The organism is Oceanihabitans sediminis (assembly GCF_003337215.1).
In the GTDB taxonomy this organism is placed as follows: domain Bacteria; phylum Bacteroidota; class Bacteroidia; order Flavobacteriales; family Flavobacteriaceae; genus Oceanihabitans; species Oceanihabitans sediminis.
In genome coordinates this window covers 115343-173013 of sequence record NZ_QPIG01000005.1, presented here as the reverse complement: position 1 = coordinate 173013, position 57671 = coordinate 115343, and the positions used below count along the sequence as shown (strand labels likewise).

Sequence of the window (57671 nt, the reverse complement as noted above, 5' to 3'; positions counted from 1 at the left end):
AAACTTCCTGTAATAGCCTATGGTGCTGTTTTATTATTTTGTGCTATAGCCTATTTTATATTACAAGCACAAATAATCCAATCGCATGGAGAAGAGTTTCCTTTAAGAAAGGTGGTAGGCTCCGATAGAAAAGGAAAGATATCTATTGTTTGTTATTCCTTAGGAGTAGTTTTTTCGTTTGTAAATACCTGGATAGCAATTGCTTTGTATGCTATGATTGCTGTTTTATGGTTAATTCCTGACAGACGTATAGAAGAGAGTGTTTAGTGGTAATTTTATGACAACGAAATAACAGGCAAAGGATGAAGCTGCTATCTGGTTGAAACCTGAATATCTCTTAAAAACCTCCTATTCCTTTGTCGTTTATTAATATTCCTTTCAAGTTATATTATAACAATGTAGCTAGTTGTTGGTGTAATTCAGTATTTTTAAATAACCTTTACTGGCTTTTTGTTTTCATCTATTGCCACAAAAGTAAATTCTCCAGAAACAGCCTTTTCTCTATAATCGGAATACATCTCTTCCACATAAATATCAACTCTAACCTTTAGGCTAGTGTTTCCTACATGGGTAATATATCCCACTAATTCTACAATAGTCCCTGCAGGAATTGCCTTTTTAAAATCTATTTTATCACTGCTTACCGTTACCATTTGTTGTCTGCTAAATCGGGTAGCTGCAATAAATGCAGTCTCATCCATCATTTGCATTGCTGTTCCACCAAAAAGTGTGTCGTAATGATTTGTAGTGTTAGGGAAAACAGCTTTAAAGATTGTAGTTGTTGCGTTTTTTATTCTTTCGGATTTGTCCATAGTATTTTTTTGTTGAAATAAAACTGGATTTTAAAGGGCTAAATATATAATTTAATAAAGAATATAGTATTCATTAGTGGTAATAATACAGCAGTTTTTTAAATGAAAATATGTTTTTAATTTGAAAACATTTGAATAACCTAGAGGTAACATGTGATGGGTAGTTTTGTCCGAAATAATAAATAAAACTATAAATCAAATGATCAAAAAAATTACAATTTTATTCTTTTTACTCTTCGTTGCATTTAGTGCATTTTCACAAAAAAGCAGTGGAGTTATTTCTGGTAAAATTATTGATGAACAAGGAAACTTATCATTACCAGGAGCTACTGTAATTCTTGATAGTGGAGAACGATATACTATTTCAAACCAAATAGGACATTATGAGTTTTTAAATGTTCCAGAAGGAACTTATCGTGTTACGGTTCAATATATAGGTTTTGTATCTCATACTTTGGAAGCTAAAGTTGAAATAGGGAAGAATACCAAGTTAGACTTTATCATGTCTTCCGATTTATTAAGTTTAGATGAAGTTGTAATCACCGGCGAAAGACTTAAAGGTCAAGCGAAAGCTTTAAATCAACAAAAAAATAATCAAAACATTACTAATGTCATCTCTTCAGACCAAGTAGGAAGGTTTGCAGATGCAAATGTTGGGGATGCTTTAAAGCGTGTTCCTGGTATTACCGTTCAAAACGATCAAGGGGAAGCTCGAAATTTAATTATTAGAGGATTGGCGCCAGAGTTGAATTCGGTGACATTAAATGGTGATAGAATTCCTTCTGCTGAAGGCGATAATAGAAACGTTCAGATGGATTTAATTCCTTCCGATATGATTTCTACTATTGAAGTAAACAAAACACTTACTCCAGATATGGATGCCGATGCTATTGGAGGTTCGGTAAACTTAATTACTCGAGCTTCTCCAAATGGGCAAAGAATTTCAGCAACATTAGCAGGTGGCTATGCTCCAATTCGTGAAAAAGGAAATTACACCGCAGGATTGGTTTACGGGAATCGTTTTTTCGACAATAAATTAGGAGCAGTTTTTAGTGCTTCCTATAATAACAATAATTTCGGTTCTGATAATATTGAAGCTGAATGGAAAGAAGGTGAGAAAGGACAGGTATATATAGGTGAAAAAGATATCCGAAAGTACGATGTGCAACGTGTAAGAAGAAGTTTTGCTTTAGCACTAGATTATAATCTCGATTCAAACAATACGCTTTTTCTTAATTCCATGTACAATTGGAGAGATGATAGAGAAAATAGATACAGAGTTCGTTATAGAAAAATTAAACCTCTATATGACGACCAAGATAATATAACTGGATTTACAGGAGATATTCGAAGAGAAACCAAGGGTGGAATTGATAATAATCGTAATAAAAACACGCGTTTAGAAGATCAACGTGTTCAAAATTATTCGATTGGTGGGCAACACTTAATTAACGCTAAGTTAGATTTAGACTGGCAAGTAAATTATGCGACAGCTAGTGAGGATAGACCTAATGAGCGTTATTTAAGTTTTCAGTCGAAAGGCTTAGATTTAAGTCAAGATTTAAGTGACTTAAATTTTCCGTTAGTAAATGCTTCTGGTGATGGTCTTGATACTTTTAAGGTGAATCAATTGTCAGAAAATCATAATTTTACTAAAGAAAAAGAAATTGGTGCTAAGGTGAACATTCGTATTCCATTTTCTGTAATTGATGGACAAAAAGGACGTTTAAGAACAGGACTTCGTTTGCGAATCAAAGAGAAGAAAAGAGATAATATCTTTTACGAGTACGAACCAATAACATCTTTCGGGACATTAGCAGATCTTCCAATTAGTTACTACGGAGGTGGTAATTGGGAAGCAGGACCGAACGATTTTCCTGGATTTTTTGTAGATAAATCTTTTCTAGGAAATTTAAATCTAACCAATACTAGTTTATTTGAAGGCGAATTAGATCCTTCAGAATATTTGTCTGAAAACTACAAAGCTAAAGAGCGTATTTCAGCAGCTTACCTTCGTTGGGATCAAGATTTATCTGATAAGTTTTCGATTATTACTGGTGTAAGAGTTGAACATACTAATATTGACTATACGGGGAACTATGTTAAGGAAGAAGAGGAGCTAGTTGGGCAAATTTCTAATACAAACTCCTACACAGATATCTTGCCAAGTTTAGCTATTAAATATGACATCCAAAATGATTTAATTTTAAGAGCAGCCGTTTCAACAGCATTGGCTCGTCCTAACTACTATTCATTGGCACCTTATGTTAATGTGAATACTGAAGACAATGAAATTTCTGCAGGAAATCCAGAACTAGTTGCTACAAATGCTATTAATTTTGATTTAATGGTGGATAAATACTTCAAGTCTGTAGGAATTTTATCTGGAGGGGTATTTTATAAGAATATGAAAAACTTCATTTATACTGCAAGTGATTCACAATACACCCAAGAAAAATTCGCATCAGATTTTCCAAACCAATCAAATCCTATTTCAAATGGTGAAACTTGGGATTTTGTTCAGTCAAGAAATGGTGATAATGTAGGTGTATATGGGTTTGAAGTGGCACTTCAAAGACAATTAGATTTCATACCAGTAGACTTCTTTAAATCTTTAGGGGTTTACGTAAACTATACATTAACGAAGTCTAAAACGAAGGGAATTACAAACGAAGATGGTGAAGAAAGAAAAGGAATAGATTTACCTGGTACTGCTCCGCATATGCTTAATGCTTCACTTTCGTGGGATAACGATAAGTTTTCAATTCGCGTTTCTTCAAATTACAGCTCTGATTATATAGATGAATTAGGAGGGAATGAATTTGAAGACAGATACTACGACAAACAATTTTTCTTAGATGCCAATGCTTCGTATAAACTATCAGAAAATCTACGTGTTTTTGCTGAAGCAAATAACTTGACAAATCAACCATTACGCTATTACCAAGGAGTTTCAGAGCGTACCATGCAAGCGGAATACTACCTTCCTAAATTTAATTTAGGATTAAAATTCGATTTGTAAAAACCTTTTATTATTAAAATTATCATGAAAAAATTACACTTTATTATTTTCTTTCTTTTGCTGCAAACCTTGTTTGGGCAAGAGTCATTTATAGAATCAAAACTAACAGCTGGATATAAAGGCGACTTTATTCCGGAGCTTAAAAATGAAAATGAAGATTTAAACTTTTTAGTTCTTGGAGATTTTGGTCGCGTAGGCGAATACTATCAAAAAGAAGTTGCTAAACAATTGGGGAACGCCGCTTTAATGTTAGATTCAGAGTTTATTGTTACGGTTGGCGATAATTTTTATCCAAATGGTGTAGCAAGTATTTATGACGAACATTGGCATGCTTCATTTAATAATATTTATACCCATCCATCACTTTATATTGATTGGTATGCTGCTTTAGGAAACCACGATCATAGAGGAAATATTGATGCGCAAATTGCCTATTCAGATATCAGCCGTCGTTGGAATATGCCGGCTCCTTATTACAGTAAAACTTTTGAATTAAACGATGGAAAAAAGTTGCTTTTAGTGGTTATGGATACGAGCCCGTTTATTCAAAGCTATCAAGGTAAAAACGAAAAATACCCACATCTTGAATCACAAAACGCTGAGGAGCAAAAAAAATGGCTTATTGAAACGTTGAGTACAAAAGATGAAAGCATTGCTTGGAAAGTCGTTGTAGGTCATCATCCGTTGTATAGTGGTGGAAAGCGTAAAGAGGCTAAGGATACTAAAGATTTTGAAAGTCAGTTTGCAGATTTATTCGATTCTTTAAAAGTAGATGCTTATATCTGTGGTCATGAGCACGACTTACAAATTATAAAACCAAAGGGTAGGTTTACGACTCAATTTTTGTCTGGTGGAGGAAGTGAAACGCGCCCAGCAGGAAATCGGGAAGGAACTATCTTTTCTAAAGCAGAACCAGGTTTTATGAGCTTTACAGTTAATGGAGATTTCATGGAAATTCAGACCATAAAAGCACTTAAAAACAGTGCGGAAATATTACACACAATGCATTTAAAAAAGAAGTAAGATGATTAAAACAGTCTATAGATGTATACTATTAGGTTTTGGATTTTCCTGTTTAGTTTCTTGTAAGAATACAATAGAATTAAATTCATTAAACCCTATTGTTATAACCGAGCAAACACCAAATGATACGGATGACCCTGCTATTTGGATACATCCTACAAATCCTAAGAAAAGTATTGTTTTAGGAACCGATAAGGATATGAATGGAGGATTGTATGCTTATGATTTAGATGGAAAAATCATCAATAAAGTTCTTAATTTAAAACGTCCGAACAACGTTGATATCGCCTATGGTTACAATTGGGGAGGAGAAAAAATTGATATTGCTGTACTTACCGAACGTAAGGCAAATAGTATTCGAGTTTTTCGATTACCTGATCTAACGCCAATTGATGATGGAGGGATTAAAGTTTTTGAAAATGAAAAAGGAGAAGGACACAATGAGCCTATGGGAATTTCACTATACACAAAAACTACCGATTCTACCTCTCAAGTGTATGCTATAGTGGGAAGAAAGTCAGGGCCATCAGGGAGTTATCTATGGCAGTACGAACTTTCTACCGATGAAAATAAGGTGGTAAAAGGTATGAAAGTAAGAGCATTTGGTGAATATAGCGGAAGGAAAGAAATTGAAGCTATAGCCGTAGATAATGCATTGGGATTTGTGTATTACTCTGATGAAACCGCGGGAATTCGTAAATATTACGCCGATCCAGAATTAAATGATAATACTCAATTGTCATTTTTTGGTCAAGAAGATGCAAAACGAGATCACGAGGGAATTGCAATTTACACTACCGGAAAAGGAACAGGATATATATTGGTTTCAGATCAGCAAGCAAACAAGTTTTTAGTATATTCACGTGAAGGAGCTTCACATGATAAACACACTCATAACCTTATTACTTCCGTTTCTGTTTCTACAGATGAATGTGATGGGGCAGAGGCAACTAATGTGAATTTAGGAGAACACTTTCCTAAGGGCATGCTCGTAGCGATGACAAACGGAAAATCTTTTCATTTTTACGATTGGAGACAAATTCAAAAGGAAATTGATAATGCGCTATAGGCGTAAATTGTAATACTAAATTTAGTATTTATTTTAAACACTTAGAATGGTTTGGATGGGGAGATCCAAATTGTTTTAGGTGTTTTTCTTTTTATAATGGAATCAGATTCTAGAGGCACAATAAGTCCTATCGGGATTATTAGGTTTTTCTTTGAATACCAAAATCATTAATTAATGTTACAGACTTAAATCAAAAGTGTAAATTTGAAGAAGTTTCTTATAATTTAACTCATGAAGTAATTACTCGAATGGAAAGCGTTAAAACATATCAAAAGGTAAATAAAGCTGAAGAAAGTAGCAATTTTAGCATCTCTAAAATGGAGGATATTTATACGAAACGAAATGGAGAAGTAGATGAACCTCACCGGCATAACTACTACACGGTTTTAATCGTAAATCAAGGAAAAGGTCAGCATAATATAGATTTCAACACCTACGAACTTACCAATCATCAGGTGTTTTTTGTTGCTCCTGGTCAGGTACATCAGGTAATGGAGGCTGAAAAATCTTTCGGTTATGCCATGACTTTTTCTAATCAGTTTTTAATTGAAAATTCCATCCGACTTTCTTTTATAGATAGTTTAAACCTATTCAATAACTATGGGCAGAGTCCGCCACTAACACCAACCAAAGAAAAATTTGATACCATAGCACATTATTCCAATCAAATTTTCAAACTATTCCGCAGTGATGCAAACATGAAGCTATTATCTATAGGCGCTTATTTAAAGCTTTTGCTAATAGAATGTAATAATATTTGTTCTATCAACCCTATAGAATCCGATGTAGATACCACAGGAGATAACTTAATCAGGAAATTTAAAAAAGCTGTAGAAGCACATTATAAGGAAGAACATTCCTCTAGCTTTTATGCCAATGCCTTGCATATTACCCCAGACCATTTAAATAGAACAGTAAAGGCGAAAATAGGAAAAACAGCCAAAGACTATATACAAGCAAGAATTATTACCGAAGCTAAAAGGTTATTGTTTTTTACAGACGCTACCAACAAGGAAATAGCTTATGCATTAGGTTTTAATGAACCAGGCAACTTTAGTGCTTTTTTTAAAAAACACACCCAATTATCCCCATCCAGTTTTAAGAAAAAGGAGCAAAAGTCTTAGATGTCGGATTTTCATAAGTCTATCCCTTTTTTTTATATTCCCTAACCCTCTGTTCTACTGTATCTTTGTACTATACTTAAAGCAAATACTATGAATCGTAAGAAATTTATTAAAAATGTTTTTTTAACTGGTGTTGTAGGAGCAATTGCCCCTCAAGCACTTAAAGCAGAAGAAAGTAAATCTCCAAAATCTACTTACGACAGATTGATGCAGCAAGTAGGATTTAATCATTTACCAAATAAAAGTATAAAGACTATGAACACAATAATTCACAAAGCAGAAACAAGAGGACACGCAAATCACGGTTGGTTAAACTCACACCACACCTTTAGCTTTGCGAACTATCACAATCCAGAAAGAATGCACTTTGGTGTGTTACGCGTACTAAACGACGATACCGTAGCAGCAGGAATGGGATTTGGAACCCACCCACACGACAATATGGAAATTATTTCCATCCCTTTAGAAGGCGATTTAGAACATAAAGATAGTATGGGGAATGTGGCTGTTATCAAAGAAGGTGATGTGCAGGTATTAAGTGCCGGGACAGGAATCACACATTCTGAGTACAATAAAAATAAAGACAAGGAAGTGAAATTTCTTCAAATTTGGGTTTTTCCAAAAGAAAGAAATCTAGATCCGAGATACGATCAAGTATCTATTAGAGATATCGCGAAGGATAATGCTTTTTACCAAGTTCTTTCTCCGAATAAAGATGACCAAGGAGTATGGATTAATCAAGATGCTTGGTTTCATTTAGGGAAGTTTGAAAAAGGAAAGTCAGATACTTACAAAATCAATAAAGAAGGAAATGGCGTTTATGCCTTTATTCTTGAAGGTGAAGTAGAGATTGAAGGACAAAAATTATCCAGAAGAGACGGTATGGGAATTTGGGACACAGAAAGCATAGATGTAAAAGCTACAGCAAATGCGCGTGTATTACTAATGGAAGTACCAATGTCATTATAAAACAAGGAATTTTTAAAACATATATACCATGGAAATAATTATAAAAGAAAGAGACAATAAAGGCTTTGCATTAGCAACAGAAGGTGATACAAGAGCCGGAACTATGACGTATTCTATAGCAGGATCAGATCATATTATCATTGACCACACTGAGGTAGATCCAGCATTCAAAGGAAAAAGCGTAGGAAAGCAATTGCTTTATAAAATCGTAGAGATGGCAAGAGAGAAAAACATCAAAATCACTCCATTATGTCCATTTGCTGCAGCAATGTTCAAGAAATTAGAAGATATTCAAGACGTATTAAGATAAGTAAAAATTCAATAAATAGATGCAAACATTATTAAATAAAGCCCTGAATTCAGGATCCAATAGTACAAATATAAGTGTAGCAATATTAATACTAAGAATTGCCGGAGGAGCTTTTATGTTAACCCATGGATTAGGTAAGTTTGAAGCACTGTTTAGTGGAGAGCCAATTCAATTTAGAGATCCAATAGGAGTAGGAGCAACAGCATCCTTAGCCTTAGCAGTTTTTTCAGAAGTGCTATGTGCAGTCCTTCTAATTGTAGGTTTAGGAACTAGACTAGCTGCAATTCCATTAGCTATAACCATGTTTGTTGCAGCATTTATAGTACATGCTACCGATGGGTTTGGAAGACAAGAATTACCACTTCTTTACGCAGCAGTATATATTTCTATTGCACTAATAGGGGCAGGGAAATATTCTTTAGACAACTGGTTATTGAAAAAGTAAACAATTTATTAAAAGGAAATATTAATTTATAAAACATATAAAAATGAGTAAGAACACAAACTGGTCATTAGACAATTCACATTCAGAAATCGCATTCAAAGTAAAACACATGATGATTTCTACCGTAACAGGTCACTTCGAAGATTTTGAAGCAAGTGCAAAAACAGATGGAGATGATTTTAAGAATGCAGATTTTAGCTTTAGTGCAAAAACAGCATCTATCAACACAAAAAATAAAGATAGAGATACCCATTTAAGATCGGATGATTTCTTCAACTCTGAAAAATTCCCTGAAATGAAATTTGTTTCAAAATCTTTCGACGGAGAAAAGTTAGTAGGAGATTTAACGATAAGAGACATCACGAAAGAAGTTGTTTTAGACGCAGAATTAAATGGTATAGCTGAAGATCCTTACGGACAAACAAAAGCTGGTTTTGAAATGACAGGTACTATCAACAGAAAAGATTTCAACTTAACTTGGAGTGCTGTAACAGAAGCTGGAAGCATTGTGGTTTCAGATAAAGTAAAAATGGTTGTTGACGTACAGTTTACAAAACAAGCATAAGTATATAACAGATATTTTCTAAAATCTCCTTTAGAAAAATACAGAATAGGGGCAGTGTTATAAACTGCCTCTTTTTCATTATATTATTATTTTTAGATATATAAAAATCCGCATATGAAAGCAGCAGTTTTAGAGCAATTAGGGAGTTCTCCTATTTACAAAGATTTCCCTACTCCTGAAGTTACAAAGGAAGATCAATTATTACTTGAAGTACAAGCAGCAGCCGTTAAAAATCTTGATAAATTAAGAGCTGGTGGTACTCATTATGCAAGTTATACAGAACTACCTACCATTGTTGGAATAGATGGTGTTGGCGTTTTAGCAGACGGAACAAGAGTCTATGCACAGGGTGTTACTGGGATGCTTGCAGAAAAGGCAATTATCACTAAGAACCAATATACGATAGTCCCAGATAGATTAGATAGTTTTACAGCAGCGGCATTACCAAATGCTGTTTTAGGAGCAGCAATGGCTTTACAAGTACGAGGAAAGATTCAGCCAGGGCAAAATATTTTGATTAACGGAGCAACCGGAGTTACCGGGCTTTTAGCAGTTCAGTTAGCGAAATATTATGGAGCAAAAACTGTAATTACCACAGGGAGAAATCAAGAGAATCTTGAAAAAACAAAAGCCCTTGGAGCAGATTTTATTATTTCTCTGAAGCAAAGTGATGAGGAAATTGTAGAACAATTGAAAAAGCAGCATGCTGAAACACCAATAGATTTGGTTATCGATTACGTGTGGGGAAAACCAGTAGAATTATTAATTAAAGCCTTAAAAGGTGGCGGATTAGATAATTTTACACATAAAACGCGTATAGTAACCGTAGGTTCTATGGCGGGTGAAAACATAAATTTATCTTCTGGGGTATTAAGAAGTTCTGCTATTGAAATATTAGGCTCTGGTTTTGGAAGTCTTTCTCAAGAAGAACTTCAAGCTTTTCGTAAGGAAATACTGCCGGAAATGTTTCAACTAGCTGCAGCAGATAAGTTACAAATGGGCTTAGTTGTAGATTCTCTAAAGAATATAGAAGACTTATGGAGTCGTCAAGTGGGTGCAGGAAAGCGATTAGTGATTTCCATGGAGGAGTAACTTCTTTTAGTAAGTATATACATTTTCGAATACTAGTTTAAATAAGTTTTTAAAGAACTTCTTGTATGTACTTTTACAAATAGAATTTAGGGTAGTTATAGTAAAAAATAGTTATAGTAAAAAATGGTATTGAAAAGCTAGCTTCCCAATACCATTTAAGACTAATTAAATAAAAATTTTTTATTTCAGATTAACTAGAATTTACATCCAATAGTTCCCACTTTCAAATGGGGTTTCTACAGCTTCTAACCAATCTGCTTCTGCTTCTTCTGCAGTAACATGGAATTCTTCGGCAATCTCCTGAATAAATTGATCAAAATCATCATTGTTTGGGCGTTTCGTAAACACTCTAACCGGAATTTTAATATTTAAATCTTGTGTTCCTAAAAACGCATTACTAGGGGCATTAAAAGGAAACGGGTTTCCATTACTATCCCATTTAGTTCCATGAATTAAGTGTACTAAAATCACATTCAATTCAAATTGTGTATAGGCTTCATTAACAAAAAAATATCCTTTTAAACCAATAGGATCATCGGCTCCTCTTAAGCTCACGCCTTCATTGGTATACATGCCGTCTTCTGGATTGGTGTCACGATAAACGTAGTCTAATATAGACTCGGCATTAGAAAAATCCATATCTGTATCTATGTGCTTGGCGTTTTTTGTGAGAAAAAAATGCTGATGAATCGGTGCATTTATTTCCGAAGTAAACTCCGCATTTATACGTTCGCCATTTTTATTAAAGTATGTGATTTCTAAAGCATAGATTTCGCCTTTAATTAATCGAATAGGAGAATCCGGTAGTATCAAGTTTCCTGCTTCATCATACTCATAACTAATTTCTTGAACGGCCTTGAAATACCTAACATTTTCATTGCTTGGACTTCCATGAAAAGTGGATCCATGTAAATGTCCGCGGTGAAATCTAAAGCTAACTTTTGACCATTCTTCATGGCCTAATTCGGTATTTTCATCATTAGGAGTTGCAGGCAAATCGTCATCTTTACTACATGAGTTTAGGCCAAGCATAAGTATACTTACCAATGCAAATAATACAGGTTTAAAAAAATGTTTTGTTTTCATAATAAAATAAATAAAGGGTTAAAAGTTACATTGAACGTTCACATTCATACTACGTCCGCTATCGTGAACAAAATAACGGTGTAAGTTTAGGTAGTCTTTATAAAGCGTATTAAACAGATTGTCTATGCTTGCGCTTATTCTTAATGTTAGTTTTTGATTAATAGGATAGCGGGAACTAGCTGCTATATTAAATAGGTGATAGGCTGAAGGTGTTTGGGATGATAATTCATAATCCGGATTAAAATTGTTTTTCTTCCCAACCCATTCATGACCAATCTGTAGATTGATTTCTTCAAAATCACCCAAAACAGGAAGCTGATAATTTATGGAGTTGTGCAAGCGTAGGGGCGAGATATTAGGCAGCGGGTTTTTAGAGCTAATCTCCTCTCCATGAATCCATGTGAATTTATTTGTAAATTCTAATCTGGGAGTTATGGTAGAAGAATGAATCAGGTCTATACCACACAGTAAAGCATCTTGTTGCTTGAATTGAAAAATAGCTGCGGGTCCTGAAAAAAGTTGTTTGTACTGATGCGTTGGTACAGAATAGATGTAATTTTCTACTTTATTAATAAAGCCTTGAAATTCAAAACGGCTGTGTTTTGCTTTGTAAGTAATCGTGTTCATCCATTTTGTTCCTTTTTCCGCACTCATATCCTTATTACCAACAAAATATATAGGAATACCGTGTTGTTTTCCGTTCGCATATAATTCAAACGATTCAGGAATACGCCAGCCATGACTTAAAGAAGATTCTAAGTCCCATTTCTCTGTAGCTAGTTTCGCTGCCACTTGTGCTGATAGGGCCGAAAAATTTTTGTTTTCACCATATTTTTGTCCTAGAAAATTAATTCCTCGAGCATTCATGATTGCCCAATCATATCGTAAGCCTGCGTTTAAAAGCCATTGATTGAGGTTTAAAGTATGGTGTGTGTAAACAGATTTTTCTTTGTATAAATAATTAGGCAATGCAGGAGTTACACCGGTTCCAGGTTGATTATAGTTTTCTTTATTTCTAATTTGAACACCAAGAGCAGCATGTAAAGTGTTGTTTTTAAAACCCAATTCGAAATTAAAATGATTAGCACTTAGGATCATGTCTTGTACGGGAACGGTACTTGACACGCTTCGTCTTACATCAAATTCTTCTCTATGGTTTTTTTGATAGGTATATTGTGATTTTACAAACCATTTTCGCGAAAATTTCCATGTAGTAGTGGTGTTTGCAATCTGATGGGTACTTTCTTGGTAAGGCGCTTCAATTTTAAATGCATAAGGAAAAGTAACCAAAGGTTGTCCGTGTTCTATACGTTCTTCAAATTCTTCCACATTTCCAGTTAGTGTTCCAAAATAGTTGCCTTGTTTGGACTTGTAATTAGAATAAAAAGATTCTATCTCTACGTTTTGAAGTTTATAAGTTAGCTCAGCCCGATAGCTCGCTACGCTTGTTCCTGAGTTTGCTACATTATAGTCTGCCGTATGATAATCGCCGTTTTTTGAGTTGTTAGCACTTAAACGCCAAGCGAAACCTTGTATTAGGCCTGAGTTTTGCTGTATTTTTAAGTGAGCGCCCCTGCCTCTTGTATTTCCGGTGTAGTATAATGTTGCCGAACCGTTTATGTTTTTGTTACTTGAAATTCTCCCAGCATCCACATGTACAACTCCTCCTAAGGCATTTGAGCCGTGTTTTACAGATTCTGCGCCACGTAATATGTTTAGATTCTTGGCTAAATCTGCATCTATTTCAGGGGAATGTGCGTCTGCCCAATCTTGGTTTTCTAATTTCACTCCATTAACCATATACACCAATCGGCTACTAGATAAACCGTCTATTATTGGCTTTGAAACATTTGCTCCAGATTTGCGTACTTGAACTCCTGGTAAAGATTTTAACTGATTTGCTAAATCTTTTCCGGTATTAATCTGCTGTATAAAGTCACTAACTTTTTGTGCTTGATAAATAGATTTTTGGAGGTTAACAGACTTTATTACCACCTCATTTAATTGTATAGTAGTGCTATCCTGTTGGCCAAATACTACTATAGGAAGTAGTAAGAAAGCAAGGAGTAGCATTTTATAATAATGCATTCTTTCTTGTTTTTTTTAAGAAATATTTTTTGGCTTGCCGAAACGTATTGGATGTAATGGTTCTTAGACCAAGAACAAGCAACTTATTTCATTATGAAAATTCCCATATTTTACTTGCAGCTAAGGCAATAAAACATATAACCTCCTCATCTTAGTAAGGAAACAGATTGAGGTTTTATGGAAGTAATATGTAAAGAGAATCTATAGGAAGAAAGGGGGAGGCCTGCAAAAGAGCAGGTTTACCGCAATGTTATGTAGTAAAACGCAACTATAATGTTTAAAGCGTTCTTTCTTGACAACAGGTACATTGTTTTCAACTGTAAAAACATCGGAAACCTGATGGAAGCATGGTGTTAATTTCTGCGCAATCGCATAGTCGCAAATAACACAATGTGAAACTTGGTCTTTATCCTCTTCATGGGAAAGCGTATGCAGTCCAACCATTTTCATGGAGAGAAAAAGGAAAAGGAATAAATAAACAAGCTTATTTTTAAAACAATTAACTTTCATCAAGTAATATAAACTTACAATATTAATACGCTATGAGACTACCAATACATCTTTAATGCAATTGTGTCGCATTTGTTAGTTTTGCAAATATATTATATTTTTATACTATTGCAAGATAGTCGCAATAAATTATCGCGAATTAATCGCATTAAGAAATGAAAAGAAGAAACACACCAACGAAAGAAGCTGTTCTAGAGGTTTTAAAAACTGCTGGCAAAGCCATGAGTCAAGATGCGATTGAACAAGAAATACACATGGATATTAATAGAGCCACTATATATCGTGTTTTAAACCGCTTTTGTGAAGATGGTGTGTTACATAGGATTGTTGCCGACGATGGAAAACAGTATTTTGCTTTAAGTGACAAGAATGATAACAATAAGGTTTCGGATAATCATTTTCATTTTAAATGCTTAGCGTGTGATACTATAGAGTGTTTGCCTAATGAAGTTAGTTTTACAGTTCCAAATGCATATTCTGTTGCACATATGAATTGTGTATTAACTGGTATTTGTAAAGATTGTTCTTAAGATTTGAGTGTTTTGACCTTAAGTACAAGCGTTGGGAACTCTAATTCTTAGGAATAGGTATTTATTTTCTTTTTCGCTTCTTTTTCAGCTTATTTAACCATATAATGGTACCTGTTACAGGTAGGCTTGTGGCTATAAGGCATGCTAAAAAGTAAATGATTTTAGAAACCGTTCCAAAAACATCTCCCATATGTAGAGGTCTAATTAAGGATGCTATTTGTTGGTTCCATGGTTTGTCGTCAAACAGCTCTACTTTTAATAGCTGCCCATAAGTATCTATATAAACTTTATCTGAAATAGAAGGGGACCAATTTTCTTCAGCATACTTTCTAAAACTATAGTAATTGCTTTTAGGGCTAGGGAAGCTTACTGAAAGCTCTCCAGGATAATTTAGCGTTTTATTAGCTAAAGCGACGGCTGCATCATAAGAAATAGCTTCCATATCCGTTTTGTTTTCTAGGGAAAATTCTGGTGCAGATCTATCAAAAATCTTTGTCCCTATAATTTGCCCCAAGCCATCTCTATAGGATTCAAAAGACCAGCATAAGCCAGTTATAGCCATAATAAGCAAAAAGATAGAAGCGTAAAAGCCTAAAGTATTATGTAAATCATGGTTCACACGTTTCCAATTGGCTTTTGTCTTTATTTTTAAGCCTTGTTTTATATTTTTCCATTTTAACTTTTTGGGGAACCATAGTACAATTCCGGAAATAGATAATAATAAAAAGATAATAGTGGCAACGCCAACAATAGGTCTACCAATACTAATATCTAACAACAACCATCTATGTAGCTTAAACATCGTAAACATAAAAGCATCCACTTTTGTTTTTTCACTTTTATGTATAGCCTTGGTATAAGGGTTTACAAGAACTTTTGTTCCACGTCGCTCTTTTAAGTCTTCTTTTACAGTAAAAGTATAGGGCTCGTTATCCTTGTAGGGGATACTCACTCCTGTAACATGTACCTTATTAGTCTCTTTTAAAGTTTGTGTTAAGTTAGTCAGCTTATGTTTTTCAGCCTTTGCTTCTACCATAAAGTCCTCTGCAAAAAAACTCTTTATTTCTGCGTCAAATACTAAAATCGTTCCTGTAAAACAAACGATAAACAAAATGATGCCACTTGCTAATCCTAGCCATAAGTGCAGGTCGTTTATAAACTTTCTAAAACTGTATGTGTTTTTGTTTTTCATAATGTGCATTAACATGATAAAGCGTAATCTTAATGACTACGCTTTATTTGGACTAATTGAATTAAAAGGAGTAGCTTAAAACTCCCGCAAAATTTCTAGGATCTGTTTGGTTGATATATCTTGTTCTATATGCATTATATCCCACTTCATCAAATACATTGTTTAGTATAAATCTAAAGTTCCAATGTGTGTTTATACGGTAAGCCGCTTGTAAATTAACTTGTGTATAGGAATCTACATTAAAAGGCTTCTGATTAGGTACGATACCTTCGTGAGTAATAGCTCCAGAACTCCAATCGTTTATTGGTCTTTCGCCAGTAAAGTATACTCCAGCACCTAAAGAAAGTCCGTCTAGCTTTTCTTTAAAACTATAATTAGCATAGGCATTAAAAGTATGTTTTGGCGTGTTTAAAGGGGCCGAACCATATACGTAGGAAGTATGTTCTTTATACTGTGCATCTATATAAGAATATCCTGTAATAACTTCTAAGTTGTCTAATAGTCGGCCACTAAGTTCTACCTCAATTCCCTTACGCTCATCGTTACCTCCTTTTTGGTAATATCCTGTAGCCACCCAGTTTTCGTCATAAACAGGAAGGTTGATGTCTTTGTTGTTGATTTTAAAGAAGGTAAGGTTAAAGCGTAATCTATTGTTTAGCCAGTTGGTTTTAATTCCAGTTTCTAGCTGATCAAAACGCTCATTACCTAATTCTTGACCATTGGCATCTAATCGCGTAGCCGTTCTTGGGTACGAACTATTGGTGTAGGAAGCAAAGACGTTTATATTTTTAAATGGGCTCAGGATAATACCTCCTAATGGATTAAAGGCGTTGCTTTCTGTAGTTTCCGTAGCCGTGATAGTTTGCGTTCTGCTAAAGCGAGCACCTAAAAAGGTTTTAATATACTTGTTGAAAGTGATTACATCCTGAGCTACAAAACCAAAAGCTTTAGACTGAGCACCTAATAAGGTAGCCTCTGGAAATGCCATATCACTAGGTAGCTTATGGTTGTTGCTAGCGAATACATCGATAGTATCAATATTGGAAACACTCATAGAAGATGTGTTGTATTTTGTAGTACGGTAATCAAAACCAACTTGGAAAGTGTGTGAAATACTACCGGTTTTAATATCATCACCAATAAGGTCAAATTGCATTACGCTATTATTGTCTTTTCTCGTAGAAGCGGAATAACCACGATTTCGCTGATTATAAATTGGTGTACCTGAAGTATCTTTTATTACATTTCCTAAGCTTGCCCCTTTATCATCTAAGTCTAAATTAGATTTGTAGTATGCAGCTTTTAAGCTTAATTTATCACTAAGTTCTCTACTAAATCGGATAGAGTAGGTGGCATTGGTAGTTAAAGACTTATCGTTTTCAAAACCTAGAAAAACATCATGCGGCAAATCGTAAATATGGTTTTCGTCATTTTTACCAAGGTTTACCGTTCCTAGGTCTGGCGTACGGCTATCTTCAAAATAATCCATCTCCACAGTGAAGGTTGTTTTATCATCTGGCTTCCATTCTAAAGAGGGATTGATATAAAAGCGATCTGAAGAGACCATAGATCTATAGCTATCGGCACGTTCTAATGCGGTATTCACTCTAAATGCAACTTTACCACTTTCTACTAATGGTCCATACACATCAAAAGTAGTTCTTGCTTGACCGTAACTTCCAATACGTAAATCTGCATTACCACCAAAAACGTATTTAGGTGTTTTTGTTACTAGGTTCACCACACCACCTGGACTTCCTAAATCTGTGGCTACACCTTGTGTGATAGAAGCAGCCCCTTTTAGCACCTGAATATTATCAACTCCTTGCATATCGGTTAATACACCAACCCCTCTAAAGTCAGAATGTACACGTACACCGTTTTTTAGTATAGGAATCCCTCTAAAACCACGAGAAGACATACTTTCTCTTTTATTTCCATAGGTGGCAAAAGTGTAGACTCCAGGAACGTTTTTTGTAGCGTCAGAGATCGTTAGGTTTCCTTGTTGCGCTATCAATTTATCAGAAATAATTGAAATACTCTGAATTTGCTCATAAGGAGCTAAAGGTAGTCTTGTTAATGCTTCAATTTTATCCGGGTGGGTAAACCTACTTCCAAATACTTCTACCTCGTCTAATTGTGAGTCTTCTTTTAATTCAAAATGCAGGATGCTATCCTCATTTTCCTGTATGGTGATTGTTTGAGTAGCCGATTTAAAGCCAACAAATGAAACTCGTATTTTGTATGTTCCAGGCACCACATCTTGTAATTCGTAGTAGCCGTTTTCATTGGCAGATGTTCCTTTGGAAGAACCTTCAATAATTACCGAAGCAAATGGTATAGCTTCTTGTTTTTCGGTACTAATGGTACCACTGATTTTGTTTTGTGCGAATGTTATCTGTATCGCAAAAAGCATAAATAAACTGATATTTTTAAGCATAATAATTTAGATTGAATTTAAATAAAGCCGCAAATGTAAAACCCATTAGTTGTTTTTCAAAGTTTATTTAGACTAAATATAAATAATAATTTCTACTGACTTGAGCATTAATAAAATAGGTAACGATTTTTTTTTAACACAGAGAATACCCCATTTTATTATCCTTAGCCATGAATTACTTATAATAATGTTAAAAAATACTTAGTTTCTAACCGATTGTTTAGTTTTGCAGTACACTATAATACTAACTGTTTTAGGGAGTTGATTTATGGCAAGAAAAAAACAATATGATGAAGAAGCTGTTATAGAGAAGGCTATGTATTTGTTTTGGCGTCATGGTTATGAAAGCACCTCTATGCAACTTCTTGAAAAAGAAATGGGCATTAATAAGTTTTCTATTTATTCTAGTTTTGGGAGTAAGCAAGGTCTTTTTTCTGCATGTCTAGATGCATACCAATCAAAGACCAGAACCGTTTTTGAGAAGTTTCAAAAAGCGACAACAGGTATAGAATCCATACGAGCTTTTTTTATAGATACGGTGGATCTTTGCTTTGAGGAAGGAAATGAAAAGGGCTGTTTACTAACAAATACCTATTACGAATTTGCAGATAAAAAGGACACAGCTGTGCAGCAAGATTTGCTGTGTTTTATGCAAAACCTTAAAGAAATGTTTGTAGAAAAGCTGCGAATATCCTCTGAAAAGGATGAAGAAACCATCTTAAAGCAAGCTAATTATTTATTGTTAGCAAAGCATGGTTTAGCAGCTGCAACTCGAGTAAATAGTAGAGAAGAAATAGAAGACTATATAGAAATCACCTTCCAAAACCTATTAAATAAATAAGTTTCTTTTTAAATAAAGGAGGTAAATAATAAATAACATTATGAAAGAAAAATTGAAAATAGATATTGTTTCCGATGTGGTTTGTCCATGGTGTACCATTGGTTTTAAACGACTGGAAAAAGCTATTAGCGAATTGGGAGTAGCAGACCAAATAGAAATTAACTGGCAGCCCTTTGAGCTGAATTCCAATATGCCAGCCGAAGGACAAAATCTTCATGAGCATCTAAAGGAAAAATATGGTATTAGTGAGGAGCAGCTTAGGCAGTCTGAAGAACAAATGCAAGCCGCTGGTGCTGAGGTAGATTTTACTTTTGATTATTTTAATGGTATGCGTATGGTTAATACTTTCGATGCGCATGTTTTATTGGATTATGCTAAAGATTTTGCTAAGCAAACAGCATTAAAAATGTATTTAACCAAAGCTTTTTTTAGTGATAGAAAAGACGTTTCAGATCGTGCAATATTAAAGGAAGCATTATTAGCGGTAGGTTTAGATGCAGCTGAAGCTCTTTCAAAATTAGATGATGCTGTAGCAGCTCAAAATATAAGAAACAAGCAGAATTACTGGAAGGACTTAGGTGTTAATTCTGTTCCTACTATAGTATTTAACAGAAAAAGTGCTATAACTGGAGCGCAGCCTGTAGATGTGTTTAAGCAGGTTTTAACCGAAGTTCTGGCGGAGCAATAAAAAATATTATAAACTAAAATAAATAAGATGTATTATAACAAATTAGGTATTGTGTTCCTTTTTAGCTTACTATTCACAGCTTGCGGAAATAAGGAAGAAAAAAGTAATGTGAGTGGAGAAGGGAAAGTAGTAGAGCAAGCAGAGCAAATCGAAACCATAGCATTCCAAAATAAAGGTCACGAATTGGTTTATAAAATGACTCAAAAAACAGGAAGCTATCAAGATTTATTAGATTTAAAAGATGTGGTTTATGAGTACACCTATCGTACTGCAGACCAAAAAGAAGATGTTTCTATCGAATCATACATTTTTGATGGGGAATTATCGCATGCTAAATATTTAAAACACGAAAGAACCTTAGCGGAGTTGGAAGGGGAAATGGAGCAAGGATATAATGGAAAAGACTTTTGGCTTAAAATAGATGGCGAAGAAATAACCGATGCTAATAGTGTTGCAAGTGTTGTTTTTACACGTAAAACTAATTTCTATTGGTTTGCAATGATGCAAAAACTATTAGACCCAGGTATTAATTACGAGTATTTAGGACAAAAACAGCTAGAAGGTGAAAATTATGAAGTGGTAAAAGTAACATTTCAATCTGCAGCAGATGAAGCAACGGATATTTATCAATTATACATGAACCCGAAAACAGATTTAATAGATCAATTCCTGTTTACTGTAGTTTCCAAAAAGGTAACCGATCCTATATTAATGCGCGTTAGCTACGAGAATATTGATGGCGTATTAATCCCAGCCTATCGTAAATACACCAAATCCGATTGGGATGCGACTGTTATTAAAGATGTTTGGGTGGAAGAAATTTCAAATAACATTCAGTTTAATCAGCAAGTAGATAGGGCTTTGTTTGAAAAGGATTAGCGATTATATTTTTAATTCTTAGTTATAAAAAAAAAACAAGGGTTTAGCTTTCGCTAAACCCTTGTTGGTTTATATGGTTTCAATTTTAGAGGGGAGCTCTCAAATTTATGCTAAAACTCTTCCATTAAGAATTAACAGCTGCAGTATTAATGCCGCCTTTTAGACTTACTAGTCTATTCTCGAAGTTTTTACTTTTAAACATATTGATGGCAAGTTTGCTGCGTACTCCAGATTTGCAAAAGACCAATAGGGGTTTGTTTGCTGCTAGCTCGGTATATCTATCTTTCAATTCCTCTAAAGGAATATGAAAACTTTCGATATAAAGTTCCTCTCGTTCCTCTTTGTTTCTGACATCCAATACATTAAAAGTATCTGCCTGTTTCAGATAATCTTGATACGTTATTTCCTCAAGCCCATCATCCAGACTACAAAACATTTGATAATCTGGTGTTAAAGATGCTATTACAAGGGAAGGATTCTTTTTAAAATAAAATATTTCCTGTTTTAAGCTAAGCGCATTAAAAGTTAATAGCTTCCCAGACAGTAAATTGCCTAAGCCTAAAATGATCTTTAATACTTCATTTGCTTGTAAGCTACCAATTATACCTGGTAGCACCCCCAATACTCCTACCTCTGAACAGTTAGGAACTAGTTCCGGCGAAGGTGGGGTAGGGAATAGGCATCTATATGTGGGTCCGTTATGATAGTTGAACACAGAAACCTGTCCTTCAAACTTGTTTATCGACCCAAATACTACCGTTTTTCCCAAAATTACGGCAGCATCATTTATTAAATAACGAGTAGGGAAATTATCAGTGCCATCTACAATGATATCGTAGTTTTCAAATAAATCAAGGGCATTGTCATTACTTAATTTGGTGATATAGCTGTGAAGTTGAACAAAAGGGTTTAATTTTTTCAATCGGGACACAGCTGCTTCTACTTTATACTTTCCTATATCTTCAATTGAATAAAGAATTTGTCGTTGCAGATTGGTTTGATCCACGCTATCATTATCTACAACTCCTATGATGCCAACTCCTGCCGCGACTAAATATTGCAGCGCCGGACAACTTAAGCCGCCAGCACCAATAACTAAAACCTTTGCTTGTTTCAGCTTTAATTGACCTCTTTCTCCAACTTCTTCAAGACTAAGATGTCTACTATATTGATATGATTCTTCTGCGGTTATTTTCATTTTTTATTTTTTAGAATAGGATGTATCCCAGTCTTTCCACACTACTTCATAGCCTTGAGATTGTATCATAGCTTTAATTTTATTCGTACCTCGTTCATCCGAAATTTCAAATTGCTCTAAGGATTGTCGATCCACAACATACCCACCTGGATTTGTTTTAGATTCCGCACTCATAGAAGTGATTCCTAGGTTTATGACGTTGTTTCTAAAAGTCTCACTCTCTCTTGTAGACATAGATAATTCCACATCTTCATCTAATAATCTATAAGCACAAATTAATTGAACAAGATCCGCATCGGTCATTTCCACTTTGGGTTGTACTTCTCCTTCGTGTGGTCGTAATCTTGGAAAGGAAATAGAATACTTGGTTTTCCAATAGGTTTGCTGTAAATATTTTAGGTGTAAGGCAGTGTAAAAACTATCCACCCTCCAATCATCCAAACCAAACAAAGCACCTAAACCGATTTTGTGAATACCAGCTTTTCCCAATCTATCGGGAGTATCTAATCGATAATCGAAATTAGATTTTTTGCCTTTGGGGTGATGGGTTTTGTAGGTAGCGCGATTATAAGTTTCCTGATATACCAATACTGCGTAGAGTCCCTCGTCAATCAAAGTTTCGTATTCATCCTGATTTAGTGGTTGTACTTCTATACTAATATTAGAAAAGTGATCTCGAATTAATTTTATGGCGTTTTTTAAATAAGCCACTCCAACGGTACTATTAGCTTCTCCTGTTACTAGTAAAATATGGTCGTAGCCTAACTGTTTAATATATGCTACTTCCTTGAGGATTTCCTCGTCAGTAAGGGTTTTCCTGGGGATTTTATTTGTTAAGCTGAACCCGCAATAGGTACAGATGTTCTGACACTCGTTAGAGAGATACATCGGGACATACATTTGTATGGTGTTTCCAAATCTCTTTCTTGTTAGCGCTCTACTTCTTTGCGCCAAGTTTTCGATAAAAGGTTTGGCAGCAGGTGAAATTAATACTTGAAAATCCGCTAAGTTTATTTCGTCTTTTAGTAATACCTGTTGCACATCAGTAGCAGTAAAACTATAGATCTCCTGCTTTACAGTATCCCAATCATATTGATTGAATATGTCTTTAAAATTACTCATTTAGAAAAGAAGTTAAAGGACTACTTGCCTCTGCATATTGATTAACTTCGGCTAATTTTGCTTGGTATGCCAACCTTCCAGCCTGCACTGCCATCTTGAAAGCGATTCCCATTTGCACTGGGTTCTTGGAAACTGCAATTGCTGTATTTACCAAAACTGCATCGGCACCTAATTCCATTGCATAAGCTGCATGTGAAGGTGCGCCAATTCCCGCATCTACAATTACAGGGACCTTACTTTGTTCCATAATTATCTTCAGAAAATCTTTAGTTATAAGCCCTTTATTACTACCTATTGGAGCTCCAAGTGGCATGACACATTGCGCCCCAACATCTTCCAATCGTTTACACAACACAGGATCTGCGTTTATATATGGCATAACTATGAAACCTTCTTTCACCAAAATTTCGGTGGCCTTCAGTGTTTCTATGGGGTCGGGTAATAGATATTTTGGATCTGGATGAATCTCTAACTTTATCCAATTGGTTTGTAAAGCTTCTCTAGCCAATTGCGCAGCAAAAACAGCTTCCTTAGCGGTGCGTACTCCCGAGGTGTTAGGTAATAGATTAATGTGATCTTGCTTCAGATGCATTAATATATCGTCACATGTACTGTGGAGATCTACCCGTTTTAAAGCCACGGTTACCAACTCGCTTTCTGATGCTACAATGGCCTCTTGCATTAATTTGGAACTGCTAAATTTTCCCGTTCCAGTAAATAATCTGGAACGGAAAGTTTTATCTGCTATTTTTAACGTGTCTGTCATTTTTGTGCTCTGTTAAGTTTTTAATTTCACACCTGATCAACAGGAGTTTTTAATATTTTTTGGAAGGCTTTTATGGTCTCAAAATCCTTTGTAATTGCTCCCGAAACTGCAACTCCATTGATGCCTGTTTTTAATAATTCTGGAATGTCATGTAACGTGATGCCGCCAATGGCAATAATGGGAGTTTCTGAATGCAATTCATTTAAAAGGGATACGTAGCCTTCTAAGCCCAATATCGGACTCAGATTTTTTTTCGTGCTGGTAAATCGGAAGGGACCTAAACCTATATAGTCTACTTTTTTATGCATAAGTTCTTGGCAGTCTTGTAGGTTGTTCGCTGTTCCGCCAATAATTTGCCAATCGTACAAATGCTGTCTCGCTACCCTTGGGCAGGCATCTGTTTTGCCTAAATGCACGCCATCTGCTTGTACAGCTTTCGCGATTTTATAATGGTCGTTTATAATTAATTTCGCATGGAATTTCTTAGTGATTTCCCTTGCCCTTTCAGCTGTTTTCAACAAAGTGTTTTCAGCTTCGTTTTTAAGTCGAAGTTGGACTAATTCAGCTCCATGAGTACAAGCTTTTAGGATGTTCTCTAGGTGTTGTTCTGGAGTTTCGCCTTGAGAGATATAGTGTAAATTAGGAATCATATAATTTCGATTTTGTTGTGTACTCCCAATAAGGAAGGGTGTGAGTTTAAAAATTGTTCGGTATACCGCTTTGCCTTATCAGAGGCAGTTTGTAAATTATGTCCTAAACGAATATTACTAGCCAAAGCCGAAGAAAGCACACAGCCACTTCCGTGTTTTTCAGAAATACTTGCGGTAATAGGAGGGAAGTGATAGGTTTGTTGATTTGTTGGATGCAGTTCATCCCAACCTTTTTTGTCCAATCTATGCCCTCCTTTTAAATAGATATTTGTGAATTTCTTCATATACTGAAGCGTTTCTTTAAAATCTAAATTCGGATATAAGCTTATTATTTCATTGTAGTTTGGCGTGATGATATAGCAGTGCTTTAATATTTCATCTAAATTATTTTGATCTTCTTCTGAATGGAAATCAAACCCTGCACTTGCTTTAAAAATAGGATCTAAAACAACTTTTATAGAAGGGTTTATACTGTGAAGTTTTTCTAAAATACGAAGCAATGACTGCCAGGATGCTACTAATCCAATTTTTACGGTATCGATAGTAAAGCGTTCAAAAAGAATAGCTATTTGCTCTAAAATAATTTCCGTATCCACCCAAATACAATGTTTAAAATCACTATCGTGTTGTATAGTAATTGCTGTGCAAACACTTAGTCCATAAAGTCCGTGCGCTTCAAATGTTTTTATATCTGAAGTAATTCCAGCACCTCCAGTAGGGTCGTGACCTGCAATGCTAAGGATGTATTTATGATTGTTCAAAACGGTCTTTTATTTTTTTAAAGGATTCTACAGGATTATCAGTGTTCCAAACACCTCCTAACACGCCAAGGCCATTATACCCGAGTGCTTTCATTTTTGCAATGTTTTCAGCACTAATACCACCTAGTCCAATTACGGTTTTGTCTATACTATTTACATCAAACTTGCGACCGGTATATTCCTTTTTTGATATGGATGTAAATACAGGACTTAAAAAATGGTAGTCGAAATCTATATTACAATTTGAAATATCCTCGGGACTATGAAAAGATGAGCTTATAGTGAAACCGTTAACTTTAAGATTATCAAAATAGCTTGCCGTTTTGTTTCTTAGTAATGTCTTTCTTTTCTGTTCCTGAAAATGAAGACCTTTCAGATTAAATTCGCTTGCTAGTTCATGAAATAAATGCACTACAATCCTATTGTGAAATTTTGGATGTATTTCATTCAAATAAGCAATATGTTCCTCGAAACTCTTATTAGGTTTTCGGAGGTGATAACACGCTAAACCAGCTTCAAAAAGTTGGTTTAGTGTGTTTGTTTCCGTAGAAATATCTACTTCGGGAGAAATAACAATTACCATAAGCTATAAATAGACTTCAGAACCTTTATTTTTAAACTCTTCCGCTTTATCTTCCATCCCTTTTTTAATTACTTCGTTATCCACAATATCGTTTACAGCAGCAAAGTCCCGTACTTCTTGTGAAATCTTCATAGAACAAAATTTAGGACCACACATAGAGCAGAAGTGAGCCAATTTGGCTCCCGCAGCAGGCAGGGTTTCATCGTGGTATTCTCGGGCGCGCTCCGGATCAAGTCCTAAATTAAATTGATCTTCCCAACGGAACTCAAAACGTGCCATACTTAAAGCATTGTCTCGATGTTGTGCTCCCGGATGCCCCTTGGCTAAATCGGCAGCGTGAGCAGCTAGCTTGTAGGTTATCACTCCAACACGAACATCTTCCTTATTTGGTAAGCCTAAATGTTCTTTTGGCGTTACATAGCACAGCATGGCACATCCGTACCAAGCTATCATAGCAGCACCAATTCCAGATGTAATATGGTCGTAGCCTGGAGCAATATCTGTAGTTAATGGCCCTAAGGTGTAAAATGGAGCTTCGTCGCAAACTTCGATTTGCTTCTCCATATTTTCCTTAATCATATGCATAGGAACGTGACCAGGACCTTCAATAAAACACTGTACTTCGTGTTTTCGTGCGATTTTAGTCAGTTCGCCTAAGGTTTCTAATTCTGCAAATTGCGCTTCATCATTTGCATCGGCTATAGAACCTGGACGCAATCCATCCCCTAATGAAAAGGCCACATCATATTGCTTTAAAATCTCACAAATTTCCTCAAAATGTGTGTATAAGAAGCTCTCTTTGTGATGCGCTAAACACCATTTGGCCATAATAGAACCACCGCGAGAAACAATACCAGTTACTCGCTTTGCCGTCATAGGAACATAACGTAGTAAAACCCCTGCGTGGATGGTGAAATAATCTACACCTTGCTCGGCTTGTTCAATTAAAGTATCTCGGAAAATCTCCCAAGTTAAATCCTCTGCAACGCCGTTTACTTTTTCTAAAGCTTGATAAATAGGAACCGTTCCAACGGGAACAGGAGAGTTACGAATAATCCATTCGCGGGTTTCGTGTATGTTTTTACCAGTAGATAAATCCATAATATTGTCTGCACCCCAGCGGCAAGCCCATACTGCTTTTTCAACCTCTTCTTCAATGGAAGAAGTAGTGGCAGAATTCCCAATATTGGCATTAATCTTTACCAAAAAGTTTCTCCCTAATATCATAGGTTCTGCTTCTGGGTGATTGATATTCGATGGAATTACAGCACGACCTCTAGCAACTTCATCTCGCACAAATTCCGGAGTGATTTTAGAAGGAATAGCAGCACCAAAATGCTCGCCTTTATGTTGCTTTCTAATTTCGGTCATTTCGTCAATACGCTGATTTTCACGAATAGCGATATACTCCATTTCTGGTGTAATAATCCCTTGCTTGGCATAATGTAACTGGGTAACATTTTGACCTTTTTTAGCTCGCAACGGTTTCTTTAAGCTAGAAAAACGCATATGGTCTAAACTTTTGTCGTTTAATCGTTCCCTTGCGTATTCTGATGAAAAATCTTCTAGCTGTTCCACATTGTTCCTATCTAAAATCCATTGTTCGCGAATTCTTTCAATCCCTTTATGCACATCAATCGACTTATTTGGATCGGTGTAAGGGCCGGAAGTGTCATAAACTGTAACAGGTTCGTTAGGGGTTATTTTTCCTGTTAGGGAATCTTTTGTGTCACTTAAGGAGATTTCACGCATGGCAACTTTTATCTGTGGATGCAATTTGCCTGGTACGTATATTTTTTTTGAATTTGGAAATGGTTGTCTTGTGATTGTACCTTGTTTTGGAGCAGTGTCCTTGTTTTTCATATCGAAAAGTTTTTTCAGTTGTGTTAGTTTATTAAGTGAAGAGATTATCCACCTTGAGTAGCTTGAATAACTAAAACCTTGTCATTGGCAGACAAGCTTGTGGCACTCCATAAATGTTTTGAAATAATGCTGTGGTTTACTGCTACCGCAATACCATCTTGAGGTGAATTTATTTTATCTAGCAGTTGTAGGATATTGAAATCGGAGTTGATTTCCATGGCTTTTTCGTTAACCAAAATAGTAATCATCATACAGTATCGTTTTAAATATGCTGTAAACGATAAAGGTTTTTGAGAAGGGAATTATTTGAAATGAAAGCACAGGTTAAGACGCTGTACTTTTATAAAAAGTGTATAAATACATCTATCGATTTGGATGATGTATTGCTAACTTTTCCCTTCGCTGGTACTAACCAGATCAGGTTCAAAGGGTCTTTCTCAGTTCTACATATTTAGAACACCCCTAAAGTTTACACCACAAACTTATTAATAAATTCTTTTTAAAACTAAATAAGCTTGTTTAAAATATTTTAAGAGGATGTAGTGTGTGGGGGGACAGGTAGTTATAGTAGAGTTTTATATAGAAGAAACTTATATTTCAATTAGAGGGCTTAAATTACTAGTGAAGACTTTAAAGAAAAAGACTAAATTAAGGGACATTCTTATCAGGATAACCTAAAAGCTTAAGCTTTGTTGTCATGATTTCTAGAACACAAGTGCAATTGCAAATGTTACAGTACCATAATTAGATACATGGAAGTAGGATGCTGCTGGGATTATGAAAATGGAAGTAATTATTTTTATTAGAATTTCCACTTTCACTTTTTTATGGTATTTATGTATAAAATTCTATATAACTTAGTATTTTGGAAGTTCCTTTAGTATTTAAATAGCTTAATTTTATTCGAGTTACTTGTAGGAACCTCGTACTATAATGCCATTTTAATATTCCATTTTTTACAAGGGTGTTTTACACACCTAAATAAAGAACTTTATAATTTATATATGAAAATACTTCATACTTCAGATTGGCATATTGGTAAGCAGTTGCACAAAACCGATTTATCTCAAGATATCGATTTGTTTTTCGATTGGCTACTAACCACCATAAAAGAACAGAACATCGACTTACTTTTAGTCTCTGGTGATGTGTTTGATCAAGCCAATCCATCACAAGCCTCATTAAAACAATATTACAGTTTTTTAAAACGGATGCTAGCAACCGATTGTAAACTGCTTATCACAGGTGGGAATCACGATTCTGCTTCGGTATTAAACGCTCCAAAAGATATATTAAGTGTCTTGGATGTCGATGTAGTTGGTGGTGCACCAGAAGCGATAAGCGATTTGTTCTTTAGTTATACAAAAGAAGAAGAAACTGTGGTGGTTGCTGCAGTGCCCTTTTTAAAAGATCGCGATATTCGCAAATCGGTAGCAGGAGAATCTTATAGTGATAAAATTGCCCAGATTAAGGGAGGTTTAGAAGCTTATTACGCAGAGGTAAATAACTATTATAAAGAACATTTCTCTAATACTTTCTTCATTGTTATGGGACATTTGTATGTTCAGGGGGCTCATGTTTCAGAAAGTATGAGAGACATTCAAATAGGGAATCAAGCAGGTGTTTCTAGCGCTATTTTTGGCGATGCCCCGCATTATGTGGCTTTGGGGCACATTCATAAACCGTATCCTGTATCAGCCTCTAAACACATTTATTATTCAGGGTCTCCTGTTGCTTTAAGTTTTAGTGAGAAGGAGGAAACCAAGCAGGTGAATATTATTACTACTGATGGGAGGTCTATGGAACTAAGCATCCTTCCTATTCCAAAATTTAGAAATCTAGTCACTTTTCAAGGAACTTTCAAGGAAGTTAGTTCGCAATTAAAAACCTATAAGCATAAAACGCCCCTAAAGTCCTTAGCGGAAATCATTGTTGTCGAAGCCGATGAAAATATTCAAACAAGACAAGATTTAGATGCCTTGGTTGCGGATTTTAATCAGGAACATCTAGAGATTGTAAAAACCAAATTGATTTTCACCAATAAAGTCCGTGGTGCTTCCGAAGGGTTTCAACCAGGGATAAGTGTTGCTGATGTCACACCCATGGAAATGTTTGAGAAAAAGTTGGAGATGGATGGGAGCCAGGAAGACACGGAAGCTCTAAAAAATGCTTTTCGTCAAATTCTAGAAGAACTTAACCTATAAGTTATAATTATGAAAATTAGCAAAATCAGTTTTAAAAATATTCATTCGCTACGTGGCGAACATCATATAGATTTTTTAACAGGAGATCTGGCTGATAGCGGACTCTTCGCCATTACAGGAGCTACAGGTTCTGGGAAATCTACCCTTTTGGATGTTATTACTTTAGCGCTGTTTAATAAAGTGCCTCGAATTGGTGCTATTAGCAAGGCAGTTATAGAAGATCAGGGTGGGATAATGACTCGAAATGCAGTTGATTGCTATGCTGAGGTAGAATATATTGTTGAAGGTAAAACCTACCGTTCCCATTGGTCTATAGAACGCAATAGAAACAATAATTTAAAGGACAGAAAACAAGAGATAATTGATGTGGCTACTGGTGATATTATTGAAAGTGGTAAGTCATTGGTGCCGCCAAAAAATGAAGAGTTAATTGGGTTGAGTTACGACCAATTTGTAAAAGCCATTGTACTATCTCAAGGTCAGTTCAGTAAATTACTAAAGGCCAAACGCGATGAGCGTAATAAGCTGCTAGAAGATATTACGGGAGCCAAAGACTATAGGTCTATTGGAATTGCTGTGTATAGAAAATTTAAAGAAGCACAAGATGCTTGTGAAAAGCAGGAGGTACGTTTAGGGGAAGTGGAACTGCTCCCAGAAGAAGAGAAAACCAAACTAATTGCCCAGGAAAGGGAGTTGACAAAAGCAAAAACAACGCAGAAAAAAGCCCTTGAGGTTTTAAAAGCCGAGATCGATAATAAAAAAGGCATCCTTAAAAATGAATTGGTTTTAAAGGCTAATAACGACCTTCAGAAACAATTAGCTAAAGACTTAGACGCGTTTAAAAAAGAGGAATCCCGATTACAAAAACACGCGAAGTACGTGGTGCATACACCGCTGATTTCCGATTACGAACAAAAGGATAAAGCACTTAAAGAACATACCGAAGAGCTTAGCAAGCAAACAGCACATGAAAAAATGGTGTTAAAAGACTATAACGATTTGCTTCAGCAAGCAACAACACTTTTAAAAAAAACGGTAGAGCCTAGCGAATTTAATCAGGCTTTAAATACATTAAATACCACCTATACCGCTTTAAAAAAAGATGAGGATTTGGCGCAAGCCGAAGCAAAACTCTATGAGGATGCTATTAAAAAGTTACTCGGTGATATTAATAAAGATACGGTGAGAATTCCTTTTGATGGGCAACCTAGTACATTTGTAACAGGTGTTACTCCCGTAGAAGATAAAGTACTAGGCTTTTTAAAAACCGCTCAGGTAGATACGACGCACCAATTAGAAGCAAGAGAAAACAAAGTAAATGAGAGCTTGGCAACCCTTGGTAGCCTAAAAGTTGCTTTCACCAAGTACCAATCGGAGCTCCAGCAAAAGCAAAGCAAGGAAACAGAATTAAAAGGAAGTGAGGCGCAGGTGGTAAAACACAGTGCTATTTTAAAAGACTTAGATAAGGAACTTCCTGTATTGGATGCTGAGGTTACCAAACTCACCAAAGAGGAGGAACACCGCAAAACACATCAAAGTTTAGAAGCCCATCGTAACCAATTGGTAGACGGTGAGGCTTGTCCACTTTGTGGTGCCCTAGAGCATCCTTTTGCTTCTCAACAGCCGGTTTTTGATGTGAAAGCCGATGTGTTACGCTCTAAAAAGGAGCTGTTACATACAAAACGCGAGTTAAAGGCATCCATTCAAGCGCTATTAAAAAGCGATCAGGCAACCAGTAAACGACTTCAAAAAGAGCTGTTAGAAGCTGAAAAAGCGCTGCAGCCTAAAGCCACCGCTATAGAGAAATTATGTGCTAGCCTAGAGGTTGCAACAGTAAAAACCAGTGCCGCTATCGAAAGCTTAGAAGCCCAGGTTTTGGAGGACTCTAAAAAACTTACTCAGATAAAAAAAGCACTGCATTTGCGTGATCTTATTACAGATCTAAAAATAGCAGCCAAACTGTGGGAAGAAAAGACCAGGTTAAAAGCAGAGAAGGAAAGTAAAAGAAAGGCGCTTTATGAAGGCGACGGACTTCTGGAGACCATTCAGACACTGCTAAACAGATGGTCGGCAAACACACAAAACCGAAGTCATACCACAAAAACCATAACCACGCTTAACGCTAAAATTGAAGAGGTCTCTAAAGAGCGATCCGCTTTTGAAACGGTGCTAAAAGACATTCTGAAACAGGAAGGTATAAACAGCCTTCAGGAGTTAAAAACCAATATCCTTAGTGAAAGCCAAGCCGAAAACATCCGCCGTCAGCAAAACACTCTGCAATTAAAACAAGAGCGTTTAAAAACAGAGCAGACTGCCGCATTAAAAGAACTAGAAGGGTTTAAAAAAGCAATTACTAAGGAAGACAGCTTAGAGGAGCTTCAAAATAAATATACGTCACTCGAGGAAGAATCCGCGCGTACAAACCAACAGATAGGTGTGATTCTAACCCGATTGGAAGCAGATAAAAAAATTAAAGCCAAACAAGAAGAACTACTTGCAGAACTAAAGTCCTTAAAAAAAGAGGAGGCCCTTTGGAAAACCATGAATAGTTTGATTGGAGATGCAAATGGTAAAAAGTTTTCAAATTTTGTGCAAGATCTTACCCTAGAGCAATTAATTGGCTACACCAATTTACGATTAAAAGATTTGAGTGATCGCTATGTTTTAGACATTCCAACTGCCGAAGAAGCGGATAAGAACGATGCTTTAAAAGTGTTTGATATGCATCAAGGAGACGCAAGAAGAACCATTAACACGCTATCTGGAGGAGAAACCTTTATGGTGAGTTTGGCAATGGCCTTTGCCTTATCAGACTTGGCAGCCAAGAATGTGAAAATAGAATCCGTTTTTATCGATGAAGGCTTTGGAACCTTAGACCCAGAAACGCTAAACCAGGCTATTACTATTCTAGAAAAAATGCAGAATGAAGGCGATAAATCCATAGGAGTTATCTCCCATGTCGAAGCCTTAAAAGAACGCATTACCACACAAATTAGACTAGAAAAAAGTGGATCTGGTTATAGTACTTTACAGATCATTAAATAAAAAGAGGGTGATGAAAATGTATATGCTACTGGTGGCAATAAGGATGATATTGTAGGGCTATTTTAACGGGACACACTTTTTGTGGAGTGCATAGGATAGAGTAGTGGTTTTTTGAGGGAAATTTCAGTAAAATTATTTATAATTTTTTTATGTTTGAGTCGCGAAATAACCAATAAAAACAATATGAAAAAAATCTATTTATTACTCATTACTACCTTATTTTTAATTCCTAAACATGTTAAAGCGCAAAGTGATGGTGCTGCAATTGCTGCAGCTGTTACTGGTGCAGCAGCAATAGGAGCTATGATTGCCTCTATAGATCAAATGGAGGAGCAAGCTGAGCTTACTGCTACTCAGTGGATTTTGTATAATCATCCTGAATTAACAAGCTTTTCATTAAAAACATTGTCTTTTGATGGTAAAAAAGCAAAAGACATGTCAAGTACAACTGTTATCACTTATAAAATTCAGGAATTTACTCCTGAGATGAATCCTGAATTAAATGGAAAAAAACAAGTGTTATTTGGATTTACAAGTCCAGGATGGATTTCAGATTATGGAATTGATTTTAATAAAGTTAATTGGTTTTTGATTGATAGTGAGGAATGGATGAATATGATGGTTGCTTATGTAAAAGTATCTTCTGATGAAAAAAATGAAAGTTCCCTTAAAGAAACTTTAAAACAAGGAAAAATTGTTAATAAGGGTGTAAGAATGAATGGTAAAATGACTATTCCTTTCTTTAAGTTATCTGGAGATATGTATGTAGTAACAGATTATTCATCTAGATTAAAACTGCTTTATAATGAGCGTTCTTTGGGGATATATTTAAAAGAAACGCAAGACTTAGTACAAATCGGCCGTAGGGATATTATTGATATTCACGAGTACTTTTTCGCCGAATAATATTTTATTCATGCATAAGATAAGCTGATTATAGCTTTTGTAATCCCAATAAAATAGGAGTATTTAAAACTGTTTATCTAATATTTAAATATTTGGGTGAAGATTTTGTATTCTTTTCCTATATTTATCAATCAATTACAAAAATAGCACTTAGCGACTTCAAAAGAGTCGCTTTCGTTATGTTAAAGATTAAGGGCCCCCTTCACCCTTATATAATAAACCATTATTAGTATAGTTTTAAGCTGCTTTAGTTTATAACTAAGAATCTAGCTATTGATTATGAATTATAAAACCAATTTTAGTTTCCTTAAGGATAGCTATGTTGATTTGTTACAATTAGCAATGTTAGCAGAGCGAAATTGTTATACAGATCCAAGTACAACATTATCAAAACTTCGTATTCTAACTGAAAAGTTAGCTATAACTTTAATTGATTTTGAACAACTTGAAGACCCTTATGATAATAAACAGCTAAGTAGGCTCAAAGTATTAGAAAGTCAATCAGATACTCCGCAAGAAATTATATCTATATTTCATACCATAAGAAAGTCTGGAAATAAAGCTTCCCACTTGGGAGAAGGAACTAAAGCAGAAGCTAGATATATGCTTCGACAAGCCTTTTACTTGACTAAATGGTTTATTGAGGTTTACGAAAATGAAGAAGTAAATGTTGATTACGTAACTCCTGAAGAGTCTTGGTTTGTATCAGACAACAAAAGAACTTTAGAGTTAGAAGAAGAACTAAAGCAATTAAAAAAAGAAGTTGACTCCTATAAACAAAAAATAAAGCAGCAGACAGAAATTTCGGAAGAAGCGAAACTTCAGCGTAAAGAAAGAGCTAAAGATAAAGCAAAGAAGATTGAAGAATCGGAATCTGAAACAAGAGAACGAATAGACAAACAGCTACGAGATGCTGGATGGGAATGTGACACACAGACTTTAAATTATAAAACTTGTAAAACACTACCGCAAAAAGGTCGGCAAATGGCTATCGCAGAATGGCCGTGCGGAACCAAATGGGCAGATTATGCATTGTTTAATGGCTTAGAGCTTATCGGAATTGTTGAAGCTAAAAAACACATTAAAAATGTAATGAGCGATTTAGGTCAAGCAAAGACCTATAGTAAAATTGTAACAAATGATTTAGATATTACATTTCCAGAACACTCTAATAGCAAAACATATAAGGTGCCATTTATGTTTGCAACAAATGGTAGGCCTTATTTAGAGCAATTTAAAACGGCTTCTGGTATTTGGTTTTGGGATGGTAGAGATCAAAAAAATATTGCTAGACCTTTACCTCAATGGTTTTCTCCACGAGATTTAATTGAAAAGTTAAATTATGACGAGAATAAGGGTGTTGAAAAACTTAAACAAACGGATTACGACTTGCTGTCTGATCCAAGTGGATTGAACTTACGTGAATATCAAATAGAAGCTATTAAAGCTGTTGAACACAAAATTCTAACCAACCAAGAAGATAGACGCGCTTTATTAGCAATGGCAACTGGTACAGGTAAGACAAGAACCATGATAGGTATGTGTTACCGTTTAATAAAGTCCGGAAGGTTTAGACGTATTCTTTTCTTGGTAGATAGACGCATGTTAGGGCAGCAAGCTTCGGATGCCTTTAAAGAAGTGCATATTGAAGGCTTACAAACATTTGCCCAGATATATGACTTACAAGATTTAGAAGATAAAGCGGCTGAATTAGATACTAAAATTCACTTTGCAACGGTGCAAGGAATGGTGCAACGTATTGCTTATTCTGATGATAGTCCAAGTGTGGGAGATTACGATTGTATTGTGGTAGATGAAGCGCATAGAGGGTATACCTTAGATAGAGAAATGGATGAGGAAGAGGTAATTCTTCGTGATCAATTAGATTTTCAAAGTAAATACAGAATGGTATTAGATTATTTTGATGCCTATCGTATTGGATTAACAGCGACACCAGCCTTACATACTAAAGATATTTTTGGAGATCCGGTTTATACTTATTCTTATCGCCAAGCAGTGATTGAAGGCTATTTAATAGATTTTGAACCACCCTATGTGTTCCAAACTAAACTTTCGAAAGATGGTATTGTTTGGGAAAAAGGAGACGAAGTAAAAATTTACGATCCAGAGGAAAATGAAATTAAAGAAATTGGTGTTACAGAAGATGAAATTAAAGTGGAAATTACGGGATTTAATAAACGAGTAATTACTGAAAATTTTAATCGAGTAGTATTACATGAAATTATTTCTAACTACGGTATACTTCCTGAAGATAAAGGGAAAACTTTAATTTTTGCAGCAACAAACGCACATGCCGATACAATCGTAAAGTTACTTTATGAGATCTATGATGAGTTGGGAGCAGATGCCGATGCCGATGCAATAGTCAAAATTACAGGAGAGGTTTATAATAGAGAAGACTTATTACGCAGATTTAAAAATGATCAATATCCTAGTATCGTTGTTACGGTAGACCTTTTAACAACAGGGATAGATGTTCCTAGTATTTCTAACTTAATATTTTTAAGACGTGTAAATTCTAGAATACTATATGATCAAATGATAGGTCGTGCCACCAGGCGTTGTGACGAAATAGGAAAAGAAGTATTTAAAATATACGATTGTGTAGGAGTTACAGAAATTATGGCTGATGAGCAGGTAATGAAGCCTGTTGCGCCTTTAGTAACTAAAACATTTTCTAATTTAATTGAAGAGCTTTCTATCATTGAAGACGATTATTCTAAAGAGGCTAAATTAGACCGAATCATAGCCAAAATTCAGCGTAAGGTTACAAGGTTCAGTCAACAGCAGAAAGATCAATTCGAAATATTAACGGGAGAGCCAACCGTAAGAGATTTTGCTAAAAAATTAAAGTCCATTGACGTTGAAAATCTAAACCAAACTTTAGAAGATTATGGACACTTATGGGAGTTCTTAGATAGAGAAAAAGGTAGGGCTTTAAGCTATGGTACTCTATATAGTGACCATGAAGATATGGTAGAAGAGGTTTCACGAGCTTATGAGAAAAACTTAAAGCCTAAAGATTATCTGGAATCTTTCAACGAATACATCAAAAACAATAGGAATAAGATTGCAGCCTTAAATGTGGTATGTACCAAACCAAGTACGTTAACTCGTACCGATCTAAAAGAGTTACGTTTAATATTGGATACGGAAGGCTATAATAAACACAACTTAAATACCGCTTACAAAGAAGTGACTAATACTGAAGTTGTAGCCGATATTATTGCGCATATTCGTACTTCTGCACTAGGTGAAAACCTAGTAAGTCATCAAGAGCGAATAGCTAATGCGGTTACTAAACTTAAAGCATCCCATGATTGGAATCAAATTCAATTAAATTGGTTAGATAAAATTGAAGCACAGCTTCAAAAAGAATCAATTATAACATTAGAAGATTTAAACAAACCACCATTTAGTGTAGAGGGAGGTTTAAAGCGATTAGATAAAGTTTTTAAAAATGAAACTGCTCAGATTATTAACGAATTAAACGAGTATTTGTATGCTTAACAGTGACACTTTAATACTTCACAATAGTACAGATAAATTTACAGGACAAATAAAGCCGGAAATAAAAACAGTAAAGGATTTAATTGGTCTTAAAAATTTATCAATACCAAAATATCAAAGGCCATATAAGTGGAAAACAAAACATGTAAAGCAACTAATAGAGGATATTGTTCTGCATAAGGATAAATCTGCCTACAGAATGGGAACTGTAGTAATTTATGATAAATCTAAAGATGAGTCTGCGGAAAAGGTAACCAGTAATTATTTACATATTGTAGATGGTCAACAAAGACTCTTATCGTTAACATTAATCGCCTATGGCTTATTAAATAATGAGATTACTAAAAAGTATGCAGAGAAGTTTATAAGTAATGACGAACTAACCTTACTTAAAACAACATTTAAGAGTGATATTTCGAAGAATAATATGGCTATTAATTATGATATTATTAAACGAGAGGTTGTAAATTTTGCCGAAGAAGAAGTGTATTTTTTCTTCAATAAATGTGAGCTAGTTTATATAGCATTAGATGATATTTCAGAAGCATTTCAGTTTTTTGATTCTCAAAATGATAGAGGTAAAGGTTTAGATCCACACGATTTATTAAAAGCATTTCACCTAAGGGAAATGCTTAATATTAATGAAACAGAAAAATCGGCTGTTATAAAAGATTGGGAGGATAGAGAAGATGGTGAGTTAGTAGATTTATTTGGAAACTATTTATTTAGAGTAAGGCGATGGTCAAAGAGAAAACAAGGCAGGTTTTTAAACACTAATAATGCGTCAATTTTTAAAGGAATTACATTACAAGATTCTTTTAATTACCCATTTGCATATCCCTTAAGAATCAATCACGTATTTATAGAAGAATTTAATGCACATAGTCACCGTAAAATAGATTTTAATAAAAAAACTTATCCGTTTCAAATTGACCAAGTGGTTATTAATGGAAAGCGTTTTTTTGAAATGGTATCTTTCTATCAAAACCTGGTTTCTTCTATTAAAAACACGAATAATGTAATTTATTTAAAATGTAAAAAAGGGAAGAAACTTAAAGATGAGAATAATAACGATATAATTGATGAAAATGATTTCCTGGAAAAGCTTCAGTTTTTGAATATAAAATCAGTGGATGGTATTGTTTTTAGAATTTTCAAAACTTTGGCTACTTATAATGGCTGTAAGCGTACAGGAGATAAATATGTAAGAAACCTATTTGATTGTGCCTTATTGTATTATATAGACAAATTTGGTAATAAAGATTTAGATAAGGTAGTTATTAAGCTTTTTATATGGGCGTATTCTTTAAGGCTAAATAGTTCAGCAGTACAACTAGCTTCAGCAGACAATCATGCAATTGAACGAAATAGTGTTTTTACAGTTATACGTGAAGCAACGCAACCAAAAGAAGTATATAATATTGACTTAAATAGAGTGGAAGAAAATTCAATAAAAATGAAAATAATAGAATTAGAAACACTTTTTAAGGATTTGAAATATTTATAATCATGAATACGAAACCCAAAGAATTGAGCATTGGTGATATCTTTAATCCGAAGAATAATGAGACCACACAATTAGATAAGTATGTTATACCTCGGTACCAAAGAAACTATGCATGGTTAGAGCCACATATAAAGCAATTAATTCAAGATATTTATGATTATTCTAATAGAACGGAAAACACGAAAAATTACTATTTAGGAAGTCTAGTGGTTTATGAACGTGCTGTAGAAGGAGACATACATTATGAAACTATAGATGGGCAACAACGATTAACTACTTTGAACATTTTGTTTTCAGTTTTGAAAAATGAGTTCCATTTTAATATTAGAAATTTTGAGATTAATCTAAGATATGACAGCCGCCCTAAGTCATCTTATACATTAGAGTATTTATATAATCCTAAAACTCGTAAGGATGGATATACATTTAATCAACGAATTTTGGAGGCTTATGAAATTATTAAAAAAGAACTTAAAAAAATCGATACAAAAAAATTAAATTCTTTTGTAGACTATTTGAATGAATCGGTTAAACTATTACGTGTTCCTGTTCCTAAAGATACAGATTTAAACCACTATTTTGAAATAATGAATAGTCGTGGTGAACAGTTAGAAAAACATGAGGTGTTAAAAGCTAACATGTTAGATGTGTTTAAAAAAGACGCAAAAAGTACTCACGTTTTTAATACTATTTGGGAGGCATGTGCTAATATGGAAAAGTACGTGCAGTATGGGTTTTCAACTTATAAAGAAAAGGGGGGGCATCACAGTGTCAGGGATCTTATTTTTGGAGCGGATTGGACAAGTTTTGTTCCACGAAACTTTGATGAAGTAGTAAATTGTTTTAAAACTGTTTCCGATAAAAGTGACGGGGAAACTATGTTACATATTTTAGGGAATGAAAAAGGAGATATCTCTAAAAATAAGGAAGGTAAAAAAGGACAAGAACGTTTCACTACAACCATTAATTTCTCAAACTTTTTATTACATGTATTAAAAGTTTTAGTCAATCAATCAAATAAATATATCATAGTTAGCGAAACTGAAGACGAAACAACGACAACGACAAAAACAAAAAAATCAGAAGATGTGCCATTAGATGACAAAAGGCTATTAGATACATTTAATGATTATTTAGATAACAATAGTTTTGATAAAAAAGAATTTGTAGAAGATTTTGGCTATCATTTATTAAAACTCAAGAATAAATATGATAAATATGTCATAAAAAGAGATGGAGTAGATGAAAAGTGGAGCTTAAAACAGCTGAAAGTCTCAAAAGGGAATCATAGTTACATCAATACGTTTTCAGGCAATGACGATAGTGATGGATCAAGTGAAAATCAAAAAGTTATTTTATTGTTATCCATGTTTCATGTTTCTGCTCCAACTTTAATCTATAAACATTGGTTAAATGCAGTTTTAAATTATGTATTAAATAGAGATGAGGTTAATGAAAATGAGTATATCTTTTATTTAGAACAGCTAAGCGATGCTTATTTGTATGATAATTTTTTAGCAGAAAAGGATGAGAGGGTAGATTATTACGATATTATTTACACAAATAATGGAAAACGTAGTCGTTACAATAATATTAATATAGAAGCTTTTTTAAATAAAGGTACAGGTGTAGAGAACTTTATATTTAATCGCTTAGATTATTTGCTTTATAACCAATGGGAAGAGCAAAAAAATAATATTCCTGAAGAGCTTAGGGATCCTCGATTTTTTAATTCAAAAATAGATGGGTTTAGTTTTAATTTTCGATCATCGGTAGAGCATTATTACCCTCAAAATCCTCATAACGAGGAAGATGTGCTAGAAAATAAATCTGTTCTAAATAACTTCGGAAACTTATGCTTAATTAGCAGTAGTCAAAATTCAAAATTAAGTAATTTACTGCCTGAAGGAAAAAAGAGTCATTATTCTCCTAACGATATTGAAAGCGAAAGTATAAAACAACGTTTAATGATGTGTTACAAAAATTGGAATACAACCGAAATTGAAGATCATTATAAGAAGATGAAAACTCTACTAATGACAACAGCAGTCAAGATTAATAAAGAAACAACAAACATATAAATGGCACTATCAACCCAAGAAATAGTCAATAAACTCTGGAATCTTTGTAACGTATTACGAGACGACGGAATTACCTATCACCAATACCTAAACGAGTTGACTTTTATTCTGTTCCTTAAAATGGCAGAAGAAACCGACTATAACGATAAACTTCCGGAAGGCTACCGTTGGGAAGATCTTAAACAAAAGGAAGGCGTAGAATTAGCAACCTTTTACCGCAAGCTACTTTTAACTTTAGGAACAGAAAGCACTGGCAACATCCAGAAAATCTATAACAACGCACAAACCAGTATTAGCGAACCTGCTAACCTGCGTAAGATTATAAAACATATAGACGAGCTAGATTGGTTTGAAGCCAAAGACGAAGGTTTAGGTGAAATGTACGAAGGCTTGCTAGAAAAAAACGCTAGCGAAAAGAAATCTGGAGCCGGACAATACTTTACACCACGACCACTAATTAACGTGATGGTGCGATTAATGGATCCTAAAGTTGGCGAACGCCTTAACGATCCTGCTTGCGGAACCTATGGCTTTATGATTGCTGCACACCACCATATTTTAAAGCATAATGATATTTACAGTTTAAGTGAAGCGCAAAACAACCACTTACAAAACGATCAATATTCGGGATGCGAGTTGGTAGGCGACACACACCGTTTAGCTATGATGAACGCCTTCTTACACGGTATGGGTGGAAACATTGCTTTAGGAGATTCCTTAAGTAGTTATGGTGAAACCATAAAGAATATGGATTTGGTATTGGCAAATCCGCCATTTGGAACCAAAAAAGGAGGCGACAGACCAACCAGAACCGATTTGGTATATCCAACCAGTAACAAGCAATTAAACTTCCTCCAAGCTATTTACCGTAGCTTACACACTAGAGGAGGAGCAAGAGCAGCTGTAGTACTACCAGATAACGTATTGTTTGAAGATGGCGATGGCCAACGCGTACGTAAAGACTTGATGGAAAAATGTAATCTACATACCATTTTACGTTTACCTACAGGTATTTTTTATGCAGCAGGTGTAAAAACAAACGTGTTATTCTTTGAGCGCGGCAAGAGTGATAAACAAAACACACGAAGTGTGTGGTTTTACGATATGCGTACCAATATGCCAAGTTTTGGAAAACGTACGCCGTTTACCGAAAGTTATTTTGAAGACTTTGAAAAAGCCTACACAGCCAAAGATAGAACCAAAATTAAAGACGAACGCTTTAGCTGTATTTCTAGAGAAGACATAGCTAAAAAGAGCGACTCTTTAGATTTAGGTTTAATTGCAGATGACAGTATTACCAAAGCCGAAGATATTGGCGAACCTATAGATATTGCCAAAGAAGCCTTAACCGAATTAACCAGCATTACCAAGGAGTTGAATGCCATAATTAAAGCATTAAACTAATATGGAAAGACATTTACCAAATAATTGGGTTAAAGCAGAATTTAAAGATCTTACATCTTTTGTGATTGGAGGTGATTGGGGAAAAGATTTAGAATTTGAATTTGATGTTGATTCAGAAATTGTTTCATGTATAAGAGGAAGTGAAATAAAAAATTGGGGACAAGATAAAGGAAGCACTGCTTCAATTAGAAAAATTAAATCTTCAAGCTTAGAAAAAAGAGCTTTAGTAGAAGGAGACATTTTATTAGAAATCTCTGGAGGAGGTCCTGATCAACCAGTCGGAAGAACAATTTATATAGATGAAGAGGCTTTAGAAGTAAATGCTGACTATAAAAAGGTTTGCACCAACTTTTTAAGAATGGTTCGCCTATACGATGTTTTAAACAAAAAGTTTATCAAACATTATTTGGATTCTTTTTACTTATCTGGGGAAATTCTTAAATACCAGGGAGGTAGCAATAATTTGAGGAATTTAAAATACAAGGAATTTGAGACTATTAAAATTCCACTTCCACCGCTACCAGAACAACAACGCATTGTTGCCAAGTTAGACGCCTTATTTGGTCATCTAGACACCCTTAAAACCCGTTTAGAGAATATCCCACAAATCCTTAAAAACTTTAGACAAGCAGTCTTAACCCAAGCGGTAACAGGTAAGCTTACGGAGGAATGGGGTGTTGGGAAGGAGTTGGAGGATATCAAATTAAATGATAGCAAAAAATATGAATTAGGGTTTGAATTTAGTGTTCCGAAAAAATGGAGTATTTATCCAATTGGAAATGTGTTCTCTTTTCAACAAGGAATGCAGATAGCAAAAGAAACTAGATTAAAAAGTCCAGGTAATAATGTTTTACCAATTCTTAGAATAAAAAATTATCATGATGGTTTTATTGAAGATGTTGAATATATTAAGATTAACGAAAAAAGTTTGATTGCTGAAGAAGAAGATATAATTTTAACTAGGACAGGAGAAAGTAGAGGAAGGGTACTAACAGGATTCAAAGGTGTATTTCACAATAATACATTCAGAATAAACTTCCCTAAGGATAAAGTAGAAGGAAAGTATTTAAAACATTTTTTAAGTCAATCTCAAATCCAAGCATTTATTAAATATAATTCAGGAAGAACAGGACAGCCGGATTTAACACATAAATCTTTTGGGCCATGTCCTTTCATATTGCCACCAAAAGAAGAACAAACCGAAATAGTAAAACGCGTAGAACATTTATTTTCCAAAGCAGATGCTATAGAAGCCCAATACCAAAGCCTAAAAACAAAAATAGACAGCTTACCACAAGCTATTTTAGCCAAAGCCTTTAAAGGCGAGTTGGTAGAGCAGTTACCTACAGATGGTGATGCTAAAGACTTGTTGGAGGAGATAAAGAGGTTGCGTGAGAGTATGAAGAAGAAAACAGTTAAAAAGAAGCCTAAAAAGAAATAATTAAAAATAAGCAAATCATGAACAGAGAAAGAAAAAAACTATGCTTGGACTATTTAAAAGCTCGTAAAGCTTTTTTAGATGTAGCTAATGAGGATGAGGTTTTACATGGCAATGATAATATTATTGGTAGAATAGGAGAAGCAATAGCACATTCTTTCTTGGAACAAATGGAGAGACGGCCAAAGGTTATAACACACCAGTCTAATCCAGGTTATGATATTATTTGTGAACACGACAACTCTAAAATATCAGTAAAAATGATTACCGCTGAAAACAAATATGGACATACTTCTAAAATTAAACCTAATTGGGACGAGTTAATTGGTATCGAATTAGGAGCGGACTTAAAAGTTAAAAATTTTGGGTTGATTACTAAAGAAGCGTTTTATGAAGAATTAAAAAGAAGAAATCAAAGCTCAGAACCAAATTTTAGTAGATCTATGTTTAAAGAGAATGGCTTGTTTGCTTTAGGAGGAATACGCTTTCCAAAGGAGCTAATTGAAAAGTACAATTTAATCTAAATAAAGGCCTGCACGAGTTAAGGTAAAGGGGAATTAGTTAGAAGAACTATACGATAGCAGCTATGATGAGTGTAAAAAACTCTAAAGTGAGGTATTGGCTATTGATAATGATAAATTAAAAAAAATATTAAATGACATTTCACGATATTATTTTTGAAAACTTAATTGAATATTCAAAAATTAATAAGGAATTTAAATTTATTCCTAGACAAAAGAATAATAACAACAAACTTAATGATGGCTATTGGTTTCAAGGGAATGATAATTATGCTTTTGTTGGTTTAATTAATAGAAGTGGAGGAATAAATAAAACAAAAAGTGTTGGTTTGGTGTTTTGGCCAGAACCAAGTACAAACTATTTGTCTTTTTCAATTGAACTAGTTTATAAAGGAGAGAAGGATTCAAAAATATTAGAATTGTATGAGGTTTTAAAAAGTGAATTAGGAAATCTTAAAAAAAAGGAAAACGATAACGATAAATATTCAGCCTTAATTGGTGAAACCTCAAAAGGTTTTAGTTCAGTTTTTAATTTTTTAGATGTTAATTATTCTAAAATAGTTAATGTGTTCATAGAAGGGGATAGACCAGATGTATTAGTATCGGACGAAAAATTTAAAAAGTTAACCTCAAGGATAATTTCTTTACGGAAATCTAAAGAAGATCAAGGTTCAAATAAGCTTAAAGGTCTAATAGAGAAATATAAACATGCAATAATTAATGATAATTGGTTATATGATGAATTATATAAATTTGAATGGGCTAACTGGTTGTTTGAAAGAGTTGATTTTGATAATCAAACGAATGAAGAGATACTTAATATTTGTTTGGATTCACAAGACGTAAATTATACAGAATCGAAAGGAGTTCAGTTCATAAAACAAGGGGCAAGAGAGAAATTAAGTAAGTTTATTGGAGAAGAAGATATTGTTATTTTTAGAGAGTTTTATAATGGAGTTAAATTAAATAACTTAAAGTGTTCTAAGCGTAACATGAGCTTTCCAGTGTTATCGTGTTGGTTATCAACTTTAGTTCCAGATGTTCTTTTTCCAGCTAGTAAAACTGCTTTTTCAGATTTAGTAAGGAAATTGTTTTCTTCTGAGTTGTCAAATAACAATATGGGGTTTGTAGTAGGTATGCAAAACCCAATGCAAATAATTTGTAAGCAGTTAAAAAAAGAGGAATTAATTTTATCTTTTTTGAGTTCAAAACTAAATAAAGACGAGCTAACTCAACTTGATTTAAATTGGTTAACTCAAGATTTTTTATTGTTTCTAGATAAAAACCCAGGACTTTTAATAAAAGATTTTGAAAATATAGCACAGCATGAACAGCAACAAGCTTTGAAAGTGTCTAATCCAAAAAATTTAATTCTTTACGGCCCACCAGGTACAGGAAAAACCTATTATCTAAAAGATCAGTTGTTCGATAGATATACAATTAAAGAAACTTCCGTCTCACATGAGAAGTATTTTGAAGATATAGTTTCTAATTTGACTTGGTGGCAAGTTATAGCGATTGCATTAATAGAGTTAGGAACTTCTAGAGTAAATGATATTTTAGAAAATAGATGGGTGTTAAAAAAAGCTAGTCTTTCTGAATCTAAAAATGTGCGCGCAACATTATGGGGTACATTGCAAATGCATACAGTTGTAGATTCAGAAAATGTTGCCTACACCCAAAGACAAGCGCCTTATCTTTTTGATAAAAATGAAAATAAATCATGGAAACTTATAGAGTCAGAACTAAGTGAGCAAGCTCCAGAACTATATAAACTTTTGGAGGATGTTAACAATTTTAAGGCAAATCCGCATAAAGAGATTAGAAACTATGACTTCGTAACCTTCCACCAATCTTTTGCTTATGAAGATTTTATAGAGGGGATAAAACCCATTCTGCCGGAAGTCGACGTCGAAGTTGAAGCAGCAAAAGATCTAGGATACACCATTGAAGATGGTGTGTTTAAAAATATATGTAAAAGAGCTACGAATGACCCACAAAACAGATACGCTATTTTTATTGATGAAATAAACCGTGGAAATGTCTCGGCCATTTTTGGGGAACTTATTACGCTTATTGAAATAGATAAACGTAAAGGAGCAAAAAACGAGTTAAGAATTAAACTACCATATTCTAAAAAGGAATTTAGTGTTCCTTCAAACCTGGATATATATGGAACCATGAATACCGCCGACCGCTCTGTAGAAGCATTAGATACCGCTTTAAGACGTCGTTTTGAGTTTAAAGAAATGATGCCAGATTACAGTATTATAGAAGGCGATACAGTAGGTGATATAAAACTTTCGGAAGTACTGCAAACGATCAATCAACGAATCGAATTATTAATAGACAGAGATCATACCATTGGTCATTCCTATTTTGTAAATGTCAACACGCCTAAAAAATTGGCTAAGGCTTTTAATAATAAGATTGTGCCTTTGTTGCAGGAGTACTTTTATGGCGATTATGGTAAAATAGGACTGGTGTTAGGCAAAGGCTTTGTAGAACTTATAAAGAGTAACAAAATAAGCTTTGCAGACTTTGTTTATGACCATGCCGAGGATTATAAAAATCCTAGTTATAAGTTAATTCCAATTACTGAAGATTCAGTGATTGAAGCTGTTGAATTATTATTAGGAAAGAAAGAATCTATTTCATAATAATTGAAAAAAAGAGGAAACATATCTGTTTTTGAACATCAACGTTTATATGTTGGTGAGCAAGGTTTTAAGCAAGTACACTTAGATGCTTTATTAAAACTGAATGAGTACCATGATGGTAATTATTTTGAACCAATTGCTAAGGGTATTAAGTTTAATCAATATGTTGGCGTTATTCAGGTAGATGGTTTAACTATAGAAATTCATCCTAAGGCAGATAAAGATGATGAGGACAGGAAATGGAAAGGTGTTTTAATCAAAATGCTTCAAGCTTGTGGGAAACTTAAAGCAGAATCTTCTGGCGTAGCTCATGTAAAAAGACAGCACCTTAATTTATTAGAAGTATACTTTGAGTTGTATCTATTCGAGATTGAAAACCTTGTTAGGAAAGGATTAATAAAACAATACCGAAAGCAAACACGTAATACAAAAGCATTAAAAGGTAAGCTAGAGTTTGCAAATCATATTAGGAAGAATTGTGTTCATAAGGAGCGATTCTATACCACGCATCAAGTTTATGATCAAGATCACTTTCTTCACCAGGTTTTATATAAAGCTTTAACTGTTGTTGAACAATTTACAAAAGGTTCTAGGTTACAGGATTTAACTAATAGAGTGTTGTTGAACTTTCCGGAAGTAACAAACAAGACTATTACTGCAAAACAATTAAACTCGATACAATTAAATCGAAAATCAAATGCTTATAGTTCTGCTTTAGAATTAGCTAGATTGATTATTTTAAACTATTCTCCAGATATTTCTAGTGGAAAAGAAAAGATGTTATCTCTTCTTTTTGATATGAATGTCCTTTGGGAAGAATATATATTAAAACAGCTTCAGAAAGCTTGTGTTGGAACAGGGATTACAGTTTCAGGACAAGAATCTAAATCTTTTTGGGGTAATAATAGTTTAAGACCTGATGTTGTTTTGAGAGAAGGAGAGACCACCTACATAATAGACACCAAATGGAAAAGGCCTAATAAGACCGCTGCTTCCGTTGGTGATTTACGTCAAATGTACACCTATTGCCGTTTTTGGGATGCAGAAAAAGCAATGCTTCTTTACCCTGGAACGGATTCTGAAAACAAATTTAAATCTTATTTAACGGATGATTACTCCAAAGACCATGAAGATAATCATAGAGAAATAGATCATCAGTGTAAAATGGGATTTGTATCTGTTTTGGGTGACAATAATAACTTAAATACAAACATAGGATCGTTAATATTAGATCTTATCAAATTATAATATAAATACAATTTTAGATTTCAAAAAGACTACATTTTAAATGCACATATTAAAAATAATTCATGGCTACCCACCAAATTACAATGCAGGGTCAGAAGTCTATAGCCAATCCATTTGTAATCAATTATCAAAAGACCATAGAGTTTCCGTTTTTACAAGAGAACAGAATCCCTATGCTCCAGATTTTCAAATTCGCCACGATCAAGTAAGTGAAAATTTAAACTTATATTTTGTTAATAATCCTAACGGTAAAGATGGTTATAGGCATCAACCAATGGATGATAATTTTAAAGAACTGGTAGAGCAATTAAATCCAGATGTTGCGCATGTTGGACATTTAAATCATTTATCAACAGGTTTAATTGATGTTCTAAATACATTACAAATTCCCATCGTTTTTACTTTACATGACTTTTGGTTAATGTGTCCAAGAGGACAGTTTTTAACTCGAAGTATTGGTAAAGAGTGCAACACAATGCTTTGTTCTGGTCAAGAGGATAAAAAATGTGCTACAAGCTGCTATCAAGTCTATTTTAGTGGAAATAAAGAAGAAGAGCAAATAGATATAGATAATTGGAGTAATTGGGTGAACCGAAGAATGCAAGAAACAAAAGCAATAATTGATAAAGTAGATTTATTTATAGCGCCTTCTAAATACCTTCAGGATAGATTTGTGACCGATTTTAATGTGCCTACATCCAAAATCATCTATTTAGACTATGGTTTTCCAACGCATTATTTAACTCAAACGGAGAAAGTGAATACCAAAGAGGTGTTTACATTTGGATATATAGGAACACATATTCCTGCAAAAGGAATAGACCAATTAATACAAGCTTTTAAGCAAGTAAAAACTCCTGCTGTATTGAAAATTTATGGTAGAGATAATGGTCAAAGTACAGCTGCCTTAAAGGCATTAGCAACAAACTCAGAAAACACAGTGGAATTTATGGGTGAGTATATAAACCATAATTTGGCTAATGATGTTTTTGCACATGTAGATTGTATTGTAGTGCCTTCCATTTGGGGAGAAAACTCACCTTTAGTAATTCATGAAGCACAAGCCTGTAAAATCCCTGTAATTACTGCTGACTTTGGGGGTATGAAAGAATATGTACAACATCAAGTAAATGGACTATTATTTAAGCATAGAGATGTAAATGCATTAGCAGAACAATTAAACTTTGCAGTGACCAACCCGGACAAAATGAAAGCTTATGGAGCTAAAGGATATCTGTACTCTCAAAACGGAAGTGTTCCTGATATTAAAGAGCATTGTGATAAATTAATAAGTATATATAAGCGTTATACAAACCCTGGTAAATTTTGGAGAATAACTATTGACACTAATCCTGAAGATTGTAATCTTAAATGTATCATGTGCGAAGAGCATAGTCCGTATAGTGATTTTATAGATACGCTTTATAAAGAGACAGGAATTAAACGCAGGCGCATGGATTTTGAAACGGTGCAACAAATTTTTGAGCAAGCGTCCGCATTAGGAGTAAAAGAAATTATACCATCAACAATGGGGGAGCCATTATTGTATAAGCAGTTTGATCAGATTTTTGATTTAGCTAAACAACATGGTATAAAAATTAACCTAACTACAAATGGCACATTTCCAAAAAAGTCTGTTTTAGATTGGGCTAAGTTGATAGTACCTAATACTACAGATGTTAAAATAAGTTGGAACGGAGCTACTGCAGAGACTTCTAAAAAAGTTATGCATGGTTTAGATTTTGAAAAAGCAATTGCAAATGTAAAAGAGTTTATAGCATATAGAGATTGGTATTTTAAAGAAAATGGTTATTTCTGTCGTGTAACATGGCAATTAACATTTATGCAAAATAATATGCATGAATTAACGGATATTATTAAACTAGCTGCGTCATTAGGGGTGGATAGAGTGAAAGGACATCAGCTTTGGGATCATTTTGACGAAATCAAAGCATTATCAATGAAGGCAACTCCAGAAAGTGTAAAGCAGTGGAATATCTATGTTAAAGAAGCACATGCAGCAGCAGAGAGGTATAGAAAACCAAACGGAGAGAGAGTATTATTAGAAAACATCGTTCCAATTGAAGATAACGAACTTAAAGTGGTTCCGGAAGATTATGAATGCCCTTTTTTAGAAAAAGAATTATGGATATCTGCAACTGGTAAAATATCACCTTGTTGTGCGCCAGATAACTTAAGGCAATCTTTAGGTGATTTCGGAAATATAAAAACAGATTCTATTCAAGACGTTTTAAAAAGTGAACGTTATACGGATTTAGTGCAAAACTATAAGACTAAAGATGTTTGTAAAACATGTGTAATGCGTAAACCAGTATGAGAAATTTCAGAGATCTTTCTAAATTCAATTTAAAAATTAAAAAAGGTTTAATTTATAGAGCATCAGTTTTTGATTTATTAGATAATGAAGAATTATTAGAAGAAAAGAATATTAAATCCATTATAGACTTAAGAGCGGATAGAGAAATTGAAGAGATTTCGTTTTCAGATCAAATACTAGGGAAGGTTAAATACGTTAAAGCACAATTTGATCCTTGGGCTCAACCAGATTGGTTCAAAGAAAAGCACAACAATGGTACTAATCACGAAATAGCATATCGCTTTTTTGCTATGGGATGTAAAGATGCAGTAAAGAAAACATTTGAAACTATTTTGGAAGAAGAAACTGGCGCTATTGCTATTCATTGTCATGCAGGAAAGGATAGAACTGGAATAATATGTTCCTTATTACACCTACTTTTAGAATCACCTCAAGAGCAGTTATATGCAGATTATTTAGCAAGTGAAATGGATGTGTCTTTAGATAAATTAAAAATAGCTATTGATGTTATTGAAAGCGAAGGTGGTATTATTGATTATTTAAGGTCTTGTGGTTTGAGTGATAATCAGATCATAGGCTTAAAAGAAAAACTAATAAATGAAAAGTAAAGAATACTTAAAATCTTTTTTCACGGAACATTGGAAGTACATGACTGTAAATGCAGCTTGTAAATTAGGTTTGTTTGATGTTTTAAGTGTAGAAGGTAAAACACTACAACAGGTATCAAATTTATTAAATGTTCCTGAAAATAATATAGACTTATTACTTAAAGGGCTACTAAATATAAATTTCTTAGATATAATTGAAGATAAATATGTGCTAAATAATTTATCGGTTTTATTAACTGAAAATCATCCAGAAAGCTTAAAGTATGCTTGTATGAATTGGTCTGATGATCACTTAGAAGCATGGAATGATTTAGATCAATCCATTAAGTCTGGTAAGAGTTTTTTTGAGAATAAACACAAAATGAATTATTTCGATTTTCTAAATCAAGATGAAGCTAAGCTAGAAAACTACCATAAAGCGATGTTTGCTTATGCTAAAGATGATTATAAACACATAGCTGATGTTTTTGATTTTAGTGTACATAATAGCTTGATGGATGTAGGCGGTGGCTATGGAGCTTGTATATCAATAATAAAGAAAGAAAATCCTGGTGTCAAGTGTTATTTGTTTGATTTAGAATTGGTTATTGAAAAAAGTATGGCTAGTAAAGATGTAAATCTTGTTGCAGGAGATTTTTTTGTTAGTGTACCTAAGTTGTCTGAAGCTATATTGTTGTCTAGAGTATTACATGATTGGGATGATGAAAAGGCAAGCCAAATTATAAATAATGTATATAGAGCACTTCCTGAAAATGGAAACTTGTATATAATAGAGAATTTAACAGATACAATTAAAGATGAAGCAGCATTATTATCTTTAAATATGCATGTTATAACTAAAAGTTTTGAACGAAATTTAACGGCCTATAACACACTGCTTTCAAAAGGTGGATTTACTATTTTAGAAATTAAAAAAATCAATGATTTACAACATCTAATTGTAGCAAAAAAAGATGAAAAATAAATACATACTTGGTCTTCATGGTTTTTCCTCAAATAGTAAAAGAGAAATGCATAATTCTGGAGTATGTATTGTGAAAAATGGAGAAATCATTGCAGCAGTGGATGAGGAGCGTTATACAAGAAATAAAAACGAAGGTAGATTTCCTATAGAAGCACTTAGGGATGTTTTAAAAATTAGCGGATTAAAAGCTTCTGAAATAGATATAGTAGCGATGCCTGATAAGAGTCCGTTATGGCAATTTAAAGCTGTAACAAAGTATGCTATACAAACTTATTTTGAATCAGGAGTTTTTTTGAATAATTATTTAAAGGAAACATATAGGTGTACGGATTTAAAAAGGTACTTGCCCTATAATCTAAAACATGCCAAAAAGGTATATGTAGAGCATCATGTTGCTCATGCTTCTTCAGCTTATCATACATCTCCATGGAAACGTGCGACAATAATTACAATTGATGGTATGGGTGATTTTTCCATGTCGGGTATAACGGCAATTGGGGAATCAGGAAAAATAAAAGTTTTAAAACGATTAAATGGGTTTTACTCACCAGGGTTATTTTATATGATAATAACTGAAATTCTCGGGTTTATAAGTGGTAGGCATGAAGGTAAAGTAACAGGGCTTGCAGCCTATGGAAAGCCAAATAAAAAGTTAGAATCAATTTTTGAAGAGTTTATAGAATACGATACTGAAAAGTCAGACTTTTTTTCTAAACATATCGCTTTTGAAATTAATGATTACATTTCAAAAAAGTGGAAAAATGGGTTTAACTCAAATACTGGAGGAAACTCTTTTAATGAAGAAGAATACTTAGCGCAGAAAGAAAAACAGTTGTTAAGCTTTAGGTTACCTTTAAAAGGGTTTTCAAAAGAAGATATAGCTTATGCTGTTCAAAAGAGATTAGAAGATGTTGTCTTACAGCATATACGTAATACTGTTAAACAAACTAAAATAAAAAATGTAGTTTTAGCTGGTGGAGTATTTGCAAATGTGAAATTGAATCAAAAAATACAAGAATTAGATTGTATTAATAATATATATGTTTTTCCTGCAATGAATGATAGCGGGCTTTCTGTTGGAGCAGCATTATTCACCGAATATAATGTTCTAAAATCAGATTTTCATCCTACACGATTAAAAACTGTAAATCTAGGAAAGGAATATACTAATATAGAAATACAGCAAATTTTAGATGAAGAAAATATTAATTATGTAATGCCAAAAAATATTGAAAAAGAAATAGCTGAACTAATTTCAAAGGGAAAAATAATTGCCCATTTTAATGGGAGGATGGAGTATGGTCCAAGGGCATTAGGAAATAGATCAATACTAGCAGCACCAACAAATAAAACGATAAACACTAGTTTGAATAAACGACTTAATAGAACTGAATTTATGCCATTTGCTCCTGCTGTTTTAGAGGAGTATGCAAAGGATATGTATAAAAATTGGGAAGCAAATAATGTCGCTAGCCAATTTATGACTATGACTTTTGATGTTACTGAAAAACATAAGCAATTGGCTCCTGCGACTGTACATGTAGATGGTACTGCTAGACCGCAAGTTGTTAGGCAATATGATAATTCTCGTTTATATAATATTATTAAAAATTACTATGAATTAACAGGAATTCCAATTATTATAAATACTAGTTTTAATATTCATGAGGAGCCAATTGTAAATACTCCTAAAGAAGCATTAAAAATTCTTAAACAAAACTCTATCGATATTCTGGTATTAAATGACTTTTTAATTTTAAGATAATGAAATACAACGAAATAAAGGTGTCAAAAGATGGAACATATTTCATTTATAAAAATAAGCAAATTTTTAATAAGAGATTTCTTCAAATATTAAAATTTCACTCAGAAGGTTTAGCGCCTGTTTGTGAAGAATCAGGTTGGTATCATATTGATATAAGTGGGAAGGAGGTTTATAAAGAACGTTATGATAGAGCGTTTGGATTTTATTTTAAACGAGCTAGTGTAGTAGCTAATGATTCATGGTTTCATATTAATGAAAAAGGGAAACGAGTTTATGATGAAAATTATGCTTGGACAGGCAATTATCAAGAAAAAATATGTTCTGTTAGGGATTTTAACAATCAATATTTTCATATAGATTTAAAAGGGAAGGCTGTATACAAAGCAAAATATAAATTTGTAGGGGACTTTAAAGATGGCTATGCATGTGTGAAGCAATTAAATGGCTTTTATAAACATATAGATAAGAATGGAAACTTTCTAAATGACATAGAGTTTTTGGATTTAGGGGTTTTTCATAAAAACTATGCTATAGCAAAAGATAATTATGGTTGGTACCATATAGATATAACAGGAAATGAATTGTATGCAGATAGGTATGCTATGGTGGAGCCATTTTATAATGGATATGCTGTTGTAGATACTTTTGATAAGTCTAAACAGATTATTAATGAAAAGGGGGCTATAGTATTAAAGATTTAATTGTTTAATGCTTTGCTGATTAGGTTTTTGTGATAGATTTAGATTGATTAATTGTTAAGGTTTATAGTTAAAACTAGGGTTAATAGCTGTAGCAAATTAGTTGTTATACTAAGATTTAAAAATTAGTAAATTGAGACTAATATGTAAGGATACTTACAAAAGCACCTTGAAGAAAAATTAGTGCATTTTACTTACTTTTTACCACAGTACTTTGTTGTGGGTAGTTTTTAATTTCTATTTTATTTCCGATTCTATTATTCAAGAATTCAGATATTTTTTGGTAATCAGATTCAATCAAGTTCATAAAATGTACGTAATGTGCTTTTTGATTTATATCAGTTACTATTATATCACTAGATTTTAACTCTATACTATCTATTTTGTCAATTTCGATTGTATGTTTATTGTTACCATTAGCAAAGCTTAATTTTTGCTTTTTATATTCAATAATTCCAGTTGGTACGAACATAAAACCTGAAAAAAAGTATAATATTCCTGTGATTATTATTGAGTATAATAGAATTTTTTCAGATTCATCATTATTCAGAGCAAAATACCCAGTGAGAATTAGAATGGTACCAAAAATAAATGGGAATACTCTGTTATAATCATCATTGTTTGTACGTATCCTTAAAATATTGGGTTCTTTTCCGTTTCTATAATTTATTTTTTCAATTATCTCCCAGATGATTATTGGAAACCATATTACAGCTATATAATATTTTACAGGTTTAAAAAACTCAACCTTATCTATAAAATTCACTATTAGTACAATTCCAATTACTAAAATATAGCTTAAATATGTCTTACGTTTCTTCATTTCGCAAATGTGCTACAAGAATGGTGAAAACTCTCTAGGGAATTTATTCCTAAATATGGATATTATTGGAGAAGAGGGGGGATTCAAATATAATTAAAATATTTAATTGTGGGAATTTTCTTTTTGAAGTATATGGTATTTAAGTGGGGTAGCTTTTTGTTTGTTTTTGAGTTGTTGTAATATGCTTTTGTTGTTGTAAAATATGGAATGAAATAGGAGGATAGTTACAGAAGTACTATGGTAAAAAAATGAATGCTTTTTTACTTGCTTTTTACCACAGTACTTTGTTAGCATAATTTCTATTATTCGTAAAAATATTCTCTTATTTGTTTCAAGATATTTCCATTTGAAGTTGTTGCTGTTAAAATAGAATTAGTAGGATAATCATTATTATTTTATATGTATTCAATGGTATAATCTGTTTGATTTTCAGATATAATATTATTATTGTTCCAAAAATTTATTTTTGAAACTGACTCAGGAAATAATAATTTATACGGGTTATTTTTATTATCATATTCATAAGAATCAACATTTCCATTCGAATCTGTTTTAGTAGCTATATTTCCGTCATTGGAATATGTAAGTGAAAGAACATCATTAACATTAATTAACTGTTGAAAGCTATTGTACTGGTAATAATATATTATATTATCATTTGAATCCAACTTATTAATTATAAGTCCATCAATATTATACTCAAATTCATAATCAGATAATGTTCCATTATCAATAGTTTGATAATTTGTTAGTTGGTTGTCATCATTGTAATAATAGTGTTTTTCAGCTCCTGAGGAAGAAAGTTCTGTTGTCACATAATTATTACTTCCATACGTGTAATTAATACTAGTATTAGAAATTAATATATTATCATCAAAAATTTTTTCAGTAATTTTAATTAGTTTTTCTTGTTCTTCATTTAACACTTCATCATCATCATTTTCACAAGAAGTTGTCAATATTATAAGAATACAAAACAGTAAATAAGAGGAAAGGTTTTTCATGATTTTTTTAAATTTTAATTAATGCTTTTATTTTATAGTCGGAAAAACATAAAAAGGTTGCGTAATTTTATTCAAAATGTTATTTATACATATGCTCATTTAATTAATACTAACGGTCTTGTATATGAAATGTAGCAGATTGATTTGTGCAACTTATCAGTTTAAAAACAAAGATAGCAGAGAAGAATTAAACTTTAAGTTTAGCTCTTAACTGCTATTTTTTATATACGTGGTTATGGTTAGTTTTTTTAATCTATTTTAGTAAGAACTATATCTGTTGGAATAGTAAATGTCTGCGGTAATCCCACTTGTCCACCTGGTAAACGAGAAACTTTCCATGTGGCAGTTGTTGGGCAAGTAGGGCAAGTGTTTTGTAATGTAAATTTTAGTTGTCCTAATTTAACCGCATAGTTGCCATCACCACTAAAAAGCACATTATCATCGACACTTCCAGATATATATGTAGGATCACTTGAACCTAAATATATAGCATGGCCATAATAGTAATCAATTTCTGGTAGCAATAATTTGTTAGATTTATAAATAACATCGTTAGTTACGTTATTAATTAATATATAGTGACCTTTAATAACTTCGCCTTCAGAGCTTCGAGCTTTGAAAAGTTCTACTTTAAAGGTTTCATTGCCATTAATCCATTCCCAGTTTCCTACAAATGGATTTAAATTAGAATTTTGCCCAAACGAAATAGCACTGAAGGATAAAAATATAATTGAATATAATAAAGTTTTCATAATTGTTTGTTTTTAGTTGCACGGTTCTCTTTCTACCGTATTATTTTTTACATCTACTTTTTTAAAAGAGTTAAAGTTATCTGTACTTTCGAATAAAGTAATACCAAGGTCAGCTTCACCTATAAAATTTTAAAAACTCCTTTAAATCGGTTTCTGCATCATTGCTATTTACTTTTAATTTTGCATCAGGATTGTCTTTGTCAAAATATTTTTTAAATAAAGATTCTACTTTAATTCTTGATTGTGAAAATTTTAAGGCATTTGTAGTTGTTAAAGAAGCATTAATATAATTAAAAAACAGATCAATTAATTTTTGTTTATTATTAATTGTTAAAGCGTATTTAGTACCATCATTAGTAGCTAAAAAAAGCAACAAATGTGCCAGAATCTAGTTTATTAAAATAGGCTAACTTGGCGAATACTTGTAAATCTGCCATAGAAAATACGGATTGTGTTCCTGAACCATCTTCACCATAACTATCATGTGTATGGGCAAGTGATTTGTACTTTGAAGCATATTCAGGATAATCAATACCACCACTTCCA

Annotated in this window: 48 protein-coding genes and 1 riboswitch (2 of these 49 running past the window's edge); of the genes, 30 read left to right on the top strand and 18 right to left on the bottom strand. The window is 33.7% G+C overall.

Going from position 1 to position 57671, the window contains the following annotated elements; translation table 11 throughout:
- Positions 1–267, top strand: partial view of a TMEM175 family protein gene (locus DU428_RS12135; RefSeq protein WP_317047512.1) — the 3' portion only. The gene continues 96 nt to the left of window position 1, outside the view; the window shows 267 of its 363 coding nt (coding positions 97–363); its start codon lies off the left edge, out of view; the stop codon is at positions 265–267.
- 161 nt (positions 268–428) lie between these two features.
- Here the strand turns inward: DU428_RS12135 and DU428_RS12130 are convergent, their stop codons facing one another.
- Positions 429–812 (bottom strand): acyl-CoA thioesterase, encoded by a 384-nt coding sequence (locus DU428_RS12130; protein WP_072352772.1) that lies wholly within the window; start codon positions 810–812, stop codon positions 429–431.
- 199 nt (positions 813–1011) lie between these two features.
- On the opposite strand from DU428_RS12130, the gene DU428_RS12125 reads away from it, so the two are divergent.
- The 9 genes from DU428_RS12125 (at position 1012) to DU428_RS12085 (ending at position 10431) form a co-directional block, all read left to right on the top strand.
- Complete coding sequence (locus tag DU428_RS12125) at positions 1012–3834, top strand: TonB-dependent receptor (protein WP_113966608.1); 2823 nt, start codon at positions 1012–1014, stop codon at positions 3832–3834.
- Between the two features lie 24 nt (positions 3835–3858).
- Positions 3859–4857 carry a metallophosphoesterase gene (locus tag DU428_RS12120; RefSeq protein ID WP_113966607.1) on the top strand — a complete coding sequence of 333 codons (999 nt, stop codon included), beginning with the start codon at positions 3859–3861 and terminating at the stop codon, positions 4855–4857.
- A gap of 1 nt (position 4858) precedes the next feature.
- Positions 4859–5926, top strand: a complete 1068-nt coding sequence (locus tag DU428_RS12115; RefSeq protein ID WP_113966606.1) for a phytase — start codon at positions 4859–4861, stop codon at positions 5924–5926.
- A 248-nt stretch (positions 5927–6174) separates the two neighbouring features.
- Positions 6175–7050 (top strand): AraC family transcriptional regulator, encoded by an 876-nt coding sequence (locus tag DU428_RS12110; RefSeq protein ID WP_113966605.1) that lies wholly within the window; start codon positions 6175–6177, stop codon positions 7048–7050.
- A gap of 255 nt (positions 7051–7305) precedes the next feature.
- Positions 7306–8019 (top strand): pirin family protein, encoded by a 714-nt coding sequence (locus DU428_RS12105; protein WP_113966647.1) that lies wholly within the window; start codon positions 7306–7308, stop codon positions 8017–8019.
- Between the two features lie 28 nt (positions 8020–8047).
- Positions 8048–8329 (top strand): GNAT family N-acetyltransferase, encoded by a 282-nt coding sequence (locus tag DU428_RS12100; protein ID WP_072352777.1) that lies wholly within the window; start codon positions 8048–8050, stop codon positions 8327–8329.
- A gap of 19 nt (positions 8330–8348) precedes the next feature.
- Positions 8349–8774: a DoxX family protein gene (locus DU428_RS12095; protein ID WP_113966604.1), complete on the top strand. Its 426-nt coding sequence runs from the start codon at positions 8349–8351 to the stop codon at positions 8772–8774.
- A 43-nt stretch (positions 8775–8817) separates the two neighbouring features.
- Positions 8818–9339, top strand: coding sequence for a YceI family protein (locus tag DU428_RS12090; protein WP_072352778.1), 522 nt, complete (start codon positions 8818–8820; stop codon positions 9337–9339).
- Positions 9340–9453: 114 nt separating this feature from the next.
- Positions 9454–10431 (top strand): quinone oxidoreductase family protein, encoded by a 978-nt coding sequence (locus tag DU428_RS12085; protein ID WP_113966603.1) that lies wholly within the window; start codon positions 9454–9456, stop codon positions 10429–10431.
- Between the two features lie 201 nt (positions 10432–10632).
- On the opposite strand, the gene DU428_RS12080 is transcribed toward DU428_RS12085, so the two are convergent.
- A complete protein-coding gene (locus tag DU428_RS12080) occupies positions 10633–11517 on the bottom strand; it encodes a hypothetical protein (RefSeq protein WP_113966602.1) in 885 nt (294 codons plus the stop codon).
- Positions 11518–11535: 18 nt separating this feature from the next.
- Complete coding sequence (locus DU428_RS12075) at positions 11536–13605, bottom strand: TonB-dependent receptor (protein WP_113966601.1); 2070 nt, start codon at positions 13603–13605, stop codon at positions 11536–11538.
- A gap of 665 nt (positions 13606–14270) precedes the next feature.
- On the opposite strand from DU428_RS12075, the gene DU428_RS12070 reads away from it, so the two are divergent.
- Entirely contained in the window at positions 14271–14645 is a 375-nt protein-coding gene (locus DU428_RS12070) for a Fur family transcriptional regulator (RefSeq protein WP_072352783.1), read from the top strand.
- Between the two features lie 61 nt (positions 14646–14706).
- On the opposite strand, the gene DU428_RS12065 is transcribed toward DU428_RS12070, so the two are convergent.
- The gene (locus tag DU428_RS12065) at positions 14707–15837 is read right to left on the bottom strand and encodes a PepSY-associated TM helix domain-containing protein (protein WP_072352784.1); all 1131 of its coding nucleotides are present in this window, start codon (positions 15835–15837) and stop codon (positions 14707–14709) included.
- A 61-nt stretch (positions 15838–15898) separates the two neighbouring features.
- On the bottom strand, positions 15899–18277 hold the full coding sequence (locus tag DU428_RS12060; RefSeq protein WP_113966600.1) for a TonB-dependent siderophore receptor: 2379 nt from the start codon (positions 18275–18277) through the stop codon (positions 15899–15901).
- Between the two features lie 268 nt (positions 18278–18545).
- On the opposite strand from DU428_RS12060, the gene DU428_RS12055 reads away from it, so the two are divergent.
- The 3 genes from DU428_RS12055 to DU428_RS12045 are packed head-to-tail and all read left to right on the top strand — an operon-like array spanning position 18546 to position 20685.
- A complete protein-coding gene (locus DU428_RS12055) occupies positions 18546–19118 on the top strand; it encodes a TetR/AcrR family transcriptional regulator (RefSeq protein WP_113966599.1) in 573 nt (190 codons plus the stop codon).
- 40 nt (positions 19119–19158) lie between these two features.
- Positions 19159–19806 (top strand): DsbA family oxidoreductase, encoded by a 648-nt coding sequence (locus DU428_RS12050; RefSeq protein ID WP_113966598.1) that lies wholly within the window; start codon positions 19159–19161, stop codon positions 19804–19806.
- A 27-nt stretch (positions 19807–19833) separates the two neighbouring features.
- Positions 19834–20685 (top strand): DUF6503 family protein, encoded by an 852-nt coding sequence (locus DU428_RS12045; protein WP_113966597.1) that lies wholly within the window; start codon positions 19834–19836, stop codon positions 20683–20685.
- A 124-nt stretch (positions 20686–20809) separates the two neighbouring features.
- Here DU428_RS12045 and DU428_RS12040 read toward each other — a convergent pair whose 3' ends face one another.
- The 8 genes from DU428_RS12040 to thiS are packed head-to-tail and all read right to left on the bottom strand — an operon-like array spanning position 20810 to position 27879.
- The gene (locus DU428_RS12040; protein WP_113966596.1) at positions 20810–21883 is read right to left on the bottom strand and encodes a ThiF family adenylyltransferase; all 1074 of its coding nucleotides are present in this window, start codon (positions 21881–21883) and stop codon (positions 20810–20812) included.
- Positions 21884–21886: 3 nt separating this feature from the next.
- Positions 21887–23005: a 2-iminoacetate synthase ThiH gene (thiH, locus tag DU428_RS12035; RefSeq protein WP_113966595.1), complete on the bottom strand. Its 1119-nt coding sequence runs from the start codon at positions 23003–23005 to the stop codon at positions 21887–21889.
- Positions 22998–23771 carry a thiazole synthase gene (locus DU428_RS12030; RefSeq protein ID WP_113966594.1) on the bottom strand — a complete coding sequence of 258 codons (774 nt, stop codon included), beginning with the start codon at positions 23769–23771 and terminating at the stop codon, positions 22998–23000. The genes thiH and DU428_RS12030 overlap by 8 nt, the downstream gene beginning before the upstream one ends.
- A 26-nt stretch (positions 23772–23797) precedes the next feature.
- Entirely contained in the window at positions 23798–24421 is a 624-nt protein-coding gene (gene thiE, locus DU428_RS12025; RefSeq protein ID WP_113966593.1) for a thiamine phosphate synthase, read from the bottom strand.
- Positions 24418–25182 (bottom strand): hydroxymethylpyrimidine/phosphomethylpyrimidine kinase, encoded by a 765-nt coding sequence (locus DU428_RS12020; RefSeq protein ID WP_113966592.1) that lies wholly within the window; start codon positions 25180–25182, stop codon positions 24418–24420. Before DU428_RS12020 ends, thiE begins: the two co-directional genes overlap by 4 nt.
- The gene (locus DU428_RS12015; protein WP_113966591.1) at positions 25169–25765 is read right to left on the bottom strand and encodes a thiamine phosphate synthase; all 597 of its coding nucleotides are present in this window, start codon (positions 25763–25765) and stop codon (positions 25169–25171) included. Before DU428_RS12015 ends, DU428_RS12020 begins: the two co-directional genes overlap by 14 nt.
- 3 nt (positions 25766–25768) lie before the next feature.
- Entirely contained in the window at positions 25769–27628 is a 1860-nt protein-coding gene (gene thiC / locus DU428_RS12010) for a phosphomethylpyrimidine synthase ThiC (protein WP_113966590.1), read from the bottom strand.
- A 44-nt stretch (positions 27629–27672) separates the two neighbouring features.
- Positions 27673–27879 carry a sulfur carrier protein ThiS gene (gene thiS / locus DU428_RS12005; protein WP_113966589.1) on the bottom strand — a complete coding sequence of 69 codons (207 nt, stop codon included), beginning with the start codon at positions 27877–27879 and terminating at the stop codon, positions 27673–27675.
- A gap of 126 nt (positions 27880–28005) precedes the next feature.
- A riboswitch (TPP riboswitch) is annotated at positions 28006–28102 on the bottom strand.
- A gap of 530 nt (positions 28103–28632) precedes the next feature.
- On the opposite strand from thiS, the gene sbcD reads away from it, so the two are divergent.
- The 16 genes from sbcD (at position 28633) to DU428_RS11925 (ending at position 54549) form a co-directional block, all read left to right on the top strand.
- A complete protein-coding gene (gene sbcD / locus DU428_RS12000) occupies positions 28633–29832 on the top strand; it encodes an exonuclease subunit SbcD (RefSeq protein WP_113966588.1) in 1200 nt (399 codons plus the stop codon).
- A 9-nt stretch (positions 29833–29841) separates the two neighbouring features.
- A complete protein-coding gene (locus DU428_RS11995) occupies positions 29842–32877 on the top strand; it encodes an AAA family ATPase (RefSeq protein ID WP_113966587.1) in 3036 nt (1011 codons plus the stop codon).
- Between the two features lie 183 nt (positions 32878–33060).
- Positions 33061–33783 carry a hypothetical protein gene (locus DU428_RS11990; protein ID WP_113966586.1) on the top strand — a complete coding sequence of 241 codons (723 nt, stop codon included), beginning with the start codon at positions 33061–33063 and terminating at the stop codon, positions 33781–33783.
- Between the two features lie 279 nt (positions 33784–34062).
- The gene (gene hsdR / locus DU428_RS11985) at positions 34063–37314 is read left to right on the top strand and encodes a type I restriction-modification system endonuclease (protein WP_113966585.1); all 3252 of its coding nucleotides are present in this window, start codon (positions 34063–34065) and stop codon (positions 37312–37314) included.
- Positions 37307–38821, top strand: coding sequence for a DUF262 domain-containing protein (locus tag DU428_RS11980; RefSeq protein ID WP_113966584.1), 1515 nt, complete (start codon positions 37307–37309; stop codon positions 38819–38821). Before hsdR ends, DU428_RS11980 begins: the two co-directional genes overlap by 8 nt.
- A 2-nt stretch (positions 38822–38823) precedes the next feature.
- Positions 38824–40902 (top strand): DUF262 domain-containing protein, encoded by a 2079-nt coding sequence (locus tag DU428_RS11975; protein ID WP_113966583.1) that lies wholly within the window; start codon positions 38824–38826, stop codon positions 40900–40902.
- Entirely contained in the window at positions 40903–42306 is a 1404-nt protein-coding gene (locus tag DU428_RS11970) for a class I SAM-dependent DNA methyltransferase (protein ID WP_113966582.1), read from the top strand.
- Between the two features lies 1 nt (position 42307).
- Entirely contained in the window at positions 42308–43747 is a 1440-nt protein-coding gene (locus tag DU428_RS11965) for a restriction endonuclease subunit S (RefSeq protein WP_113966581.1), read from the top strand.
- A 17-nt stretch (positions 43748–43764) separates the two neighbouring features.
- Entirely contained in the window at positions 43765–44268 is a 504-nt protein-coding gene (locus DU428_RS11960) for a hypothetical protein (protein ID WP_113966580.1), read from the top strand.
- A gap of 131 nt (positions 44269–44399) precedes the next feature.
- Entirely contained in the window at positions 44400–46925 is a 2526-nt protein-coding gene (locus DU428_RS13495) for an McrB family protein (protein WP_113966579.1), read from the top strand.
- A 3-nt stretch (positions 46926–46928) separates the two neighbouring features.
- Positions 46929–48173 (top strand): McrC family protein, encoded by a 1245-nt coding sequence (locus DU428_RS11950; protein ID WP_113966578.1) that lies wholly within the window; start codon positions 46929–46931, stop codon positions 48171–48173.
- 40 nt (positions 48174–48213) lie between these two features.
- On the top strand, positions 48214–50511 hold the full coding sequence (locus tag DU428_RS11945; protein WP_113966577.1) for a glycosyltransferase: 2298 nt from the start codon (positions 48214–48216) through the stop codon (positions 50509–50511).
- Complete coding sequence (locus tag DU428_RS11940) at positions 50508–51119, top strand: tyrosine-protein phosphatase (protein WP_113966576.1); 612 nt, start codon at positions 50508–50510, stop codon at positions 51117–51119. The genes DU428_RS11945 and DU428_RS11940 overlap by 4 nt, the downstream gene beginning before the upstream one ends.
- Positions 51109–52083, top strand: a complete 975-nt coding sequence (locus tag DU428_RS11935; protein WP_113966575.1) for a methyltransferase — start codon at positions 51109–51111, stop codon at positions 52081–52083. The genes DU428_RS11940 and DU428_RS11935 overlap by 11 nt, the downstream gene beginning before the upstream one ends.
- Complete coding sequence (locus DU428_RS11930) at positions 52073–53848, top strand: carbamoyltransferase family protein (RefSeq protein ID WP_113966574.1); 1776 nt, start codon at positions 52073–52075, stop codon at positions 53846–53848. Before DU428_RS11935 ends, DU428_RS11930 begins: the two co-directional genes overlap by 11 nt.
- On the top strand, positions 53848–54549 hold the full coding sequence (locus DU428_RS11925) for a WG repeat-containing protein (RefSeq protein WP_113966573.1): 702 nt from the start codon (positions 53848–53850) through the stop codon (positions 54547–54549). Before DU428_RS11930 ends, DU428_RS11925 begins: the two co-directional genes overlap by 1 nt.
- 187 nt (positions 54550–54736) lie before the next feature.
- On the opposite strand, the gene DU428_RS11920 is transcribed toward DU428_RS11925, so the two are convergent.
- The 5 genes from DU428_RS11920 to DU428_RS11900 all read right to left on the bottom strand — a co-directional run.
- Positions 54737–55369 (bottom strand): hypothetical protein, encoded by a 633-nt coding sequence (locus DU428_RS11920; RefSeq protein WP_113966572.1) that lies wholly within the window; start codon positions 55367–55369, stop codon positions 54737–54739.
- Between the two features lie 395 nt (positions 55370–55764).
- On the bottom strand, positions 55765–56373 hold the full coding sequence (locus tag DU428_RS11915; protein ID WP_123796519.1) for a hypothetical protein: 609 nt from the start codon (positions 56371–56373) through the stop codon (positions 55765–55767).
- 248 nt (positions 56374–56621) lie between these two features.
- Complete coding sequence (locus DU428_RS11910) at positions 56622–57125, bottom strand: DUF6705 family protein (RefSeq protein ID WP_072352294.1); 504 nt, start codon at positions 57123–57125, stop codon at positions 56622–56624.
- A gap of 115 nt (positions 57126–57240) precedes the next feature.
- Positions 57241–57501, bottom strand: a complete 261-nt coding sequence (locus tag DU428_RS11905) for a hypothetical protein (RefSeq protein WP_123796518.1) — start codon at positions 57499–57501, stop codon at positions 57241–57243.
- Positions 57479–57671 carry the 3' end of a hypothetical protein gene (locus DU428_RS11900; RefSeq protein ID WP_113966569.1) on the bottom strand. It continues 593 nt past the right edge of the window, so 193 of the gene's 786 nt are visible here — the last part of the coding sequence; the start codon falls outside the window, past its right edge; its stop codon occupies positions 57479–57481. The genes DU428_RS11905 and DU428_RS11900 overlap by 23 nt, the downstream gene beginning before the upstream one ends.

Coding starts and splice junctions, on each gene's coding strand:
- DU428_RS11915 (WP_123796519.1), bottom strand. CDS start 56,373: ATGAAAAACCTTTCCTCTTATTTACTGTTTTGTATTCTTATAATATTG.
- DU428_RS13495 (WP_113966579.1), top strand. CDS start 44,400: ATGACATTTCACGATATTATTTTTGAAAACTTAATTGAATATTCAAAA.
- sbcD (WP_113966588.1), top strand. CDS start 28,633: ATGAAAATACTTCATACTTCAGATTGGCATATTGGTAAGCAGTTGCAC.
- DU428_RS12125 (WP_113966608.1), top strand. CDS start 1,012: ATGATCAAAAAAATTACAATTTTATTCTTTTTACTCTTCGTTGCATTT.
- DU428_RS12110 (WP_113966605.1), top strand. CDS start 6,175: ATGGAAAGCGTTAAAACATATCAAAAGGTAAATAAAGCTGAAGAAAGT.
- DU428_RS11975 (WP_113966583.1), top strand. CDS start 38,824: ATGAATACGAAACCCAAAGAATTGAGCATTGGTGATATCTTTAATCCG.
- DU428_RS12040 (WP_113966596.1), bottom strand. CDS start 21,883: ATGAAAATAACCGCAGAAGAATCATATCAATATAGTAGACATCTTAGT.
- DU428_RS11940 (WP_113966576.1), top strand. CDS start 50,508: ATGAGAAATTTCAGAGATCTTTCTAAATTCAATTTAAAAATTAAAAAA.
- DU428_RS11935 (WP_113966575.1), top strand. CDS start 51,109: ATGAAAAGTAAAGAATACTTAAAATCTTTTTTCACGGAACATTGGAAG.
- DU428_RS11965 (WP_113966581.1), top strand. CDS start 42,308: ATGGAAAGACATTTACCAAATAATTGGGTTAAAGCAGAATTTAAAGAT.
- DU428_RS12065 (WP_072352784.1), bottom strand. CDS start 15,837: ATGAAAAACAAAAACACATACAGTTTTAGAAAGTTTATAAACGACCTG.
- DU428_RS12100 (WP_072352777.1), top strand. CDS start 8,048: ATGGAAATAATTATAAAAGAAAGAGACAATAAAGGCTTTGCATTAGCA.
- DU428_RS11910 (WP_072352294.1), bottom strand. CDS start 57,125: ATGAAAACTTTATTATATTCAATTATATTTTTATCCTTCAGTGCTATT.
- thiE (WP_113966593.1), bottom strand. CDS start 24,421: ATGATTCCTAATTTACACTATATCTCTCAAGGCGAAACTCCAGAACAA.
- thiS (WP_113966589.1), bottom strand. CDS start 27,879: ATGATGATTACTATTTTGGTTAACGAAAAAGCCATGGAAATCAACTCC.
- DU428_RS12130 (WP_072352772.1), bottom strand. CDS start 812: ATGGACAAATCCGAAAGAATAAAAAACGCAACAACTACAATCTTTAAA.
- DU428_RS11980 (WP_113966584.1), top strand. CDS start 37,307: ATGCTTAACAGTGACACTTTAATACTTCACAATAGTACAGATAAATTT.
- DU428_RS11990 (WP_113966586.1), top strand. CDS start 33,061: ATGAAAAAAATCTATTTATTACTCATTACTACCTTATTTTTAATTCCT.
- DU428_RS11970 (WP_113966582.1), top strand. CDS start 40,903: ATGGCACTATCAACCCAAGAAATAGTCAATAAACTCTGGAATCTTTGT.
- DU428_RS11920 (WP_113966572.1), bottom strand. CDS start 55,369: ATGAAGAAACGTAAGACATATTTAAGCTATATTTTAGTAATTGGAATT.
- DU428_RS12090 (WP_072352778.1), top strand. CDS start 8,818: ATGAGTAAGAACACAAACTGGTCATTAGACAATTCACATTCAGAAATC.
- DU428_RS12120 (WP_113966607.1), top strand. CDS start 3,859: ATGAAAAAATTACACTTTATTATTTTCTTTCTTTTGCTGCAAACCTTG.
- DU428_RS12030 (WP_113966594.1), bottom strand. CDS start 23,771: ATGACAGACACGTTAAAAATAGCAGATAAAACTTTCCGTTCCAGATTA.
- DU428_RS12095 (WP_113966604.1), top strand. CDS start 8,349: ATGCAAACATTATTAAATAAAGCCCTGAATTCAGGATCCAATAGTACA.
- DU428_RS12115 (WP_113966606.1), top strand. CDS start 4,859: ATGATTAAAACAGTCTATAGATGTATACTATTAGGTTTTGGATTTTCC.
- DU428_RS11925 (WP_113966573.1), top strand. CDS start 53,848: ATGAAATACAACGAAATAAAGGTGTCAAAAGATGGAACATATTTCATT.
- hsdR (WP_113966585.1), top strand. CDS start 34,063: ATGAATTATAAAACCAATTTTAGTTTCCTTAAGGATAGCTATGTTGAT.
- DU428_RS12050 (WP_113966598.1), top strand. CDS start 19,159: ATGAAAGAAAAATTGAAAATAGATATTGTTTCCGATGTGGTTTGTCCA.
- DU428_RS12105 (WP_113966647.1), top strand. CDS start 7,306: ATGAACACAATAATTCACAAAGCAGAAACAAGAGGACACGCAAATCAC.
- DU428_RS12055 (WP_113966599.1), top strand. CDS start 18,546: ATGGCAAGAAAAAAACAATATGATGAAGAAGCTGTTATAGAGAAGGCT.
- DU428_RS11930 (WP_113966574.1), top strand. CDS start 52,073: ATGAAAAATAAATACATACTTGGTCTTCATGGTTTTTCCTCAAATAGT.
- thiC (WP_113966590.1), bottom strand. CDS start 27,628: ATGAAAAACAAGGACACTGCTCCAAAACAAGGTACAATCACAAGACAA.
- DU428_RS12060 (WP_113966600.1), bottom strand. CDS start 18,277: ATGCTTAAAAATATCAGTTTATTTATGCTTTTTGCGATACAGATAACA.
- DU428_RS11960 (WP_113966580.1), top strand. CDS start 43,765: ATGAACAGAGAAAGAAAAAAACTATGCTTGGACTATTTAAAAGCTCGT.
- DU428_RS11995 (WP_113966587.1), top strand. CDS start 29,842: ATGAAAATTAGCAAAATCAGTTTTAAAAATATTCATTCGCTACGTGGC.
- DU428_RS12085 (WP_113966603.1), top strand. CDS start 9,454: ATGAAAGCAGCAGTTTTAGAGCAATTAGGGAGTTCTCCTATTTACAAA.
- DU428_RS12045 (WP_113966597.1), top strand. CDS start 19,834: ATGTATTATAACAAATTAGGTATTGTGTTCCTTTTTAGCTTACTATTC.
- DU428_RS12075 (WP_113966601.1), bottom strand. CDS start 13,605: ATGCATTATTATAAAATGCTACTCCTTGCTTTCTTACTACTTCCTATA.
- thiH (WP_113966595.1), bottom strand. CDS start 23,005: ATGAGTAATTTTAAAGACATATTCAATCAATATGATTGGGATACTGTA.
- DU428_RS12070 (WP_072352783.1), top strand. CDS start 14,271: ATGAAAAGAAGAAACACACCAACGAAAGAAGCTGTTCTAGAGGTTTTA.
- DU428_RS12080 (WP_113966602.1), bottom strand. CDS start 11,517: ATGAAAACAAAACATTTTTTTAAACCTGTATTATTTGCATTGGTAAGT.
- DU428_RS11945 (WP_113966577.1), top strand. CDS start 48,214: ATGCACATATTAAAAATAATTCATGGCTACCCACCAAATTACAATGCA.
- DU428_RS12015 (WP_113966591.1), bottom strand. CDS start 25,765: ATGGTAATTGTTATTTCTCCCGAAGTAGATATTTCTACGGAAACAAAC.